The 45,330-nt window shown below is 34.7% G+C and carries 40 protein-coding genes, 3 pseudogenes and 1 riboswitch (1 of these 44 running past the window's edge); of the genes and pseudogenes, 35 read left to right on the top strand and 8 right to left on the bottom strand.

What is annotated here, in order from left to right:
• Positions 1 to 131: 131 nt before the first annotated feature.
• The 12 genes and pseudogenes from ACWNMZ_RS17690 to ACWNMZ_RS17635 form a co-directional block, all read left to right on the top strand.
• Positions 132 to 302 (top strand): annotated as a pseudogene (locus ACWNMZ_RS17690) (cell wall hydrolase); the annotation flags it as partial.
• A 208-nt stretch (positions 303 to 510) separates the two neighbouring features.
• The gene (locus ACWNMZ_RS17685; protein WP_235252415.1) at positions 511 to 912 is read left to right on the top strand and encodes a collagen-like protein; all 402 of its coding nucleotides are present in this window, start codon (positions 511 to 513) and stop codon (positions 910 to 912) included.
• Positions 913 to 1,148: 236 nt separating this feature from the next.
• The gene (locus ACWNMZ_RS17680; protein ID WP_035416681.1) at positions 1,149 to 2,003 is read left to right on the top strand and encodes a protein-glutamine gamma-glutamyltransferase; all 855 of its coding nucleotides are present in this window, start codon (positions 1,149 to 1,151) and stop codon (positions 2,001 to 2,003) included.
• Positions 2,004 to 2,134: 131 nt separating this feature from the next.
• On the top strand, positions 2,135 to 2,347 hold the full coding sequence (locus ACWNMZ_RS17675; RefSeq protein ID WP_031539391.1) for a YjcZ family sporulation protein: 213 nt from the start codon (positions 2,135 to 2,137) through the stop codon (positions 2,345 to 2,347).
• A 448-nt stretch (positions 2,348 to 2,795) separates the two neighbouring features.
• Complete coding sequence (locus tag ACWNMZ_RS17670) at positions 2,796 to 3,671, top strand: MerR family transcriptional regulator (RefSeq protein WP_251628281.1); 876 nt, start codon at positions 2,796 to 2,798, stop codon at positions 3,669 to 3,671.
• A 233-nt stretch (positions 3,672 to 3,904) separates the two neighbouring features.
• A complete protein-coding gene (locus tag ACWNMZ_RS17665) occupies positions 3,905 to 4,660 on the top strand; it encodes an exodeoxyribonuclease III (RefSeq protein ID WP_031539388.1) in 756 nt (251 codons plus the stop codon).
• A 180-nt stretch (positions 4,661 to 4,840) separates the two neighbouring features.
• Positions 4,841 to 5,814: pseudogene (locus ACWNMZ_RS17660) on the top strand (ring-cleaving dioxygenase).
• A gap of 73 nt (positions 5,815 to 5,887) precedes the next feature.
• Positions 5,888 to 6,688, top strand: a complete 801-nt coding sequence (locus ACWNMZ_RS17655) for a Cof-type HAD-IIB family hydrolase (protein ID WP_031539386.1) — start codon at positions 5,888 to 5,890, stop codon at positions 6,686 to 6,688.
• A gap of 98 nt (positions 6,689 to 6,786) precedes the next feature.
• Positions 6,787 to 7,845 (top strand): undecaprenyldiphospho-muramoylpentapeptide beta-N-acetylglucosaminyltransferase, encoded by a 1,059-nt coding sequence (locus ACWNMZ_RS17650; protein ID WP_251628280.1) that lies wholly within the window; start codon positions 6,787 to 6,789, stop codon positions 7,843 to 7,845.
• Between the two features lie 148 nt (positions 7,846 to 7,993).
• On the top strand, positions 7,994 to 9,328 hold the full coding sequence (locus tag ACWNMZ_RS17645) for a DEAD/DEAH box helicase (RefSeq protein ID WP_031539384.1): 1,335 nt from the start codon (positions 7,994 to 7,996) through the stop codon (positions 9,326 to 9,328).
• Positions 9,329 to 9,375: 47 nt separating this feature from the next.
• Positions 9,376 to 9,963, top strand: a complete 588-nt coding sequence (locus tag ACWNMZ_RS17640) for a branched-chain amino acid aminotransferase (protein ID WP_349205011.1) — start codon at positions 9,376 to 9,378, stop codon at positions 9,961 to 9,963.
• A 49-nt stretch (positions 9,964 to 10,012) separates the two neighbouring features.
• Positions 10,013 to 11,047, top strand: coding sequence for an STAS domain-containing protein (locus ACWNMZ_RS17635; protein WP_251628277.1), 1,035 nt, complete (start codon positions 10,013 to 10,015; stop codon positions 11,045 to 11,047).
• A 307-nt stretch (positions 11,048 to 11,354) separates the two neighbouring features.
• On the opposite strand, the gene ACWNMZ_RS17630 is transcribed toward ACWNMZ_RS17635, so the two are convergent.
• From ACWNMZ_RS17630 to ACWNMZ_RS17615, 4 genes and pseudogenes are all read right to left on the bottom strand, one after another.
• Positions 11,355 to 11,996 (bottom strand): ABC-2 transporter permease, encoded by a 642-nt coding sequence (locus ACWNMZ_RS17630; RefSeq protein WP_031539382.1) that lies wholly within the window; start codon positions 11,994 to 11,996, stop codon positions 11,355 to 11,357.
• The gene (locus ACWNMZ_RS17625) at positions 11,977 to 12,858 is read right to left on the bottom strand and encodes an ABC transporter ATP-binding protein (RefSeq protein WP_031539381.1); all 882 of its coding nucleotides are present in this window, start codon (positions 12,856 to 12,858) and stop codon (positions 11,977 to 11,979) included. Before ACWNMZ_RS17625 ends, ACWNMZ_RS17630 begins: the two co-directional genes overlap by 20 nt.
• A complete protein-coding gene (locus ACWNMZ_RS17620) occupies positions 12,855 to 13,211 on the bottom strand; it encodes a GntR family transcriptional regulator (RefSeq protein WP_031539380.1) in 357 nt (118 codons plus the stop codon). Before ACWNMZ_RS17620 ends, ACWNMZ_RS17625 begins: the two co-directional genes overlap by 4 nt.
• Positions 13,181 to 13,567 (bottom strand): annotated as a pseudogene (locus ACWNMZ_RS17615) (transposase); the annotation flags it as partial. The gene ACWNMZ_RS17620 and the pseudogene ACWNMZ_RS17615, both read right to left, overlap by 31 nt.
• A 724-nt stretch (positions 13,568 to 14,291) precedes the next feature.
• Here ACWNMZ_RS17615 and ACWNMZ_RS17610 point away from each other — a divergent pair.
• The 6 genes from ACWNMZ_RS17610 to ACWNMZ_RS17585 all read left to right on the top strand — a co-directional run bounded on the left by ACWNMZ_RS17610 (position 14,292) and on the right by ACWNMZ_RS17585 (position 18,624).
• The gene (locus ACWNMZ_RS17610) at positions 14,292 to 15,101 is read left to right on the top strand and encodes an Fpg/Nei family DNA glycosylase (protein WP_235252420.1); all 810 of its coding nucleotides are present in this window, start codon (positions 14,292 to 14,294) and stop codon (positions 15,099 to 15,101) included.
• A 117-nt stretch (positions 15,102 to 15,218) separates the two neighbouring features.
• Positions 15,219 to 16,709: a D-alanyl-D-alanine carboxypeptidase/D-alanyl-D-alanine endopeptidase gene (gene dacB / locus ACWNMZ_RS17605; protein WP_251628275.1), complete on the top strand. Its 1,491-nt coding sequence runs from the start codon at positions 15,219 to 15,221 to the stop codon at positions 16,707 to 16,709.
• Positions 16,710 to 17,036: 327 nt separating this feature from the next.
• Positions 17,037 to 17,222, top strand: coding sequence for a hypothetical protein (locus ACWNMZ_RS17600; RefSeq protein WP_031539376.1), 186 nt, complete (start codon positions 17,037 to 17,039; stop codon positions 17,220 to 17,222).
• Positions 17,223 to 17,244: 22 nt separating this feature from the next.
• The gene (locus ACWNMZ_RS17595) at positions 17,245 to 17,382 is read left to right on the top strand and encodes a TraX family protein (protein WP_311297637.1); all 138 of its coding nucleotides are present in this window, start codon (positions 17,245 to 17,247) and stop codon (positions 17,380 to 17,382) included.
• A gap of 152 nt (positions 17,383 to 17,534) precedes the next feature.
• Positions 17,535 to 18,005, top strand: a complete 471-nt coding sequence (locus ACWNMZ_RS17590) for a hypothetical protein (protein WP_109767230.1) — start codon at positions 17,535 to 17,537, stop codon at positions 18,003 to 18,005.
• 436 nt (positions 18,006 to 18,441) lie between these two features.
• Positions 18,442 to 18,624 (top strand): diguanylate cyclase domain-containing protein, encoded by a 183-nt coding sequence (locus ACWNMZ_RS17585; protein ID WP_396953879.1) that lies wholly within the window; start codon positions 18,442 to 18,444, stop codon positions 18,622 to 18,624.
• A gap of 55 nt (positions 18,625 to 18,679) precedes the next feature.
• On the opposite strand, the gene ACWNMZ_RS17580 is transcribed toward ACWNMZ_RS17585, so the two are convergent.
• Together ACWNMZ_RS17580 and ACWNMZ_RS17575 are read right to left on the bottom strand one after the other, a co-directional pair.
• Positions 18,680 to 19,624 carry a nucleoside hydrolase gene (locus tag ACWNMZ_RS17580; RefSeq protein ID WP_031539934.1) on the bottom strand — a complete coding sequence of 315 codons (945 nt, stop codon included), beginning with the start codon at positions 19,622 to 19,624 and terminating at the stop codon, positions 18,680 to 18,682.
• A gap of 283 nt (positions 19,625 to 19,907) precedes the next feature.
• Positions 19,908 to 20,534: a ribonuclease H1 domain-containing protein gene (locus ACWNMZ_RS17575; protein WP_031539932.1), complete on the bottom strand. Its 627-nt coding sequence runs from the start codon at positions 20,532 to 20,534 to the stop codon at positions 19,908 to 19,910.
• Between the two features lie 159 nt (positions 20,535 to 20,693).
• On the opposite strand from ACWNMZ_RS17575, the gene ACWNMZ_RS17570 reads away from it, so the two are divergent.
• The 9 genes from ACWNMZ_RS17570 (at position 20,694) to ACWNMZ_RS17530 (ending at position 34,831) form a co-directional block, all read left to right on the top strand.
• Positions 20,694 to 22,454 (top strand): sensor histidine kinase, encoded by a 1,761-nt coding sequence (locus ACWNMZ_RS17570; protein WP_031539931.1) that lies wholly within the window; start codon positions 20,694 to 20,696, stop codon positions 22,452 to 22,454.
• Complete coding sequence (locus ACWNMZ_RS17565) at positions 22,447 to 23,193, top strand: LytR/AlgR family response regulator transcription factor (RefSeq protein ID WP_031539929.1); 747 nt, start codon at positions 22,447 to 22,449, stop codon at positions 23,191 to 23,193. The genes ACWNMZ_RS17570 and ACWNMZ_RS17565 overlap by 8 nt, the downstream gene beginning before the upstream one ends.
• 157 nt (positions 23,194 to 23,350) lie before the next feature.
• On the top strand, positions 23,351 to 25,147 hold the full coding sequence (cstA, locus tag ACWNMZ_RS17560; RefSeq protein WP_031539928.1) for a carbon starvation protein CstA: 1,797 nt from the start codon (positions 23,351 to 23,353) through the stop codon (positions 25,145 to 25,147).
• A gap of 303 nt (positions 25,148 to 25,450) precedes the next feature.
• Positions 25,451 to 27,655 (top strand): sensor domain-containing protein, encoded by a 2,205-nt coding sequence (locus ACWNMZ_RS17555; protein WP_251628271.1) that lies wholly within the window; start codon positions 25,451 to 25,453, stop codon positions 27,653 to 27,655.
• A gap of 120 nt (positions 27,656 to 27,775) precedes the next feature.
• Positions 27,776 to 28,705 carry a glutaminase A gene (gene glsA / locus ACWNMZ_RS17550; RefSeq protein WP_031539925.1) on the top strand — a complete coding sequence of 310 codons (930 nt, stop codon included), beginning with the start codon at positions 27,776 to 27,778 and terminating at the stop codon, positions 28,703 to 28,705.
• 133 nt (positions 28,706 to 28,838) lie between these two features.
• Positions 28,839 to 29,657, top strand: coding sequence for an adenosylmethionine decarboxylase (gene speD, locus ACWNMZ_RS17545; protein ID WP_031539923.1), 819 nt, complete (start codon positions 28,839 to 28,841; stop codon positions 29,655 to 29,657).
• Positions 29,658 to 29,845: 188 nt separating this feature from the next.
• Entirely contained in the window at positions 29,846 to 31,015 is a 1,170-nt protein-coding gene (locus tag ACWNMZ_RS17540) for a M20 family metallopeptidase (protein ID WP_251628269.1), read from the top strand.
• 173 nt (positions 31,016 to 31,188) lie between these two features.
• Positions 31,189 to 33,162 carry a methyl-accepting chemotaxis protein gene (locus ACWNMZ_RS17535; protein WP_031537716.1) on the top strand — a complete coding sequence of 658 codons (1,974 nt, stop codon included), beginning with the start codon at positions 31,189 to 31,191 and terminating at the stop codon, positions 33,160 to 33,162.
• Positions 33,163 to 33,382: 220 nt separating this feature from the next.
• Positions 33,383 to 34,831 carry an alpha-amylase gene (locus ACWNMZ_RS17530; protein ID WP_251628265.1) on the top strand — a complete coding sequence of 483 codons (1,449 nt, stop codon included), beginning with the start codon at positions 33,383 to 33,385 and terminating at the stop codon, positions 34,829 to 34,831.
• A 107-nt stretch (positions 34,832 to 34,938) separates the two neighbouring features.
• On the opposite strand, the gene ACWNMZ_RS17525 is transcribed toward ACWNMZ_RS17530, so the two are convergent.
• Entirely contained in the window at positions 34,939 to 35,610 is a 672-nt protein-coding gene (locus ACWNMZ_RS17525; RefSeq protein ID WP_449598708.1) for a LysE family transporter, read from the bottom strand.
• 106 nt (positions 35,611 to 35,716) lie between these two features.
• Here ACWNMZ_RS17525 and ACWNMZ_RS17520 point away from each other — a divergent pair, with 106 nt between their 5' ends.
• From ACWNMZ_RS17520 to ACWNMZ_RS17510, 3 genes are all read left to right on the top strand, one after another.
• Entirely contained in the window at positions 35,717 to 36,151 is a 435-nt protein-coding gene (locus ACWNMZ_RS17520; RefSeq protein WP_251628263.1) for a DUF1801 domain-containing protein, read from the top strand.
• Positions 36,152 to 36,311: 160 nt separating this feature from the next.
• A complete protein-coding gene (gene map, locus ACWNMZ_RS17515) occupies positions 36,312 to 37,055 on the top strand; it encodes a type I methionyl aminopeptidase (protein WP_031537723.1) in 744 nt (247 codons plus the stop codon).
• Between the two features lie 274 nt (positions 37,056 to 37,329).
• A riboswitch (Lysine riboswitch) is annotated at positions 37,330 to 37,509 on the top strand.
• A 152-nt stretch (positions 37,510 to 37,661) separates the two neighbouring features.
• Entirely contained in the window at positions 37,662 to 39,071 is a 1,410-nt protein-coding gene (locus ACWNMZ_RS17510) for an amino acid permease (RefSeq protein ID WP_031537724.1), read from the top strand.
• 102 nt (positions 39,072 to 39,173) lie between these two features.
• Here the strand turns inward: ACWNMZ_RS17510 and ACWNMZ_RS17505 are convergent, their stop codons facing one another.
• Positions 39,174 to 39,677 carry a hypothetical protein gene (locus ACWNMZ_RS17505; RefSeq protein WP_251628261.1) on the bottom strand — a complete coding sequence of 168 codons (504 nt, stop codon included), beginning with the start codon at positions 39,675 to 39,677 and terminating at the stop codon, positions 39,174 to 39,176.
• Between the two features lie 102 nt (positions 39,678 to 39,779).
• Here ACWNMZ_RS17505 and ACWNMZ_RS17500 point away from each other — a divergent pair, with 102 nt between their 5' ends.
• From ACWNMZ_RS17500 to ACWNMZ_RS17480, 5 genes are all read left to right on the top strand, one after another.
• Positions 39,780 to 40,034 (top strand): hypothetical protein, encoded by a 255-nt coding sequence (locus tag ACWNMZ_RS17500; protein WP_251628259.1) that lies wholly within the window; start codon positions 39,780 to 39,782, stop codon positions 40,032 to 40,034.
• A gap of 121 nt (positions 40,035 to 40,155) precedes the next feature.
• Complete coding sequence (locus ACWNMZ_RS17495; protein ID WP_031537730.1) at positions 40,156 to 40,569, top strand: GNAT family N-acetyltransferase; 414 nt, start codon at positions 40,156 to 40,158, stop codon at positions 40,567 to 40,569.
• Positions 40,570 to 41,242: 673 nt separating this feature from the next.
• Positions 41,243 to 42,871 carry a catalase gene (locus ACWNMZ_RS17490; protein WP_231512557.1) on the top strand — a complete coding sequence of 543 codons (1,629 nt, stop codon included), beginning with the start codon at positions 41,243 to 41,245 and terminating at the stop codon, positions 42,869 to 42,871.
• Positions 42,872 to 43,191: 320 nt separating this feature from the next.
• Positions 43,192 to 45,069 carry a molecular chaperone HtpG gene (htpG, locus tag ACWNMZ_RS17485; RefSeq protein ID WP_251628286.1) on the top strand — a complete coding sequence of 626 codons (1,878 nt, stop codon included), beginning with the start codon at positions 43,192 to 43,194 and terminating at the stop codon, positions 45,067 to 45,069.
• 166 nt (positions 45,070 to 45,235) lie between these two features.
• On the top strand, positions 45,236 to 45,330 hold the 5' portion of the coding sequence (locus ACWNMZ_RS17480) for an MBL fold metallo-hydrolase (RefSeq protein ID WP_031537734.1). 631 nt of this gene lie beyond the right edge of the window; 95 of the gene's 726 nt are visible here — the first part of the coding sequence; it begins with the start codon at positions 45,236 to 45,238; the stop codon falls past the right edge of the window.

The raw sequence follows: 45,330 nt of genomic DNA, 5'->3' as shown, positions 1-45,330 counted from the left end.
TTTTTAATACTTAATTTTTTCCAGCTACCGCGCTTTCGCTTGGTGGCCTTTTTGTCTAGTTGGGGGACTCGTCCCCCAACTAGACAAAAAGGATATTTATTCTCCCACAAACATTTTACTCATACTCACTTCAAAATGTAAAATACTGGAGAGAACATCCGGCAAGATTTGCTTTATGGTACTTTAATCCTAGCGGAGCTTGTCCTCCAACATGGTATGACCAACCTTTTACCGGGCAATTTAAACAACACTGTTTTTATGAACCAAAGGCAGGAACATGTGAAAGTGTATATATAGGATGAGAACTTATGAATAAGCTAAAAACATGCATGGCTTAATTTTGCATCTTTTTAGCTTTTTTTATTGGAATATATGACTAAACACATATTGGTAGTTGCAAAAAATTTTCTGTAGATTGGGCGGTCCTTAATACAGCGAATAAGCTTCACAAAATACAGGAAAACATACAATACTTTAGAGATTTATTAAATATAAGGTGGTTATGTTTGAATGTCTAATCATGAAGTTTATCCTGCTATAAACGCTAATCAACAATTAGAGAGACAATTTCTGAATTTCCTTATTCCATCTCCTCCAGGACCTGGATTTGGAGGAGCTCCAGCTTTTCCTGGTATTCCAGGACCTGGATTTCAGCCTTCCCAAGCTCCAACGGCTCCTCCTCCACCATTTACTCCTCAACAAGCCGTTGCTTCACCGTTTGCTATTGATCCAGGTGCAATTAGCTTATGTATGTTTCGTAATACCTTTATTTGGCTAAGTAATGGTCAAGGATTTTGGGTTTATCCTATTATAATAGGTCCTAGATCTGTCGCTGGCTTCAGATGGAATGGAAGATTTTGGGTTATATTTGGTATTGACACAAGAAGAATTGTTTCGTTTACATGTTTCTAAATAACATTTTTTAGGTGATGCTTGAAAGAAGTATCACCTTATTTTTATTTAGGATTTATTTTTCATTAAATAAAATAGAATGAATATAGCAAAAATTAATGGAAGAATTTACTTCATTTAAATCTAAAACTGCAATTTGCCACTCAATATGCAATTACCATTACATTTTTAAGAGGTAAAGAGAATACCTTAGATTTATACCCACCAGAAGAAAAAAAGTGTGAATGGAGGAGCAAATGATACAAATAGCAGGAACAACCTTTCAACCTCAAGATAATTGGCCATTGGAGCACATGGAAAAAGCTATCTTGCAGTATATGCATGATGATCATAACATCTTTTCTTATCCTTCTTTAGAGGAGTTGCAGTTCGAAATTAGAATGCGCAAAAATATCATTAATGGAGCAAAAGAAATGAATGAAACTGAGGCTCAGTTTACAATTTTCGAGCAAGCACGGTGCAATCCTGCTTATTGGCAATTAACGATAGCTGGTGGGTTTTTGCTGAGATCAGATGTGCAACCATCTGATGCCATTATGGATATTTATAAGAACAGTTCGCTATATGCGTTTGAATGCGCAACTGCTTCTGTCATAGTTTATTACTATGCTACATTACAGACTATCGGTAAAAATTTATTCAATGCTTATTTTCAAAATCTTTATCTTTACAGTTGGCATGTGGATACTGACCTCGGTCTAGTTACGTTTCATTCAAGTAGTTTTTTACCTGGTGACATTGTTTACTTTGAAAATCCAGACTTTGATTTAACAACACCTTGGTTTAGAGGATTAAATGCTATTATGCTTGAAGATGGGAGATTTTTCGGGCATGGCTTTTCCATAAAGACGAATCAAGAAATCACTCAGGTACTTAATAAAAGGAGAATACCGGGAAGTAATCGTTCTGCTGTCCTGACAAGTTTGGTGACAAGACCATCATTTACCAAATTATCAAGATTAGCAAAAGGGCAAACGAGAAGTATTGCTTTCAAACCCCAACTACCCGTTGTGCATCATAATTACAGTTCCATATCCACTCAAAGATATCAGAAATATCTACTACATTTGGGATATCTGTTCAAAGGCTGATTCAGTTTTTCAATTCCGTAAATATCATGTTCATGAATGGGTACATACCCATTTTTTAATAGACGGGCTCCATTTTCATTTTTGAGAGTATCATATAGTGATAACCTAACTATAAGAAAGGATGAATGAAAATGTATGCTAACGTAAATGCATCTCCAACTCAAGGTGCGAATGTTCCACCTCAGCCTAACACGTCGCCTGCTTTTTTTATGAATGCTCCATCTTTCCCTACCTACACAGCACCTGCTTACAGTTATTGTGGGCCAACATATCAAAAGAATGACTTTGTTTTAGTTGTCGTGTTGTTTATTTTATTAATCATTGTGGGAGCTTGTATTTGTTAATAATGTCTCCGTGTTATATTCACAATTTAAGCAGTTTTATCCCTAATAAATTCACATAAAAAATATTAAATTTTTTTGAAACGAACTAGATAGACGATGCTAACAATCGCTAACATCGTCTTTATTTATGTAAATAAACAGGAAATTGACTATAAAAAAAGTTGACACTAAAGAATGAACAAATGTCATTTTAACGATTATACGTTTGGATATAAACGAGTATGCGCCTTCCTTAACAACGGAGGGCTTTTTTCTGTCTACAAGTAACTGCTTTTTAATGTCCTCCGAACATGGTATATTTAAGTCGTTATTGGAGTGTTCTTGTGAATGAATTACTACAAGGAACTTTGGGAAAATCTTTGAATAGTAGGGAAACAAGGATCATTTAAAAATATTTATTGACTATCCCCTTGGGTGTCAGATTAAGCTTATTTTGAGAGGTGATAGTATGTTAATTAATGAAGCAAGGAAATTATCAAATTTGACTAAAAAAGCTATTGAATATTATATAGAACAAAAATTGATATGTCCTAAAATATTGGATAATGGTTACCGTGATTTTAACGAAAATGATCTAATTTGTTTAAGGAAAATTTATGTTTTACGAAAACTGGGGCTTAGCACATTAGAAATTAAGTTAGTCCTTGCCGATAAAACAAATAACACATTACAAAAGATATCCGTACAGAAAGAATTAGCTATACAGAGGGATCAAGAGAAAAAATCTCTTCTGGACCAACTAAGCTTTGATAAAGATTATTCTGATATAAGCAAGGAACTAAGAACATTAGAACAGCATGCAACTGTAACAGAAAAGATATTGGAGGCATTTCCGGACTACTATGGTCGATTTATTTGCATGCATTTTGCACGTTTTTTGAACGAGCCTATCACAACTTCTGTGCAGCAGTCGGCGTATGAAGAAATAATATCGTTTTTAGATAATGTGCCTACATTACCATTAACAGAGGACTTAAAATTGTTCTTATTAGAAAGTACAAAAGATGTAAAAACAGATAATATTCATGAATTGTTGGAAAGAACAAAACAATCTATTGAAAATCCTACTATATTTTTAACAGAAAACAAGGAAGCAATTGAGCGATACTTGGAGTACAAAAAATCCGAGCAATACAAGAATTCTCCCATTTATAAAATTCATCATATATTTAAGGAGTTTAATAAAGCTAGTGGTTATTATGAAGTATTTATTCCCTCAATGAAAAAATTAAGTAATTCTTACGCAGCGTATTGTAAACAGATGGAATTAGCTAACGAAACATTATTGTTACACTATCCAGAATCCAATCAATTAAATAACTAGGCGCTAATCTCCCTTTATGGTTAGAAGTTTGAATTGTTATGAAGAAAATAGAGTAGTTCCACTATTAGGTATTGGGTAGGGAAAGATGCATAGGACATTCCTACTTATTTAAATTATTTAGAGATAAGCTCGTAAATTTAACAGCCTTTTCTTCCAAGATATAATCCTTTAACGAACACCCATTTCATGATACTCTTATTAATTAGAAGATTGATATAGTTAGGAGTATTTTTATGAAATTAGTAACTTGGAATGTTAATGGAATTAGAGCCTGTGTTAAAAAAGGCTTTTTGGATTTTTTTCAGCAAATAGATGCAGATATCTTTTGTCTTCAAGAAACAAAGCTGCAAGAAGGACAAATAAAATTAGAATTAGAAGGCTACCATCAATTTTGGAATTATGCTGAAAGAAAGGGCTATTCAGGAACAGCTGTTTTTACTAAAGAAAAGCCTCTTTCTGTCCAATATGGCATTGGAGAAGACTTTGAAGAATTAGAGGGGAGAGCTATTACTTTAGAGTTCGAAAACTTTTTCCTATTGAATGTATATACACCAAATTCAAAGCGAGATTTAAGCAGATTATCCTATCGAGTAGAATGGGAAAAACAACTAAAGCAATATATTACATCACTAGAAGCAATGAAGCCGGTGATTTATTGTGGCGATTTAAATGTAGCTCACCAAGAAATCGACTTAAAAAACCCGAAGCCTAATATTGGGAATTCCGGCTTTACAACAGAGGAAAGAGGGGAAATGACTAGCTTACTACAATTAGGTTTTGTAGATAGTTTTAGATATTTATACCCTGAACGAACAGATGTGTACACATGGTGGAGCTATATGGCAAAGGTAAGAGAAAAAAATATTGGGTGGAGAATTGACTATTTTATCGTCTCCAATCAATTAATAGACAATATCACTGATGTAAATATCCATTGTGATGTATTGGGAAGCGATCATTGTCCCGTGCAACTTGATATACAAATATAATATAATGAAAGGGCATCATTTTCGCTAACATTCTAAAGAAGAAAAAAATTGTTAGAATGAAAAGCAGATGCCTTTTTTCGCTTTGAGTAAATTTCCTATATCGAAAACTATTTCTTGGTTACAAATGCTTAAGTATTGGATTTATATATCATCTATACATATTTTGAAGGAGGGACTTCTATGAATTTAAAAGGAATTCATCATGTTTCTGCTATGACAGCGAAAGCGAAAGAAAATTATGCCTTTTACACAAAGGTACTAGGATTACGTTTAATAAAGAAAACAGTCAATCAAGATAATCCTTCTGTCTATCATCTATTTTATGGAGACGAACAAGGAAATCCTGGAACAGAGCTCACGTTTTTTGAAATTCCCCATATGGCTCCTAACAGAGAAGGGGTAAGCAGCATTTCAGCAACCTCTTTGCGAGTGCCAAGTGATAAAGCGTTAGATTACTGGGTAAAACGTCTGGATGATTTGGTGTCAACCATGGAGATATAACAGAAAGAGCTGGACGGCTGACATTGGAATTTAGAGACTTTGAGACACAACGATTTTTCCTTGTGTCAGATGAGCATGATCCCTTCGTTAAAGCAGGCAGTCCATGGGATAAAAGCTCAGTTCCAACTGAATTTGCAATCACAGGTCTTGGGCCAGTTCAATTAACGGTACGTCGTTCAGAGGCTACTGTTCGTGTATTAACCGATTTACTTGGCTTTCGCTTAAAAGATACCTATCCATCCACTTTCGAAAATCAGCCATCTATACAAGTATATGAGACAGGCGAGGGGGGGTCTGGCGCGGAAATCCATCTAGAGGAACGGACCGATTTAAAAGTACAGCGACTAGGAAGAGGGGGGGTACATCATGTAGCCTTTCGTGCTGATAATGAGGAAGAACTACACACTTGGATTGAAAAAATAAATGAATCACGGTTCCAAAATTCAGGCTTCGTTGATCGATACTATTTTAAATCCCTTTATTTTAGAGAACCGAACGGAATCTTATTTGAGATTGCTACAGATGGACCTGGATTCGCTACAGATGAAGCTCTAGAACATTTGGGAGAATCACTTGCACTCCCACCATTTTTAGAGACTAAACGTGCAGACATAGAAGCTATATTAGAACCTTTAGATACAAGCAGTAAATAATCACAAAGAAAGGGAAAATATATGCTAAAATAAAGAAAGTATCATTGTTGGAATTGCTAGGGGGAAAAGAAAAATGAAATGTGTATCCATTGATTTAGATGGTACTTTATTAGATGACCATCATCAAATTTCAGAAGCAAATCGAAATGTTATCCAAAAATTAAAGGAGCATCATATTGATGTGATTTTAAATACAGGACGCCAATACGCAGATGTTATTAAAGTAGATGGCGTTAAAGAATTAGAGCTTCCGATTTTTTGCCTAAATGGCAGTATGATGTATGATGAAACGGGAAACCTGCTTTATGAAACACAAATTTCGCTTGAGTTATATCAAACCTTGCTCAAAGCATTACAAAGCCTAGAGGTTGGGGTACTTGTCTATACGAATCAAGGTGGATTTCCAGGGACTTTGCCAATGCTTCGAGGGAAAGCTTGGGATGAGATTCAAGCACTTTTCGATCAACAAGATTATGAAGCGATTCTTCAATTAAAAGATGTTAAAATCTATAAATTAATCGCAGTTGTTGATGAAACACAATTGGATAAAATTGATAAAGTGAAAGAGGCTTTAAAAAAGCATGATACGATTTCTTTCTCATCTTCTTTTCCAAATAACTGTGAAATCACGTCAAGTGAAGCACAAAAGGGAAAAGCGATTAGACGATATGAAAACTTGCGAAATCTTTCCTTTGATGAAGTTTATTCCTTTGGGGATGGCGGTAATGACGTAACTCAATTTGAAGTATCTACAAGATCTTTTGCAATGGAAAATGCTCCAGAAGAGATTAAAAAAAGAGCAAGCGATATTACAAAGAGCAACAACGAGAGTGGCGTAGCATATGCAATTGAAGAGATTCTGAAATTAGTGTAATCGTCATATACTAGATTAATGAAAAGCCAGATTACTTATGGTAACATCTGGCTTTTTCGCTGCGAAAATGGATAAAAAGAATAGGAGTCTGATACATTTTGAAAAAAATTGTGTTTACTGGTGGGGGATCAGCTGGACATGTCACCCCTAATATTGCCATCATTAATGAGTTAAATAAACAAGATTGGGATATTTCCTATATCGGCAGCAAAGCAGGAATCGAAAAAGATTTAATTGAAAAGATTGATATTCTTTATCACTCGATTTCAAGTGGGAAGCTTCGAAGATATCTATCAAAAGAAAATGTCAAAGACATTTTTAAAGTATTAAAAGGCTGTTATGATGCAAGAAAAGTACTGAAAAAAATCAAACCAAATGTCTTATTTTCAAAGGGTGGATTTGTTTCCGTACCTGTTGTCATTGCAGCCCGTCAATTAAAGATACCTGTCATTCTTCATGAAAGTGATTTAACACCAGGATTAGCCAATAAATTATCTGTGCGATTTGCATCGAAAATCTTCACCTCTTTTGAAGAAACATTGCAATATCTTCCTACAGAAAAAAGTAAAGCGATAGGTTCTCCGATTCGAAAAGAGATACTCTCTGGTTCACAAGCGAAAGGAAAGCTATTTCTTGGCTTTACTAGTCAAAAACCGATTCTTACCGTTATGGGCGGGAGCCTCGGTGCAAAAAAAATAAATGAAGTCGTTCGTAATAATTTAGATACTCTATTGCAAACCTATCAAATCGTCCATCTATGTGGCAAAGGCAATCTTTCAGAAGAGCATGAAGGGATAAAAGGTTATAAGCAATTTGAGTATGTGTATGAGGAATTAGCTGATATCTTAGCAGCGACGGAGATAGTCATTACAAGAGGCGGATCGAATTCTATCTTTGAATTTCTAGCATTACGGATACCCATGGTCATTATTCCGTTAACGAAACAGCAAAGTAGAGGCGATCAAATATTAAATGGCAAAGTCTTTACGGAAAATGGTTACTCCTATATGATAGAAGAAGAGTCGTTAACGAAAGACCATTTCCTTCATACCCTTAAAGAAATTCAACGCAACAGGGCGTTAATGATTGAAAAAATGCAACAGAACAAAAGCAAAAATGCGTTAGAGGAAATTATAAAAGAATTAAATCGTTATTAATATAAGCATATGTCAGGCTACAAGTAGAGTTTGCATGTTCAAATCTACCTGTAGCCTTTATTTATGGTCGCTTGATAATTTCTTCAGAAAAAGCCAAAATATATAAATGGGAATCGCTATATTAGCGCAAGGAAAGTAGGTAGAAACAATGCAATCATTTACAGATCTCGGATTGTCTTCATCAACCATCGAAAAACTTAAAAAACAAGGAATAAAACAGCCAACCCCCATTCAAGCAAAGGTCATTCCACCACTCCTAAAAGGAGGAGATTTAATTGCCCAAGCACAAACGGGGACAGGCAAAACATTTGCTTTTGTATTGCCGATATTAGAAAAATTGGATACTGATGCAAAACACATTCAAACACTAATCTTAACACCCACAAGAGAGCTAGCCATTCAAATAACCGATGAAATCATGAAAATGAAACAAGAGGCAATAAAGGTGCTAGCTGTATACGGCGGGCAGGATGTGGACAAGCAATTGAAAGTCTTACAAAAAGATGTATCAATAGTAGTCGCTACACCAGGCAGATTAATTGATCATATCAAACGCGGTACGGTTGATTTAAGTAAAATCTCTTATTTTGTATTAGATGAAGCAGATCAAATGCTTCACATTGGATTTTTAGATGAGATTAGCTATATCATGAGACATATACCTAAGTCGAGACAAACGATGTTATTTTCTGCAACTATTTCAAAGGAAGTAGAAAAGCTTGCGAAAAAATATACGAAAAATGCCGAATATTTTACAGTAGAAGCAAAACAAGGGCCTGCAAAGACGGTTAAGCAAGTAAGCATACATACAACTGATCGTGCAAAACAAGGAACGTTAATGACCTTAGTTAAGGAAGCGAATCCCTATATGGCCGTAATTTTTTGCAGAACAAAGCGTCGTGTGACCAAATTATATGAAGTATTGCTCGCAAATAAATTTAGCTGTGGCCAATTACATGGAGATTTGTCGCAAACAAAAAGAGAGCAAGTAATGAAAGCTTTTCGAGATGGAAAATTCCAATTATTAATTGCTACAGATGTTGCGGCAAGAGGATTGGATATTGATGGTATTACACATGTTTATAATTATGATATTCCACAGGATGCGGAGAGCTATGTGCATCGAATCGGCAGAACGGGTAGAGCAGGAACAGAAGGGTATGCAGTTACCTTTTATTCCTCTGATGATAGAGACCTATTAGACACTATTGAGGAACAATTGGCTATTAAAATAGAAAAAATACAACAGCCTAAAAAGACAGACAAAAATAAAAAAGAGCTGGAAACGAAACCTCAAGTAAAAAAGGACAAAAAGCAAGGTTCTCCTAAAAATAATAGAGAGACATCTCGTCCATCTAGATCTGATAGACAAAGTAATGATAACAAACGAAAACGTTTTTCAGAGAGCAATAAGAACTCAAGTACATTCCAATCACCTGCTAAAAAACGGACAAAACCAAAGAAGCGAGCAGGAAAAAGATAAATTTGTTAGCCAAAATAGGAATATAACATCGAAAGGAGCTCATTCCATTGTTAAAAGCGGAAATGAAAAATCATCTAGAAAAAGCACAAAAAGAAGGAAAAGTTGTTCTTTTTGAAGAAGAATTGAATTATGTTAGAAAAGAAGAACTACTTACAGAGGACAATATAGTTGTAGGAACCACCGCAGAGCGTTTTTCAGATCTATATATGGAGCTTGCGAATAAAGAAACGGACGAAGTCGTACAAGAAAATATCGATGCCATTTTCTTAAAGGAAGAAGTTCAATACTTTGAAAAAAATATAGATGTATATCTCTATGTGGAAACAAAGGCATTCGAGGTTATTGGAGTTGATTCTCTGTCATTAGAAGTAGATTCCGTCTTTAGAACTTATGAAGTATTATGTGGGTTAAAAGCTCCAAAAAAGAAGGAAAAAGAAATCCGTTCATTTATGGAAGAGCATTTAAGCGGAGATGAGACTAATTACCAACTAATGTTTAATGGAAATGACGGCATATGGGATGTTAATTTCTCTTTAGAAAAAGTCAACAGTTTTCACAAAAACATGGAAATTGGCGAAGCATTAAAACTAGCATATGCATTTTTATTTGCATTACAAGGAAGTTTAACTGCTTAAGGTGTAGAAAAAATAGAAATATAATCGTTTTTATAAGTGAGGGAGAGAAATGTCAGAAGAAGCGAATCAAATAGTTCAGATTAATTCTAGTGAATTTTCATGGAATAAGAAGGATGGTGTTTTCCATTTTGATGGAGCGCCAGCACTCTTGTTTTGGGATAATGCATTTAAAATTTTTTTAAGTACGATTATGGAAATCTCCGGACCGGATGCTTCCAATGCTGTCTTTGAAACGACGGGATTCCGCATGGGTCTCCTAGTAAATGACTATTATCAAAATCGTTTTACAATCGAGGAAGTTATCAAGAAATACAGTGAAATTTATTCCAGTGCCGGCTGGGGAAATGTTACAATTACCTCCTTTAATAAAGAAGCGAAAACTGTTAAAGTGCAGTTGAAAAACACATGGGAACATCGGATATTTCAATCTCTGAATCCTAACCAATCTGCTGTTTTATTACCTAGTCATTGGGCAGGTGTTTTCAGTGGTCTATTTCAAGAGAATATGTGGTATGAGTTAACAAAAACACAATCAAGTGGAGCGGATTATGATGAAATGAATATATTCGTATCATCTAATACACCACACCATAATGTCCATGAAATAGCGAGAGGAAAAGAAGCAAATTACATAAATGAATTAGAAGAAATGGTAGAGAAGCGCACGAAAGAATTGTCTACTTTAATTAGACATCTTTCGACACCAGTAATGCCTGTTATGCAAGGAATAATAGCAATTCCCCTAATTGGTAAATTTAATGATGAGCGTTTTGAAGATTTACTGCAAAAAGGATTAAAAGAATTCTCCGAGCGCCGTGCAAGCTTCCTGTTGCTTGATTTAACTGGAATTAGTGAATTTGATTCCTTTATCATTTTTCGACTTCAGGGCTTAGTGAAAGCAATCGAATTAATCGGAGGAGAATGTGTTCTCGTTGGTATTAATCCTTCATTAAGCATGCAAATAATTAATTCTGGTGTGGATATAAAACATATTCAAACATTTGCGACATTGGAGCAAGGCATCCAATATGCGATAGAAGCACTTGGTTATCGAATTGAGAAACAAGTGATGCATAAAGAGTAATCTATGGGTACCTTCAGTTAAATACGGGTTTACAACGCTAAGCCTGTTTTTAACAACGTTAAGAATACTTTAGTGCTCTTAAAGAATCTAAGGATACTATTTTCTCCAAATTAAAGTGGTATCCACCTCGTAAATTAATATGTTCCCACCTAACGGTAACAATTTCTCAAGTTTACTATTTTCTATGATTTCTATAAAACTTATAACCAAAATATATAAAGGGAAATAATACAAGAAGTATTACTATTGGTGTTGGTAAAATGGGCATACTCTCTTTCCTCCTTTTTTGATAATATTTCTTTAACAGTTATAATAAATCTTTTTTTGAATAAATCTTTATGGATACAATCAAAGAGATACAAAGAATAGCAATAACAGCCACAATCAGTATCAAACATTTAGCTAACATAGACATTGCAGATAGTTCAATAAAATCGAGTCTGATATCTACGTTTGATAGTGCCGGCAAGATAAATGGTGTTGCTACAATAACAATTGAGAAGAAATACTTTGTTCTTTCATAACCTAATTTATACTGTATGGGTGTATATACGCCAAATAATATTGTCGAAATCAGCAGAGCAGTAAGTGTGCTTAACAGGGTAAGATATTCAACTTTAGGCACGAACAGTGCTAATACGGTATATGCTACATAGCAGTAGGTAAAAATCAAAAGAAGAAAAGCATATCTTGCCTTTATGAGCATGCTGCGAGAATATGGCGTACCACAAAGTAACGCGGTAGCTTTAGGGTATTTCATTTCTGCAATCGATACATACTGATAGAGCATAAATTCTGTAAAAATCACTGAAATTAGAAAGGTGTTAAAACCTAAAAATTCAGGATTGCGAGCCATAATAAATAGTGGGAAAGCAATTACTACAAGCAACATAAATAGTAAGTATTTCTTGACAAGGAGAATATCCTTTTTAACGAGATGTAATAACATTATTTTTTGTCTCCTTTTCTATGTATCCAAGCATAATATCTTCAATTGTAGCTCTTTCAATCAGAATGTCGTGCATGTTTGTTTGAACCTTCGACAATTGATTGGTGATACCCGAAAAACCAAATTCTGTTTCTTGAATATTCAAGAACAAGTTTCTGGTTTCATCAGTCAAATCCTTTATATCGCCTTTTACCAAACGGTGAGTGTCAATCAGAATATCCTTTTCTTCTTCAAATAAAATCCTACCATTGTTGATGAGAATTAACATATCTGCAACTTTATCTAAATCAGAAGTGATATGCGTCGAAAAGAAAACCCCTTTACCTCCTTGTTTCATATAATCTTTCAAGATTTCCATAAGCTGACTTCGGATTAAGGGGTCTAATCCACTTGTAGGTTCATCCATTATCAGTAAGTCCGCCTGATGGGAAAGTGCTAAAGTCAATGAATATTTCATACGCATCCCCTTTGATAAGGTGGCAATCTTTTGGCGTGGGTTTAAGGAAAAGCGTTCCATAAAGGTTTTGTAATCTTGTTCACTCCATCTTGAATATGCAGGGGATATAATGCTTGTCATTTCTGCCATTGACAATTCATCATAAAAGCCTCCATCATCCAAAACAATCCCAATACGATCCTTTAATTCCTGTTCATATTTGTTCATATCCTTTCCAAAGAATTTAATAGTACCTGATGCTCTTGTTACAAGTCCAAGTATTGTCCGTATTGTAGTTGTTTTCCCTGCTCCATTGATACCAATAAACCCTGTAATGCAATCCTCCTCTAAAGTAAAACTAACATCAGAAAGAGAAAAATCTCCATAAGATTTATTTAGCCCTGTTACTTCTAAAATGCTACTCACTGTCCATCCTCCTCATATAGAATATTCATCATTTCATTTAACTCTTCTTTAGTAATTCTCAATGTCTTTGCGGTTTGAATTAACTCAAGCATTACTTGCTCAACAAGATGACGTTTAGAGTCTCGAATCAGCTCAAGATTGCCGGTAGAGACAAAAGTACCAATTCCCACTTGACTTGTAATAAACCTTTCTTCTTCTAATTCATCGTAAACGCGACGAATAGTAAGAACACTTACCTTCAAGTCATGGGCAAAATTTCGAATAGATGGGAGAGGATCACCCTCACCAATCTCTCCTTTGAAAATAGCATCTTTTATTTGGTCTTTGATTTGCTGGTGAATAACGCTCTTAATTTTTTGTTTCTAGGGATAATTTCATCAGTTGTTTTCTGTTTACGACAATAACGAATACAGCCATATATAAGGAGGGCTGCAACCTACTTGATCCACGTTTTGTAATACGAACCATAGTAGATTAAAATTTACCGGATTCAAACACCTCAGGATCCACTCCAGCTAATGGGACAAATTTTTGATTGGTTAAACCAATCTATCTCTCCAATTTCTGAAATAATCGTTTCAGCGATTTTTCACCGATACCAGGGATAGATTAGATTGATAATCTTATATTCTTCAATACAAAGAGCAACTATCTCTGCCTCCAACTCTGATAGATGCTCTTTATATTATAGAAGCATATTAAAATAAAGGGTGAAGATGCTGATGGCAGCCAATCATTAAATGGACCTATTGAAAGTAGAGGAGAATGGGTAACGATTGAAGTTATGAAAGTGCGTCTTAATTCTTGTGGATCGAGTGGATTATGAAGTAGCCGATCAGGATTTAAGTTACAGTATGGTCAGCATGTCAAGTATTCCCCATTGTAAAGTAGTGATTAAAAATGTTAAGCGAAGGACATAATTTTATTTTTACTCCACCCAATTATAGTGATGATTTTAGGAAATTGAATAATTAAGACCAGGCTTTAACGAAGCAACGAAAAAAATCTGTAACCACCAAGTAGAAATGAACACTTTCTTACCAAAAATGCTGAATAAGACTGAACACTATTTTCCAGTAATGACGAGAACTTTATTTAGAGAGAAGAGCAGGAGAGCCTAATTTGGCTGAGCCAGATATCTTGGTGCATCCGGCTTCATGGCTCATCAACTTATCCGCAGAGGCTGTATGTAAAGTGACAATGTACACGTTCTAATTTCCAGCAAAGTGTTAACTTCAATGCAACAAAAAGTGTTCAAAGTTAACTGACGATTACAAAAGCCCAATTTCTCAAATATAAATGTTGAGAAATTGGGCTTTAATATGAGAATTCCCTTAACGTTGTAAATCTGCAATTCTTGACTATGGCTTTTTTTATAATATTTTCCATTCATCTGGAAAAAATAAGAAGGAAGCGATAAAGGAGAGGATACTATGCCTGAATTACCAGAAATGGAAAACTACAAAATCCTATTAAGTGAATTGATTGTCAACCGCCCGATTACTGCTATTGCCATAAATCGTGAAAAATCAATAAATATTCCGATTCCTGCCTTCTTAAATCAAATGCAAAATGCATCCATCATTCGAATCGAAAGACGTGCAAAACATTTACTTTTTCATTTATCCAATCAAAAAATCTTGTTGCTTCATTTAATGCTTGGTGGATGGATGTTTTACGGAAAAGAAGAAGAGAAGCCCAAACGAACGATTCAAATCCAATTTTCATTTGGAGAAAAACATCTATATTTTATCGGATTACGCTTAGGGTATCTTCATTTGCTTACCCTAGAAGAATGTAAAGAAAAACTGAAAGAGCTTGGACCTGAGCCATTTAATTCTACATTTACGGAGGAGCTCTTTATAAGAACTATAAACACGAAGAGAGGAAATTTAAAGCTTAAATTAGTTGATCAACATTTTATTGCTGGGATTGGCAATTGTTATTCAGATGAAATTTGTTATGAGGCACAGCTTTTGCCAACAAGAAAACTAGAAGACTTAAAGGAGCCTGAAATGAAAAATCTTTTTCGCTCCATAAAGAACACACTGACACTAGCAACCAATATAGGGGGATATATGGAACATCCACTCTATTTAGGTGATACTAAAACAGGGAGCTACAATGATATTTGCAAAGTATATGATAGAGAAGGAGAAGCATGTCCACGCTGCCAGAATAAAATAAAGAAAATTAAAATCTCTTCTAAAAAAAGTTTTTATTGTCCAGGATGTCAGTTTTAACTATTTTTCCGCATATATTAGGAGTAATTTTCAAAAAACTGGACAGACTATTCCTTTAGTCCACTTAACACCCAACTTATCCATGGTGGAAAGCATCATATAATAAGGAGTGAGAAAATGGCTTTTTTGAAAAAGGGAATATTACAAATTTTGATATTCTCCATTTTCCTATCTGGCAGCACACCAAATGCTTTTTCTCCAATGGCTTTAGCAGCAGAAACACATAAAAAAGCAACGATATCCACTGCACTTGAATCTCTCTTACAATCAGAACCTGATCTGAAAGGAAGTCTTGCAGGAATTAGCATACGCGATCAAGAATCTGGCAACATCCTTTATGAACATATGAGTGATTTACGATTAACACCAGCCTCCAATATGAAGTTATTGACATCCGCCGTTGCCTTAAAAGTATTGGGGGAGGACTATCAATTTATTACGGAAATCTATGGAGATGGTAGAGTGGTAAATGGGCATTTGAAAGGAAATTTGTACATAAAGGGGAATGGAGATACGAGTCTACTAGCAACTGATTTAGAAAAAATGGCAAAAGAACTGAAGCAAAAAGGAATCCGTTACATTGATGGTAACATCATTGGTGATGATTCTTGGTATGATGACACGCCATATTCCGTTGATTTAGCATGGAGTGATGAATCAACCTATTATGGAGCGCCGATTTCTGCTTTAACCTTATCACCAAATAAAGAATATGACGCTGGGACCGTATTACTGGAAATAAAGCCTGGAAAAAATATTGGCGAGCCTGTCGTAATCAACAGTATTCCTAGAACATCGGAAATAAAAATAAAAAATATGGTGAAAACAGGGGATAAAGAGTCTGAGACTAGCTTGAAAGTGGAGAGAAAACATAATAGTAAAGTGGTCACTGTTACTGGGAGACTACCTATTACTACTTCTCTAAAAAAAGAGTGGGTTTCAGTAGATAATCCTACGAAGTATACATTAGACGTATTCCAGCAAGCATTAAAGAAAGAAGGAATACAATGGAATGGGGCAGTCCAAAAAGGAAAAACTCCACAAATAGCCTCCCTTATTACCACGCATGCTTCGATTCCTCTCTCTGAATTACTCATTCCTTTTATGAAATTGAGTAATAATACGATTGCAGAAACATTAATCAAAGAAATGGGGGTTGTTAAGAAAGGAGAAGGAAATTTTGAAAAAGGATTAGCGGTTTTAAAAGAGGAATTAATTGCTTTTCAACTGGACCCAAACAAGATGCTTATTCGCGATGGATCTGGTATATCTCCTATAGACTATATTTCGGCTAATGATTTGAGTCTATTTTTATACGAAGTTCAAGCAGAACCTTGGTTTGCAACATTCAGTCAAGCATTACCTGTTTCAGGTATGGAGGAACGATTGGTAGGAGGTACGCTTAGAAATAGATTAAACGGAGAAAACACCAAAGGGAAGGTTATAGCAAAAACAGGAACACTCACCTCTGTCAGCACAATATCTGGATATATGGAAAGTACAAACGGAAAAAAATACATCTTTTCCATCTTACTAAATCATCTCGTGGATGAAGAAAAAGGAAAAGAAATAGAAGATCGTATTATTGAGACATTGGCAGAATATTGATTTGTCACTCTAGACGATATTTTTGATTCTTTTTGTAAAAAGGATTAGAAATATCGTCTTTTTCCTATTTGACTTTAAGAGGAAAGTCTATCTCTAAGTATTTCATTTCTCCCTTCCAATTATTTAGATAAGTGCCATATTTATACTATAGTTTGAAGAATATCACACAGGGATATGAGTATTAATTGACATTTTATTCAGAATATTAATAATGATAATTGACATATTTTACCTCATATTATACTCTATCTGTATATTATATTATTCATTCAAAATATAGGAATAACTATTAATCTTATAAAGCCTGATTAGGAATATAGAATTGAAGTGAAAAACCACCATAGTAGTACATTAAAGGTGCAATTAGTAAGGTACAACAAATGGGGCAATGTAAATTCTTGGACTGTGAAATCAGGTAATACATTAGTTGCTTTTTTATACCCTGCAGTAGCAAACGATAAATACTTTTTAGAATTTGACGCACCAAGTAGCTTTAGTGGATTTGTACAATAGCATTATAAAAGGATGTTTACGGATGTCTACGACTATATTGAAAATCATAGCCTTAATAGCTATGATAATAGATCATTATGGAGAATTTTTTCCGAACACTCCTGAATACTTAAGGTGGATAGGGAGAATATCTATACCAATATTTATTGTGTCTTTATAGGAATCCAGCACACCTCGAATATAAAGTTGTATTTCTTCCGTCTATATATGGCAGGAGTAATAATGGCTTGTATAAATTTAATGATAATTTTGAAATAGAATCGAAATGTTCTCTAGAGCATCTTTCATTTCTTATATTAATGAGGTGATTACGTGGACCATGTTGAGTACAAAGCATATTTGAAGCAGCAATATTCCCATGAGATTCGACCGTTACAATCAGTTAATGACGTTATCTCCGCATTTCAAAAAAAATTAGATATTGTCGAAACAGAATTATCAGAATCCGAAGCTATTTTCTTAAAAATGACAATGCTTAACTATATTAATGTACACAAAAACGACCCTATAAAATCTAACTTGGATAACTTAAATTTCATTTCGTATGAAGTAGTAAGAAATGAAAAAAGTGATCATTACTACAATCATATGGGGATTACATCTGATAATGAAAGAATACTTGTCATTATTGAATCCCAGTTAAATGCAATAACCTCCAATTGCGAAGAACTAAAAGTTGATATGATTATTGAACGTGGAATCGACACACCTCATGTTAATCAAGAAACATCTGAGTTTTTTGCATATCTAATGCTTTTTGATTCTCATAATGAGAATCATTGACTCCGACAGGAGACAAAAAGATAAGATTTTACAGAAAAGTGAAAGAGTTACAGGAAAATTAATTCTCGATTTTAAGAGTCTATTCTATGGACTCTTTTTTTGGGGGATCTCCAAGAGCAAAATTAAAAATGAAGAATTTTAGGTTATATAATTGTTCTAGAAAAGGGCGTGATTGTGGAGAAATACATAGAAAATGATCAAACTTTTTTATAAAACCGAAACTTAAATCTGTTGGATAAGAATCAATTTTGATCAATCTTTTTTCAAAATTGATTCTTTTATTTATCGTAAAACGCTGGCTTGGGAGGTATTTTTGATTAAACTTTATTTTAAAGCAACAACAAGGAGTTAAAGTACTCAACTAATTATAAATAAAGACTCTTCTCAAGCAGTCAAAGTAGCAAATGAATGAAAGAGCAAACTCGCTGCAAAGCAAATAGAGCATAACTTCTCGAAAGTTGGTCCATACCTTACTGCAAGTATTGGAATTGCAACAATCATTCCCAAAGAAGAACTTTCTCCTTCCTTATTAGTTTTAAAAGCGGATGAAGGACTATATGAATCAAAAGAAAAAGGAAGAAACACCTTTACAGCCATTGAGGTAGATATGGTTATATAGAAAAGACCAATTTCCCTCCTATTAACATAATGGAAGGGAAATTGGTCCTTTTTCATTAATCGTTTTTCGCAAGCTTTGCTAAACCTGTAATGTATTCGAAAAACGCATCCCGATTTGCATCATATACAACAGAAACAGGACGACCTTCTTCACTTAGTAAGGTTCTACCTTGGGAAGGAGCTTCTGTTAAAGCAATGGATTTCACTTCTTTCATTTTAACCAATTCTTTTTTTCCAATCGTTGCAGTGGTTAAAACATCCCATAAATAATAGGTAGAGTTTGTCTCCACATGCACAAGAGGGGGACAAGCAGCATAACATTGCCCAATGAAATCGACGCCTGAAAATCTTCTTAATGATGCCCAATTATTTCGTACGGAAAGAGTTAGTGGCACTTGATTTGTACTTTCTAATGCCACCATTTCAATCGTTAAATCGCTAGCCCATACTGTTGATACTGCCCACGGATCCCAGAAAGCATTCCATTCCGCAGTTCCATCATGCTCCGGCTCTTGCACATTGCCGACCTCTAAGAATGTTCCCCCCATCCAAACTAATTTTTCAATTTTTTCTTGAATATCTGGGGCAATTTCTAATGCTCTTGCCAAATCTGTTAACGGGCCAGTAAATAAAAGCGTCGTTTTATCCGGATTTTCTCTGACAGCTTTAATTAAATGTTCATGTGCAGGAAGAGCGCTTTCAGGTGCAGTTACTACGCCACTTTCATTTAAAATCGGCAGTGCATCTACATAAAAAGTATGCATTCTCCATTCTTTTGGAAAAGGATTCACTCCACGAGAATTGGATCTAGCAACTTCAATTGCTCCATTACCAAATCGATCAATAATCTTTCTACTTGCACTAATACCAGGCTCTAAATAGCCATCTGCCGGAATGACGGAGACACCAATTAATTCCACTTCATCCATTTGTAGTAGAAGGAAAAGGGAAACTAAATCATCAATTCCTGCATCATGGTTAAAATAAACTTTCTTTGACAAAGACATTCACTCCTATGTATTACAATCATTTATAAAGCTTATTCTATTATACTATCAGATTCATGCGAATAATTAGTAAAAAAATACTAAATATTTGTTTCTAGTCTCTTCTAAATTAACTTAGCTTAACTTATTTATATAGACAATTAAATTAATTGGAAAAATTTTACCCACAAAAAGAAAAAGAGCTTAGCATAATCTCCAAGTTCTTTTTCTTTATATACCTAGATGCGTATAGTTTCTATTATCGATTAATAGATTTGTTATTTACATAATCGTGAAGTTATTTTCGTCCAAAATCAGCCTTAATCTCTCCATATTTATTCGTATCCCATTTTAAAATCTTATTGGAATAGTTGTTTTCCTTCAACCACTTTTCTGCACGTTCGATTAATTGCCATAATTCTTCTGTTCGCTTGTCTCGCACTAAGGTAGTGTTTGCTTTTTTATTTCGAACCCAAGAAAGAGCGGTCATACTGTCGCTGTAGATGGTCGTATTTTTTTCTTGTTTTTGCAAAAGACTTAGCGCATGTACGATTCCTAAAAACTCACCAATATTATTTGTTCCAAATACTGGCCCATAGTGGAAGAGAACTTCTCCCGTTTTCGTATGGACTCCACGATATTCCATCAACCCAGGATTACCGCTACAAGCTGCATCTACAGATATGCTATTTTCATCAATTGCTTCTAAGGAAGTGTTAGCCTGTTTTTTAGAGGAAGAGCCTTTCGCCGCTTTTTGACCAAAACTCCCTCCTTGATTAAAGGCTTTTTCTGCTTCCTCAAGTGATTGGTAAGATTTAAAAGCTGCTCCTTTAAATCCTTTTGTCTGTTTTTCGCATTCAGCCCACGTACGATAAATCCCAGGTTTTCTTCCATTCCATACAACATAATATTTTTTCCCTGCCATTCATTATAACCAACCTTTCACGTCCTATTAAGTAATCATATCATATAATGAAATCGAAGCACAAAATAGGCATTTAGCCACAAACTTTTGAAAAGGCTTTCTATAATTCTTGTAATTTACTATAATGATGGGGAGTAAAATAGGAGGGTGGGGCATTCATTGTTACAGTTACTTCCACTAATGATTGAAAGAGTCGGTATTTTAGTTATCTTTGCCTTCTTATTATCAAGAATCAAGATTTTCCGTTCGATTATCCATAAGGAATCACAATGGCAGGATAAGCTCTATTTAATTCTTTTCTTTGGCTTGTTCGGGATTATTAGCAACTATACCGGGGTAGAAATTTTAAAAGGAAGCATAAGTACACATACATGGCAGCATGAACTAGATGTATCAAGCGCGATTGCAAATACGCGCATTATGGGTGTTGCGATTGGTGGCATGATTGGAGGTCCTTTAGTAGGTCTTGGAGTGGGATTAATAGCCGGTCTTCACCGCTTAACACTAGGCGGATTTACCGCGCTAGCCTGTGGATTATCAACGATCATGGCAGGGATAGTTACCGGTTTCCTCGGCAGGAAGTATTCTATCCAGCAAGACTCAGCCAGCAAGGCTGTTATTATCGGCATAGCGATGGAAATAATTCAAATGGCATTCATCCTTTTATTCGCATCACCATTAGCTCTTGCACTCGAACTAGTCAAAATCATTGCTTTTCCGATGATTGTCATCAATGGATTTGGGATGTTAATTTTCATTTATATCATACAAAATATTCTTTTAGAAGAGGAAAAAACGAAAGCAGCCCAAACCAATATCGCTTTAAATATTGCACAATCTACACTAGCGTACTTTAGGCAAGGCCTAAATCCTGAATCAAGTAAACAGGTTGCTAAAATTATGCTTAAAGCAACAAACGCAGATGCAGTATCCATTACAAATAGATCGATTGTATTAGCACATGAGGGTCTAGGAAGGGATCATCACATTCCCCTTGATAAAACCTCTACAAAACTTACAGAAAAAGTGTTAAGAGAAGGTAATATATTAGTAGCCAAAAATAAAGACGAAATTCAATGCAACAATCAAGATTGCCCTCTCTATGCTGCTATTTTATTACCCTTAAAAGCGAATAATAAAATAGTTGGTTCATTGAAGCTTTATTTTGCTAATCCCAAAAACATTCAATTAGTAGAATACACAATGGCGGAAGGCTTAAGTAAATTATTTTCTTTACAGCTGGAATTAGCAGAGGCAGAGCTTCAGCAAAGGCTACTAAAAGATGCGGAGATTAAAGCATTGCAATCACAGGTTCATCCCCATTTTCTTTTTAACAGCATGAATACTATATCAGCACTAATTCGCACAGATGGAGAGAAAGCTCGGGAAATGATTCGAAAATTGAGTATTTATTTTCGCAGTAATATACAAGGTTCCAAAAATATGTTAATTCCCTTAACACAGGAATTAGAACATGTGCATGCTTTTTTAGCATTAGAAGAAGCACGGTTTCCAGATAAGTTCATCTTGAAAGAGTCAGTTGATCCTGAATTAAAGAAGGTACTAATTCCCCCTTTTACCCTTCAGCCTTTAGTTGAAAATTCGATACGCCACGCTTTTTCAAAAGGAAATGTTGGAAATATTACGATATCTGCTCATAAAGAAAAGGATAGAATGGTGCTGATTGCAGAAGATGATGGTAAAGGGATGTGTGAGGATACGCTTTATATGATTGGGCAAAAAACAATAACATCTAGCACTGGCACAGGAACCGCGCTTTGGAATATACAAGAGAGAATGAAAAAAATTTATGGAGAAAAAGGGATGTTCAACATTGAAAGTGAGTGGAATAGAGGAACAAAGGTAATGATCAAAATACCATTTAACGAGCCAGCAATCTGGAGGGGAGCAGATGATTAAAGCATTAATTATAGAAGATGAACCATTGGCTAGAGATGAACTAAGCTATCTGTTAAAAAGAAGTAATAAGATGGAGATAGTAGGGGAATGCGATTGCCTTGAAACTGCCTTAGAGTATATTGACAATCTTGAAATCGATGTAATATTTTTAGATATTGAGCTTGGGGAAGAGAACGGGATGAACTTAGCCGAACGTTTAAACCTTAAGGAAAATGGAAATGCCCCTGAAATTGTTTTTGCTACCGCTTATGACGAATATGCTTTGCAGGCGTTTAATGTCAATGCACTTGATTATCTTCTAAAACCATTTGAAGAAGAGCGAATTAATCAAACGATTATAAAACTAGTAAATAAAAGAGAAAGAAAGAGGAATGAAGGGCAAGGAAATAAACTTACTAACTCTCCGATACATAAAAATAAGCTCGCGATTTCAACAAACGAAAAAATTAAAATCATCGATGTAGATTGTATTGTTTATATTAGTGCACAAAATGGAAAAACATTACTTGTTACCGATGAAGAGGAAATGATCGTTACATTTACCTTAAGTCAATTAGAACAAAAGCTAATAAACAGTCCAATTATGAGAGTCCATCGGTCTTATTTAATAAATAAAGAACGAATTTGTGAAATAGAACCATGGTTTAACTCTACTTATTTATTATGTATGAATAATGGGGAAAAGGTGCCATTGAGTAGAAATTATACGAAAGAGATTAAGCAGTTATTCGGTTTTTAACAAAGATGATTTTTTAGTCGAACCTAACAGATAAAATCATTGTATTTTATCTGTTATTTTTTGCATCTCATATATAAATCCCCGCATTCTGTCATGAAAATGACTTATCTTCCTTTTTCATTTTTTATAATAATAGCATTAAAGGAGGTAGATAAATATGAATGCGGTTACAATTGTAATAGCATCTGCGTGTATCTTGATGATTGCTTATCGTTTATATGGTACCTTTATGACTGTAAAGGTATTAAAGCTAAACGATAAAGAAAAAACTCCCGCTCATGAATTAAATGATGGAAAAGACTACGTACCTACAAATAAGTGGGTCACATTTGGTCATCATTTCGCAGCTATTGCTGCAGCAGGACCGCTCGTAGGACCTATTCTTGCTGCACAATTCGGCTATTTACCTGGGCTAATATGGTTATTGATAGGCGCTGTAATCGGTGGTGCTGTCCATGATGCAGTTGTGCTATTTGCTAGTATGAGAAAAAAAGGAAAATCTTTATCCGAGGTAGCAAAGGAAGAACTCGGACCTGTTGCTGGTTTTTGCACAGGGCTTGCTATGCTGTTTATTATTACCATCACTATGGCTGGTCTATCCATGGTAGTATTACACGCTCTGGAAAGAAATCCATGGGGCACATTCTCTGTGGGGATTACTATTCCTATTGCAATGGGCGTAGGAATATTTTATAAAAAGACAGGAAATCTGAAATTATGTACAACAATTGGATTTATTCTATTAATGATTGGTGTGTTTGTTGGCCCAATGATTCAAGAAACAGTAGTTGGAGATTGGCTAACCCTTGATACAAAAACACTTGCGATCATTCTTCCAATCTATGCATTTTTTGCAGCGGCACTTCCTGTGTGGCTACTCTTGGCACCTAGAGACTATTTAAGTAGCTTTATGAAAATAGGTGTGTTTATTGCCCTTATCATTGGTGTTTTTATTATTAATCCCGCCATTGAATTTCCAGCGTTTACGGAATTCGTACACGGAGGGGGACCAGTAATTGCAGGACCAGTATGGCCGTTTATTTCGATTACCATTGCCTGTGGCGCTATTTCTGGCTTCCATGCATTTGTCGGATCTGGAACTACCCCAAAAATGCTCGATAAATGGAGCGATATTAAAGTCGTAGGTTTTGGAGCCATGCTTGTTGAGTGTTTAGTTGGAATTATGGCACTGATTGCTGCAACCGCTTTACATCCTGGAGATTACTTCGCGATAAATTCAACTCCAGAGGTATTTCAGACACTAGGAATGAGTGTATCAAATTTACCAGAGTTAAGTCGTGAAATCGGGATTGATTTAGAAGGCCGAACTGGTGGAGCTGTTACATTGGCTGTTGGAATGTCCTATATATTCACGGAAATCTCTTGGTTTTCTCATCTTGCTTCTTATTTCTTTCAGTTTGTAATCATGTTTGAAGCAGTATTTATTTTGACTGCAATCGACGCTGGTACAAGAACGGCACGTTATTTGATTCAAGACTTTTTAGGCGAGTTTTACAAACCACTAAAGAGGGTCGATTGGTTGCCTGGCTCCATTTTTGCCAGTGCGCTAGCATGTGTGATGTGGGGATATCTATTATTCTCAGGTGATATCAGCTCTGTCTGGGCACTATTTGGGGTATCCAATCAGCTAATGGCAACAATCGGACTTATTATTGGCGCAACCGTGATTTTAAAAATGGCTGATAAAAGAAGATATATGCTCACTTGCCTTATCCCGATGGCTTATTTATTTGTAACAGTAAATTACGCAGGATATTGGATGGTGAAAAATGTTTATTTAAACCCAGAGGCAGTTGGCTATAATGTGTTAAATGCAGTGCTTTCCATTATTATGCTAATCTTAGGCATTATTATCATTATAACAGCAACAAAGAAATGGTTTGACACTTGGAATACTCCGCGTGTACAAGTAGAAACTCCGAACCTTCATTAAATTTCATTATGCAATGGGTTATAAAGTAGGATGTATGTATATGTTCTTACTTTATAACCTTTCTTCGTTATTATTACAATTAAATTCCACATTCACTACCATCAAAAAAAAATCCTTCGGAAAAGAATTTTTCAACTTATAAACAAATTATAATAAGTGTATTCTAATTGTACATGCAAGGACAAAGGTATTAATGAGGTTTTAATCACTGAATATCGGGTATCAATATAATGTTTTGCCAAAATACTTATTTCGGTACATATCACATGATTAGCATCTATGACAAGAGTAAGGAGTTCTTATATGGATTATAAACACAGTGAATTAAAATGGATTATCGCAATTGGCGTTTTTGTTTTATTCTCTGTGATACTTAATGTCTTTGTTACAAGTATCAATAGAGTCATTTTTATTCTGTTACAACTTATCATTACTGCTGGGTTACTTTATGTTTTTTATCAATTAATAAAAAAAATCACCTATGTTCTAGGAGAATATGCACAAACCAATAAAAAATTGCAATCGATTTTCGAAACATTAGATATTGCCATTTGGTTTCATGATTTAAAAACCAATACATTAATGATTACTGCTGGAATTGAAACCATTTACGGATATTCCGTTGAGGATTTTTACAAAAACCATAATCTATGGAAAGAAGTCATTCATCCCGATGATAAAAAAGTTTTAGAGGAGCGAGCAGAGCTTCTTACGAAACAGGATGTCGTTGTTAGCAATTACCGGATCATTAAACCAAATGGAAAAATTCGTTGGATTAAAGATAGAGGGATTGCCGTTTTTGAAAAAGCTACTGGAGAAATGAAGGAATTTACTAGTGTATTGATAGATATAACCGATAATAAAGAAAATGAAGATAAATTTACGAAGCTAGTCGATATGTCTCCAGATATCATCGCGGTAGTTATGGACTATAAATTACATTATATAAATAAAGCCGGTATAAAAATATTTGAAAGTGACCACAGCCCATTAGTCGGTCTTTCTGTTAATGATCTTTTTCCAGAAGAGACTTTTCACTATATCGTTCAAGAATTTAATAAAGGAATAGAACAAAAGAGACAAGTGATCGAAATGGAAATTGATTTCATGAAAGGAAATGGGGAAAAGCTATTACTAGAAATCCATTGTATGCGCATCCTGTTCGGAGGACAGGATGCTGTATTAATACTAGGAAGAGATATTACGTCACGAAAGCAAACAGAATTAAAAATAAAACAATTGGCATTCACCGATGTATTAACAGAATTACCAAATCGAAATAGTTGTATAAGCTTTTTAAACGACCGCTTATTAAACTGTGATGAAGTTCAAACAATGTCTGTATTATTTCTAGATTTGGATCAATTTAAACGGATTAATGACACAAAAGGGCATGGTACTGGTGATATTATATTAAAAAAAGTAGCCCATAGGTTAAAATCTGCTATAAAAGAGAATGATTTTGTAGCACGTTTAGGTGGAGATGAATTTTTAATCTTATTAGAGAATAAAACAAAATGGGAGACATCGGAAGTAGCAAAAAAAATCATTAGTCAATTTTCTGTTCCATTTATTGTGAAGCAAGATGAATTCTTCGTAACACCTAGCATTGGCATCAGCATGTTTCCTGAGGATGGCAAAGAACAAGAATCATTAATAAAAAATGCGGATGCAGCTATGTATGTTGCCAAAGATTATGGAAAAAACAATTATCAATTTTACTCTTCCTCTAATGCAGAAAAAGGGGCAAGAAAAATGGAATTGGAGATGGCTCTTCAAAAGGCAATTGCTAATAATGAATTAGAACTATATTATCAGCCACAAATAAATAATACTACAGGAAACATATATGGAGTGGAAGCACTTTTACGCTGGAAACACCCTGCATATGGCTATTTATCTCCCGATGAATTTATTCCCATTGCAGAAGAAACGAATTTAATGCTATCTATAGGGGAATGGGTATTGACACATGCATTTATGCAAAAGAAAAAATGGGATCTAGCGGGCAAAAAAGATATAAAGCTCGCAATCAATATTTCTGCACGCCAATTTCAATACAGCGACTTCTTTCCTTTTCTTCAAAAAGAGGTGAAAAGACTTCAAATAAACACAGCGAAAATAGAGTTAGAAATAACAGAAAGTATCATGCAGAATATAGAAAAAGCAACAATTGAACTAAATAGTATAAAACGACTTGGCTTTCAAATATCCATTGATGATTTTGGAAAAGGCTATTCGTCATTAAGTTATTTGAGATCACTACCGATTGATACAATTAAAATCGATAAAAGCTTTATCGATGATATCAGTCATCCAAAGCATAAGGGATCGTTAGCAAAAGTAATTATTGATATGGGGCATAATATGAATTTTATCGTCATCGCAGAGGGTGTTGAAACAAAAGAACAAGTGGACTTTCTTCAGAAGCATGAATGCGAAATTGTCCAAGGTTATTACTATAGTAAACCATTGACTTCAGATGAACTGGAGAAATTATATCTTTAGTAGTTATGAAATAAGCACTATTTTTCTTCTTGCGCTTCTAACGTTATACTTAAATTAAGATAAACTTATTTAAGTTGATCAAAGAAGCTTAAAAAATCTTTTGCAAAGTTGGTGATCAAATTGCCTTGTCAATCAAATGAAGAATTAGAAAGCATTCTTTTGGAAGCAAAGCAGTATACAAGAGAAGGGAAAGTAGCCGATTATATCCCCGCTCTAAGTAAAGCAAATCCAGATGATTTATCTGTGGCAATCTATCATCCTGATGGTACTTGTTATTCTGCTGGATGTATTCAAGAAAAAATCACGTTACAAAGTATCTCTAAAGTAATTACATTAGCTCTAGCTTTAATGGAATCAGGGGAAGAATACGTTTTTAGCAAAGTAGGATATGAGCCTACGGGTGATCCGTTTAATTCCATCGTTAAACTAGAAATGAGCAATCCATCTAAACCATTAAACCCAATGATAAATGCTGGTGCACTGGCAGTTACTCATATGATTAAGGGGAATTCGGTTGAAGAGCGGTTTCGAAAAATAATTGATTTTGTAAAAAGGCTATCTGGAAATGAGGAAATTAGCTATTCAGCTGAGGTTGCAAAATCAGAATTTGAAACATCTCATTTAAATAGAGCACTATGTTTTTTTATGAAACAACATGGCATTATTAATGAAGATGTAGAAGAATTATTGGACTTATATACAAAACAATGCTCTATAGAAGTGAATTGCTTAGATTTAGCAAGAATTGGGATTGTCTTTGCTTTAAATGGCAAGGAACCAATTACAAATAAGCAATTAATGCCTGCACATGTTGCACGCATTTGCAAAACTTTCATGGTAACATGCGGAATGTATAATGCTTCTGGAGAATTTGCCGTACGGGTTGGAATTCCTGCAAAAAGTGGGGTAGCCGGCGGGATATTAGGTGCGGTACCAAATCGCTTTGGAATTGGCATTTCCGGACCTGCCCTCGATGACAAAGGAAATAGTGTTGCCGGATTAAAACTATTAGAAATACTTGCAAGCAAATATGAATTAAGTATGTTTTAAAGGAAAATTAAATCGCTAATCTTTTGTTATTTCCGATAGAAAGGAATACAAGAGATTAGCGATTTTTTGGTTAATCTACCATCTGTTCGGGTAACATAACTATTACTTACATGTTAGAAAAAGGGGGATAAACATGAGTTTAACACCTCAGCAGCGCATAGAGCTACATGGATTTAATAATTTAACAAAGTCTTTAAGCTTTAATATGTATGATATATGCTATACACGGACTAGGAGTGAACGTGAAGCCTATTTACAATATATTGACGAACAATATAATGCAGATCGTTTAACGAAGATATTAAAAAATGTTTCAGATATCATTGGAGCCCATGTGTTGAATGTAGCCAAGCAAGATTATGAACCACAAGGGGCAAGCGTTACATTACTCGTCTCAGAAGGACCAGTATCTGAAGCACCAAAGGAAGTATTTGAAGAATCGCCAGGACCACTACCAGGAGGATTTCCAGGCTCTGTTGTGATGCATCTCGACAAAAGTCATATTACGGTTCATACATATCCTGAATATCATCCAGATGAAGGAATCAGTACCTTTCGCGCCGATATCGATGTCTCTACTTGTGGAGAAATCTCTCCCTTAAAGGCATTAAATTATTTAATCTACTCTTTCGATACAGATATTATGATTATGGATTACCGTGTTAGAGGGTTTACCCGCGATATTCATGGCCATAAATTATTTATCGACCATGACATAAATTCCATCCAAAACTATATACCTGATGATGTTAAAGCACAATTTGATATGATTGATGTCAATATATATCAAGAGAATATCTTTCATACAAAATGTAAGCTAAAACAATTTGATTTAAATAATTATTTATTTGGCTATAAAGAAGAGGAACTTAAACTAGAAGATCGCATTTTTATTACAGAAAAGCTAACGCAAGAAATGAATGAAATATTTTATGGGAAAAATATTAAGTGAATGTAGACTGGCTAAAACTCTTTAATCAAGAGATTAGCCAGTTTTTTTATCGTCATTAGCGGCGAAAAAAAAACTCTATTTTTATGCATAAATATACTCTGATTATTATTTTTACGCATTTTTTACTAGCTTTTTTATAGAAAATTGGTAAACTAGTAATGTATAAAAGAGAGAAAGGTGCGAAAATAATGAAACAAATCATCATAGATGCAATGAACGAAAATGAAGCTAAATTTAAAGATATAAGTATATATATCGGCGACAATCCTGAACTAGGACATGAAGAATTTAAAGCTTGCAAAATATTGACAGATACATTAAAAGAGCATGACTTCCATGTCGAAATTGGGATATGCGATTTACCTACTGCATTTAAAGCCACATACGATAGCGGAAAAGAAGGACCCACTATCGGTTATATGGCAGAATACGACGCATTGCCAGAATTAGGTCACGCTTGTGGACATAATTTAATAGCTGTAATGGGGATTGCAGCAGGAATTGGTCTTAGTAAGGTTTTAGAAGAAACAGGGGGAAAGGTTATTGTTTATGGTACACCTGCTGAAGAAACAAAAGGCGGAAAAGTGACTATGGCTGAAGCCGGTATTTTTGAAGAATTGGATGTAGCTATGATGGTTCATCCTTTAGATAACTATATGAAGAGTGGCGACTCGCTTGCAATGGATGCCATTCAATTTGAGTTCTTTGGAAAATCTGCCCACGCTGCTGCAAGTCCGCATCTAGGAATTAATGCACTAGATGCAGTATTACATACTTTTAATAGTATTAATGCATTAAGACAGCACATAAAACCAGATGCACGAATTCACGGTGTAATCACAGAGGGTGGAAAAGCTGCAAATATCGTCCCTGATTATGCAGTGGCTCAATTCTATGTAAGAGCAGGAAAAAGAGAAGATGTAAATATATTAGTTGAAAAAGTGAAAAAATGCGCTGAAGGAGCAGCACTCCAAACAGGTGCTACCGTGAAATCTAGCTTTTATGAATTTTCCTATGATGACATGATTACAAATAAAACGTTATCTGATGTCTTTACTAAGCAACTAGTTTCTTTAGGAGTAGAAGAAATTGAAATTCACGAACAAAGAGATGGTTCTGGATCGCTAGATATGGGAAATGTAAGCCAAGTAGTACCAGCCATTCACCCGTATGTGAAAATTTGTAACGAATCCTATGCATGTCATACACATGAGTTTAGAGAAGCAGCTATGTCGGAGCAAGGAAGAGATGCAATGTTATTAGGTGCAAAATCGATGGCACTAACTGGTTTAGAAATCTTAACGAATAAAGAGTTATTAGCAGCAATCAAAAAAGAGTTTGCTAAAAATAAACAATAAGGAAGAAGAAACTCCCCTTATCTTTTTACATCACTATCTGTAGAAAATAAGGGTTTTTTTTTGTTCAATTAAGGCGTAATTATGACAATTTTACCTCTTTTGCAATAGACTGAAGTGTTTCATTTATAATGAATAAGTCCTATATTTATTCATAAAGGGGTTATAAAAAGAATATGAAAAAAATATTACAGAACAGCATGACAGTTAAAAAGAGATTATACGCAAGCTTTTTCATTTTATTAATTATTCCTACCATTTTTATTGGTGTATTCTCTTATGTCAATTCTAAGAAACAATTAGAACAAGAAATGATGGCCAATGCGTACCAACAGATTCAGCAGCTAAACGGAAATATTACAACCGAATTATCAACTAAAATTGAGCAAGTAAACAAGCTTCGAAAGGAATGGGGGGAACCAAATAAGTCTGTATCAGATGATGTTGTTATCAATATGCTAGAAAAATACTACTATTTCTATGATGATATTGACAGTATATTTTTTGCTACGAAACAAGGACAATATATACAGCAGCCAGCAGACAAGGTAACAGAAAATTATGATCCAACTGCAAGTGAATGGTTTATTGCAGCAGAGGAGAATCCAGATGATATATATATATCAGATCCCTATATATCTGCTAGTACCAACGAAATGGTCGTTACGATTGCTGGCATAACCGAAGATCGAAAGAAGGTTATCGGTTTGAAGATTAAGCTGAGTGCCATACAAATTTTTGTGAATAATATCACAATAGGAAAGGAAGGTTATGCTTTTCTATTGGATGATAAATTTGCTTACATGGCTCATCCAACAGAAAAAATTGGCGAAGTTGGGACAGAAAACTATATTGAAAGGATGAAATTAGAAAAAACAGGTGCTTTTTCCTACAGCCTTGATAATAAAGAGAAAAAGCTAACCTATCTCACCAATAATCTAACTGGTTGGAAGATTGCTGGATCTATGTATGTAGAAGAAGTTTCGGATGCTTCCTTTCCAATACTAAGAGCATCATTCTTTGCAATTATTGGTTTTATTATTATAGGTTCTATTCTTATTTATAGAAATATACAGTCCATTATTAAGCCTTTAAATCAAATAAAAGAAAAAGCAGCTCTTGTTGGAAAAGGAGATTTAACACAGGAATTAGTAGTGAAAAGGAGAGATGAAATTGGGCATTTGACAATATCCTTCCAGAAAATGCAAGAAAACTTAAAACGATTAATCAAACATTTAGAAAAAAGCATTACACAGGTTGCTGCATCTAGTGATAACCTTACCGCGAGCTCCTCTTCTTCGACAAAGATAGTAGAAGATTTAGTATCTGTCATACAAGAAATAGCTTCAGGTGCCGAGCATCAAAAGCAAGAAGTCGAAACAAGCACTAAAAAAATAAAAAATATTACAGAGAAAACAGGATTAATACGCGAGAATTCTCTCTATATGTCCAAATTGGGCAATAGCACTTTAGAGAAAGCAAAAGAAGGGGAAGTTGCTATTAATCAGGCAGAATCTCAAATGCAATTAATTGTTGATTCTGTAATAAAATCAGATAAACAAATAGAAACATTACATAAACGTTCCAAGGAAGTCGAATCTATTATTCAATTAATAAGTACTATTGCCAACCAAACGAATCTTTTAGCATTAAATGCCGCGATTGAAGCAGCTAGAGCAGGAGAAAATGGCAAAGGTTTTTCTGTAGTGGCAGAAGAAATTAGAAAATTGGCAGAGACAACCCAAAAATCAGCGGGGGAAATCGAATATTTAGTGAAAGAAATACAGACAGATACCCATTCAACCGTAGATATGATGACACTTGTCCACAAGCAAGTTGATGGTGGTCTTTCTGTCATCTCTTCAGTTAAAAAGAAATTTCATGCTATCTCTTCTAGTATGAATGAAACTGCACCGATTATTGATGAAGTAACACTTTCTTCTGAAGAAGTATATAAGCATATTAAAACGCTTGTCGAAACATTTGAATCCTTATATGAATTTAGTAAACAAAACGCAGCATTATCCGAAGAACTATCTGCATCCACAGAAGAGCAACTAGCATCATTTGAAGAAGTCCATGCTACTGCTAAGACTCTCGCAAAGACTGCTGATCATTTAAAATCGTTCATTGGTCAATTCCATTATTAATACTCTTTTGGTTTATAGGTTTTTACTAAAAATGATGAAAATGAATACGGAAAGCCATCATACAATAAGTAACAGTGTTGTTTAGATATCCCCCAATAACCTACTTATTTATAAATAGGCTTGAAAATCCATCATTCTGGGTAGAATTACTTCATAAGAAAGCTTAACTAATTATTCTAAAAAAGATAAGCTATATTTTATGGAGTAGGAGAATAGATAAATGGAAAATAAAACAATGATGCAGTTTTTTGAATGGCATTTAGTTGCTGATGGACAACATTGGAATCGTTTGAAAGAGCAAGCAGGAAAATTAAAAGAAGTAGGTATTGACTCTATCTGGATTCCCCCAGTTACAAAAGCGGCTTCCAAAGATGACAATGGATATGGCGTTTATGATGTCTATGATTTAGGAGAATTTGATCAAAAGGGTACCATCCGGACCAAATATGGCACAAAACAGGAATTACATGATGCAATAGAAGCGTGTCATAATGTTGGCATACAAGTTTATGTCGATGTTGTCATGAATCATAAGGCAGCAGCAGATGAAAAAGAAACGATTAAGGCTATTGAAGTGAATCCTGAAAATAGAGAAGAAGAAATATCTGAACCACATGAAATAGAAGCATGGACGAAATTTACCTTTCCAGGAAGAGGGGATACTTACTCCCCTTTCAAGTGGAACTTTCAGCATTTTAATGGAACAGATTATGATAACAAAGCTAAAAAAGCTGGAGTCTTTAGGATTATCGGCGAAAATAAAATGTGGAATACAAATGTTGATGATGAATTCGGGAATTATGACTATCTAATGTTCGCCAATATCGATTATAATAATGAACTCGTCCAAAATGAAATGATTTCATGGGGAAAATGGCTTTACAAGACACTTAATTGTGATGGCTACCGATTAGATGCAATCAAACATATTAATCATTCCTTTATTAAAAAATTTGCCCATTCCATATTAGAAGAAAAAGAAGATTTCTATTTCGTAGGAGAATTTTGGAAAGCAGATATTAACGAATGTCAGGAATTTTTGCAGCAAACAGACTATACAATCGATTTATTTGATGTTCCTCTTCACTATAAATTGCATACTGCTTCTATGGAGGGCAGTAATTTTGATCTTTCTACAATCTTTGAAGGAACGTTAGTGGAAGATAATCCGCTTAATTGCGTTACCTTTGTCGATAACCATGATACCCAACCAGGTGAATCGCTTGAATCTTGGGTAGAGGATTGGTTTAAGCAGATAGCATATAGCCTAATATTGCTTCGAAAAGATGGCTATCCAACGATTTTCTATGGCGATTACTTTGGAATTGGCGGAGAACTTCCAATGGAAGGAAAAAAGGCTGCAATTGATCCATTACTGTATGTACGAAAGAAAAAAGCATATGGTAATCAAGATGATTATTTTGATGATCCCAATGTAATTGGCTGGGTACGCCATGGTGAGACGGAAATAGAAAGATCCGGATGTGCTGTCGTCATTTCTAATAAAGAAGAAGGCAGCAAAAAAATGTTTGTTAGCGAAACACGAAGTGGGGAAGAGTGGATAGATTTTACGAATACAAGAAAAGATCGAGTGAAAATAGGGAAAGATGGTTTTGGTAATTTCCCTGTAAATGCCCAAAGTGTTTCTGTTTGGGGATTAGCTGATTAAACAAAATCAAACAAATGTCAAAAAAGACGCTGTAACACAAAGCGTCTTTTTTGCATAAAATTAATCAATAAAAAATCGCTCTAAATAAAATGGTTACTAGATTGTTTCTAGGAAGAAAAGAATAATTTTACAATCCCTTGATAACCAAAATATGCGCCAAATAAAACTAAAGATAGTCCAGAAATAACGGAAATTCCTCTTAATGTTCCAAGTGTAAGAAACCGCCTAAAGCCATTTGTTAAGGCTGCAACAATTATATCCCATATTGTAAGACCTAGAAAAATCATACTACTATAAACCAACAAGGAACTAGTCCCATTTTCTTGGGCGGTTTTAGCTAAAACAGATCCATATATTCCTAACCAAAAGAGAATAGATAAAGGACTAGTAATAGACATAATAAATCCTGTTAGAAAACATTTAAACAGGGAATCTTTGCCCCTAAGGGAATCAAGCTTGAGATTCTGAGCTCCAATAATGCTTTCAAACCCTGTATAAATTAATACAAATCCGCCAAAAAGCCAAAGGAATATTTGCACGATGGCTATCTCAAGAAAATGAACCATTCCGATATATACCATTATCATAAAAATACCATCGGCAAGCATGGAACCAAACCCTACAATCCAGGCATGCCAAAAACCATTTTTTATTCCTTTATCAATTCTCGCAGAATTTACTGGTCCAATTGGTGCAGCTAATGTAAAGCCTAACAAGATATAGCTTAGTAAAATGGTTACACTGAACATCCGAGTCTCTACACATCCTTTCTTGTACATGCTATGAAGACTAGTAAGAGGATATGTGAATTTATTTAAAAAGATAAAAAACTAATCATTCAAATTTTGAAACTAGCTTTATAATAGAAAGAATAGGAGACTTTTCATGTATAAATTAAAAACAAAGGAAACAGATCAAGATGTTGTTGAATATATAGAATCATCCTTAACAAGTAATACAAAAAAAGAGGATGCCTATAAACTAATCGACATTTTTTCTGATATTACTGGATTACCACCGAAAATGTGGGGGACGAGTATTATTGGTTTTGGTACGTATCACTACAAGTATGCAACAGGTCATGAGGGAGATGCACCTATCGTTGGCTTCGCTCCTAAAAAAGCAAGAATCAGCCTCTATTTAACGACAGAGGAAGAAACAAGAGCCTTTTATTTAGAGCGAATCGGCAAACACAAGGCTGGAGTTGGCTGTGTATATATTAATAAGCTTGCTGATATTAACGAGGAGACCCTAAAGGAATTTATCGAAAAATCGGTCGAAATAATTCGTGAAAAACATTCTATACTCAAGGAGAAATAAACAAAGAATGAGAGCAGAAATTTAGGAATTTAAGAATGGGATTTCAAATAATTAGTAACTTCTAATAGGTAAATTCCTTTTACTTACTGCCAATATTAGCATATAATAATAGACGCGAAAAGGATTCGAGAACTGATATAGATGAACAAGGAGAATTAAAATGATTGTAAAGAATGAACAAGACATTAATGGTCTGAAAGAAATTGGTAAAATTGTAAGTATCATCAGAGAGGAATTAATAAAAATAACAGTGCCAGGAGTGACAACAAAAGAACTAGATGATTTAGCAGGTAAGCTGTTTGCTGAACATGGTGCAGTTTCAGCCCCTCAAGATATGTACGATTTTCCAGGATATACTTGTATTTCTGTGAATGATGAAGTGGCACATGGCATTCCCGGAGATCGAGTAATTCAAGAAGGAGATTTAGTTAATATCGATGTATCTGCAAGTAAAAATGGTTACTTTGCTGATACAGGTAAATCATTCGTTGTCGGGAATGGCGATCCTAAACTAATCAAACTTTGTGAAGTGGCACAAGAAGCATTTGAAGAAGGACTTAAATGCTTTAAGCCTGGAGCAAAGAAGAATCGTATCGGAAAATTTGTTTACAACACAGCAAAAAAGCACGGATTTACGGTAATTAAAAATTTAACAGGTCATGGGATAGGAACTTCCCTGCACGAAAAACCAGATCATATCCTTAATTATTTCGACTCATGGGATACGGACCTGCTTCGAGATGGAATGGTTATCGCATTTGAACCATTTATATCTACTGGTTCAGAAGAAGTTTATGAAAAAAATGATGGCTGGACATTCTCTACTAAAGAAAAAAGCTTTGTTGCACAATACGAGCATACAGTTATTATAACAAAAGAGAAACCGATTATTACAACCTTATAAGCTTTTACAACCAAGCTCTGTTCATTCAACAGAGCTTGGTTTCTATTTCATCTCATTATTTTCATGCAATCCTTAACTCCTTCTTTACATATCCTCTCCTGTGTTAAACGTAATTTTTGGTAATATACCTTCAAAGAATTACAACCTAATAAGCATTTACGATAATTGCGAATTTACCGATAGTTCCCTCTATTTGTTTTTCCATTGACATCAATAAATATATCGAATAACCTAGTACATATCTTTTTTATATTTAAAAATCCTTATCAGCTCAAGATGAGGTAGAGGTTGCGATTTTTATTAGTAAAAAGAGGAAGAGCAAAGAGAGCTCATTGATTGCTTTTGAAAGGAAAAGTCGCCGAAGCACTATTATTCTCTAATAATAGTAGCTGGGACTGCATACGAATAGGTGCAGGACTGTCATAGGATCTTACTATGGTGAACTATCTTTATATCTGAAGGTTTTTCTACCTTCACACCATTTAGAGGTGTGTTTTTTTATGCCTTGGAAATAATAAAAATACATTTTGTTGTATAAGAATTTAAGGTGTTAAAGTAAATCTCCTATGTCATACGTTTAGCAAATACTTCTTAAAGGAGAAAAACATGAATTCAAAAGGAACATTAGGATTAGGGATATTAATATCCTTAGTTGTAGGTAATATGGTAGGATCAGGAATTTTTATGCTTCCTCGATCATTATCGGAAGTAGCAAGCCCTGCTGGGGTTATCTTAGCTTGGCTATTAACAGGATTCGGAGTGCTGGTAACTGCCTTAGTGTTTGGGAATTTAGCCATTCGTAAGCCTAATTTAACGGGCGGTCCACAAATTTATGCGAAAGAATTATTTAAACCAGATTCAAAAAAATCTACTCTTTCTGGCTTTATGTCTACATGGGGGTATTGGATAGGTAATCTAACTGGAAATGTTGCCATTATCACTACTTTTGCTGGTTATTTATCAACGTTTTTCCCGATTTTAACAAGTCAAGCCGTTTTATTGAATATAGGTTCTTTTACTCTTTATGTAGGAAATACGTTTACATTCGTTGTCTGTACAATTTTATTATGGGGAACACATTACATTATTTTAAACGGATTGGAAAACGCAGGTAAATTAAATGTTATTGCAACAGCTTCAAAGGTTATTGGTTTTATGCTATTTATCATCATCGCGTTATTTGCATTTGAATCAAGCAATATCCTACCCTTTGCAGAACCAAAAATAAATGAAGTAGGTAAGTCAGTTGGATTGTTTGGACAAATCAATAGTGCTGCAATGACAACATTATGGGCATTTATCGGTGTAGAATCAGCAGTTGTTTTTGCTTCTAGAGCAAAGAGGCAATCCGATGTAAAAAAAGCAACCATCTTTGGTCTATTAATTGCTTTAGCTATCTATATTGGAATCAGCACCCTTGTAATGGGCATTCTTACACAGGATCAATTGGTCGCTTCACAAAAGCCTTTAATTGATGCAATAGAAGCTGTTCTTGGTCCCATCGCAGGAAAAGTGCTCGCAGGTATAGGGTTAATTAGTTTGTTCGGATCAACAATTGGTTGGATTATGTTAAGTGCAGAAGTGCCTTATGCAGCTGCTAAACAAGGAATTTTCATTCCAGCTTTCTTAAAAGAAAATAATAAGAGTATTCCAACATTTTCCTTAATCGTAACAAATATCTTAGGGCAATTATTCATTTTCTCGACTGTGTCAAAAAGCATATCACAAGCATTTGATTTTATTATTTATATTGCAACACTAAGCTATCTGGTTCCTTATTTAATTTCAACCATCTTCCAATTGAAATTAGTTATAACTGGTGAAACATATAATTCACTGAAGGAAAGAAGATGGGATTTTGTTATTGGATTCCTTGCGACAATCTACTCCGTTTGGGTAATTATCGCAGGAACTGCAGATATTAAAACATTTAGTTTCGGTGTTTTATTACTATTAAGCGGAATTCTTTTCTATAATCAACTAAATAAAAAAGAAACAAAGAAGAAATCTGTCTAATATTTCAATAAGTTCTATTTAAGAATGGGATATAAGTATTCCACCTAGTAATAAAAACGAACAGTTATACAAATTTCGTATAATTGTTCGTTTTTTGTTTTTCTAAATAGATTCACTTACAGTGCTGTCATCCCACTCTACTTCATGCTCCTTTGAAAGCTTATCTAATTCAGTCATATATTGACGTATAAGTGTGCGAGCTTCCTCCAGCATGGCATTCGCTTCTTCAACAAGCCTAATATCTTGCGTTTCTAACGCTGTAAGTATTTTTACAAACGCATTAAACTGAATATCAGCGCCCTTTATATATATTTCATGTATTTCTCTTACCTCGTCTGTTTCCACCTTTACCCTATTTAATTCTTTAATAAATTCATTATAATTGGGAATCACTGTTGTTTGGATTGTATCATACATTGTCCAATCATCCGTATAATTGAGTCCAGACACAGAATCATACGCAGCCACGGCCTTAGCCTCTAATTCAAAGGCTGTTATCATATCTTCATTTACATATTGAAGCAAATCCTCTTTAACTGGATCAGTAGAGCAAGCTGTAATCAGAATTAAAAAGGGAATTAAGATAATTTTAATAACTTTTTTCACTCCTTCACCTCCTTCTCCTTACTGTATGAAGGAGTGGAAGTCCACTATGAAAAGAAAATCGAAAAGGGAAGAGCCTAAAATTACAATTGGGGACCGGTTTATATGATTGATACATTATTTAAGCAAATTCTTTTCTTACTCATACCATTTGCTTATTTAAGCTGGTTTGCATGGTGGAGTAAATCATGGATTGTTTTTCTTCCTATATTAGTAAACCTTCCCTCTGTCATTACTGAACAATTTCCTTTGACAGAGGAATGGAAGGCAATTATTTCATCTATTTTCCTATTTATCATGATGTTAGCTTTTTTAATTTGGCAAATCTGGTTATTGAAAAGAGAAAATAAGCCAACCTAATGGCAGTTAAAGCATATCCGAAAAAAAGATATGCTTTTTTAAAAAAAACAATTGAATATTAATTCATATTATTGTATAAATATTATTATGAAGATACGGATATTAAAGGGGAAAAAAAAGCATGGATTATTTTATTACGGAAGAGCTGCCACCATTTTCACAGTTTGCCTTATTACATGAGGACAGTGGCTTATTAAAAAGTAAAAAAGGAAACTATACAAGAGAACAATTATATGAAGCAGCTAAAAATAGCTGGTACTCCATTTCCATCTACCACAATCAAAAACTTATTGCTTTCGGTCGTATGATTTCAGATGGAGTTTACCAATCATTAATCTGTGATGTCATGGTTCATCCTGAAGAACAGGGAAAAGGACTAGGAAAGCAAATCATTGAAAAGCTCGTCTATAAATGTCAGCAATCAGGTATTCAATCGATTCAATTATTCTCAGCGAAAGGGAAGCATCCCTTTTATAAAAAATTAGGGTTTGTAGAAAGAGAACAAGACGCTCCTGGCATGTCTCTCCTCTTTTAGAGGTTGGGACAAATCTAAATAACTAATCTTTAAAAACGAACAATCTCTAATTTAGCTCTTAAATAAAGCTACTTTTTCATATTAGTTATTTATGGTTTTAAATATATTCAAGTGTAAAAACTAAGTCGTTCCATTGCGCTACAGACGGTCGATGCGCCGGGGAGGAAGCTGAGCCTCCTCGGCACGCGCCTGCGGGGTCTCAGCCTTTCCTCTATTTCCCGCAGGAGTCGACCGTCCTCCGCTCCATTTCACTTCATTTTTAAACCTTTTTCTAAAATACAAATACGAACGATGATGTAAACCAACCGCATAATTGTTCGTGTTTACTGTTAGCTGAAATGTTTATGTCCCAGCCTCTTTGTATTTTCCTATGCATAACCATCCTTTATCTGGTAACACTACTTACGTACATAAATGGGTTAAAGAAGAAAGGAAAGGGGTATTAGTAAAAATCCCTTAATACATTTATTTGTGTACATAAATGATTATTAATTCTTTTAGGCGTTAATTTCGGGACTTTTTAATGCCTCTCTTGTTTGTACATTAACTTTCCATCTATCCATCTAATATGTACATCCTTTCGTTTACTTATAAAGAATTAATTAACATTTATTGGATACAATTAATAAGGACTAATGACTAGGAGGTAATTTTTTTGAGTGATAACAAAGAAATGGAGAAGAAAAACGGACAAGATCAGGAACGAGAAACGTTGACGACACGTCAAGGTCATCCAGTATTAGATAATCAAAATATCCGTACTATTGGTGATCGCGGACCAGCTACACTCGAGAATTACCACTTTATTGAGAAAATCTCCCATTTTGATCGTGAAGAGGTACCAGAGCGTGTGGTACATGCACGTGGGTCTGGAGCTTTTGGTTATTTTGAAACTTACGGAAAAGTTGGAAATGAGCCAGTAGAAAAGTATACTCGCGCAAAAGTATTTTCAGGCGCAGGGAAGAAAACACCATTAATGGTTCGCTTCTCTACAGTTGCAGGAGCTAAAGATTCACCTGAAACAGCACGCGATCCTCGTGGCTTTGCAGTAAAAATGTATACAGAAGATGGAAACTGGGACCTTGTTGGGAACAACCTTAAAATATTCTTTATTCGTGATGCTATGAAGTTCCCTGATATGATTCATGCATTCAAAGCAGATCCGGCTTCAAACGTTCCAAACCCACAGCGAATGTTTGATTTTGTTTCCCGTACGCCTGAGGCTACACATATGATAACCTTCCTATTCTCTCCTTGGGGAATTCCTGCTACATATCGTCACATGCAAGGATCTGGTGTAAACACTTATAAATGGGTTAATGAACAGGGTGAGGCAGTTTTAGTGAAATATCATTGGGAACCAAAACAAGGTATCCGAAATTTAACACAAGAAGAGGCCGAATCCATTCAAGCTAAGAACGTAGGTCATGCAACACAAGATTTATATGAATCAATTGAGCGCGGTGATTACCCAGAATGGGAGCTTTATGTGCAAATCATGGAGGATGATTATCATCCAGAACTCGACTTTGATCCTCTCGATGACACAAAGCTTTGGCCAGAGGATAAATTCCCATGGTTGCCAGTTGGTCGTATGGTCCTCGATCGTAATCCAGTCGATTTCCATGCTGAAATTGAGCAAGCTGCTTTTGGAACTGGAGTACTTGTAGATGGAATGGATTTTTCTGATGATAAAATGTTACAAGGGCGTACTTTCTCTTACTCTGATACACAACGCTATCGTGTTGGCGCAAATTATTTAAAAGTACCAGTAAATGCACCAAAAGCACCTGTCCGTACGAATCAACATCGTGGGCAAATGGATGTACGTGACCCGAAAGAGTCTGGTGAAAATCCACATATTAACTATGAGCCATCCATGCTCGGAGGTTTTAAAGAAGCAGGTAAAGAAAACCGTGTTCCTCATCAGCCAAAGTATAATGCAGCGGCAATGAGTGCTCCAATAGACAGACCTAATAACTATGGACAAGCCGGACACACATACAGAAGTTTTGAAGATTGGGAACGCGATGAATTAATAAAAAATCTATCTGAAGCACTGGCAATCTGCGATAAAAAAATTCAAGATGCGATGATTGAACACTTTACACAAGCAGATGAAGATTATGGTAATCGCGTGAAGGCAGGCATCGAATCAAAAATGAAAGAAATGAAAGAAATGGCTAAGGAAAATGTACCTGGACGTGAAGCAGGTATATCAAAATATGGTGAAGGTACAATAGATGCAAATCAAGCTACCAAAGATGCAGTAAAGAAAAGCCATGAGGCAGATCCTTATTAATGGAAATACGCGTAAGAAGAGATAAAAGAAGGAAGAGATTTCGCAATTAATATCAGGCTAATTTGTGACACATTTCGCATAAGATTTGTGTCCTTTTTTGATGTCTTAACAAAAAGTTAGAGCTAGTAACAAACCAATGGTTTCTACCATTACAGATATTAATGTAATCAAAAATTTAATGCTTAGCCTTCTTTTTCTCTAAACATCCTAATAATTGACATACCTTATGAAATATGATATTAAATTAATAGATTAGCACTCACGAACTTTAAGTGCTAATATTATTACATAAGAATGAAGAGAAAGGGTGTATAAAAATGATCGAAACAAAGGAATTTAAAGCAGAATCGAAACGATTATTAGAAATGATGATTAACTCCATCTATTCACAAAGGGAAGTATTCTTACGTGAGTTAATCTCAAATGCTAGTGATGCAATTGATAAAATCTACTATAAAGCTTTAACAGATGATACCATTAATTTTGAAAAAGATAATTATTTTATTAAAATAACAGCAGATAAAGAAAAACGGACATTAACTATTTCCGATACTGGAATTGGGATGACAAAGGAAGAGCTGGAATCGAATTTAGGTACAATCGCCAAAAGCGGCTCCCTTGCTTTCAAAAAGGAAAACGATTCGAAAGATGGCCATGACATAATTGGGCAGTTTGGGGTTGGATTCTATGCTGCATTCATGGTAGCAGATGAGGTAACAGTAATTACTAAATCATTAAATAGTGATACTGCATATAAATGGATTTCAAAAGGTGCAGATGGTTATACCATTGAAGAAACAGAGAAATCGGCAATCGGTACAGATATTATCCTGACAATTAAGGAAAATACCGAAGAAGATCAATACGATGAATATTTAGAAGAATATCGCTTAAAATCGATTATTAAAAAGTACTCAGACTTTATCCGTTATCCAATTAAAATGGAAGTGACTTCAAGTAAATTAAAAGAAGGCACAGAAAACGAATACGAGGAAGTTAGGGAAGAGCAAATTCTAAATAGCATGGTTCCTATTTGGAGAAAGAATAAAAATGAATTAACAGATGAAGATTATCAAAATTTCTATGAAGAAAAACGCTATGGCTATGACAAACCGTTAAAGCATATTCATGTTAGCGTAGATGGTGCAATTCGTTATAACGCGATCCTTTATATTCCAGAAAAAACTCCTTTTGATTATTATTCTAAAGAATATGAAAAAGGTTTGGAGCTTTATTCAAATGGCGTTTTAATTATGGAGAAATGCGGGGACTTACTGCCCGATTACTTTAGCTTTGTAAAAGGTATGGTCGATTCAGAAGATTTATCTCTTAATATTTCAAGAGAAATGCTGCAGCATGATCGCCAATTGAAGCGTATTGAAAAGAATTTAACAAAGAAAATTAAAAGTCAGCTTCTAAGCCTACTAAAAGATGAAAGAGAAAAATATGAATCTTTCTATGAATCATTTGGTAGACAAATAAAATTTGGTGTCTACAATGATTTCGGAATGAATAAAGAAATGCTACAAGATCTTCTACTTTTCTATTCTTCAAAAGAGAAAAAATTAGTATCATTAGATGAATATGTAGAAAGAATGCCAGAAGATCAAAAATTTATATATTATGCATCTGGAGATTCTATTGAACGTATTGATAAGCTTCCACAAACGGAATTAGTTAGCGATAAAGGATATGAAATTCTGTATTTAACAGATGATATTGATGAATTCGCCATTAAAATGATTGCTAATTATAAAGAAAAAGAATTCAAATCAGTATCTAGCGGTGATTTAGGTCTTAACCAGGAAGAAGAAAAAGAAGAAAAAGAAGCAACAGAGGAAAATAAAGCATTGTTTGATTATATGAAGGATATTCTTTCCGATAAAGTGAAAGGCGTAAAAGTATCAACTCGTTTAAAATCACATCCTGTTTGCTTAACTGCCGAAGGAGAAGTCTCCATTGAGATGGAAAAAGTCCTAAGTATGATGCCAGATAATCAAAATATCAAAGCAGATAAAGTTTTAGAAATTAACAAGAACCATGAAATTTTCCAAGCGTTAAGAGAGGCTTTTGAGAATGATAAAGATAAAGTGGCCCTTTATACAAACCTTCTTTATAACCAAGCATTACTAATTGAAGGTTTATCCATTGAGGATCCAGTAGAGTTCACAAACAATATTTGTAAACTAATGAAATAGACAACGAAAACCGCATTTTCAATTGGAAAGTGCGGTTTTTCTTCTTTATATCCTTCCCAATTTTTCCATTTATAAAAAACATCTTCTTCCTGTTAAATTATGTTTTACTATTTAAAACGAAACCGCTATACTTATAAAAAAACAATCAGAGATGGGGAACAATTATATGGCAGAATTAAAAGGAATAGAGATATTGACGATTGAAAAAAATTCCTTTGTCATGCACCCAACCCTAATATGGGATGAAAAACAAACATTATT

It is taken from the genome of Niallia sp. Marseille-Q9988, from assembly GCF_976954375.1.
This window is presented reverse-complemented; position numbering and strand designations above follow the sequence as displayed.

What these genes read in the sequence shown, in the direction of transcription:
- map (WP_031537723.1), top strand. Translation starts at nt 36,312, where the DNA reads ATGATTGTAAAGAATGAACAAGACATTAATGGTCTGAAAGAAATTGGT.
- ACWNMZ_RS17540 (WP_251628269.1), top strand. Translation starts at nt 29,846, where the DNA reads ATGAAACAAATCATCATAGATGCAATGAACGAAAATGAAGCTAAATTT.
- ACWNMZ_RS17645 (WP_031539384.1), top strand. Translation starts at nt 7,994, where the DNA reads ATGCAATCATTTACAGATCTCGGATTGTCTTCATCAACCATCGAAAAA.
- ACWNMZ_RS17510 (WP_031537724.1), top strand. Translation starts at nt 37,662, where the DNA reads ATGAATTCAAAAGGAACATTAGGATTAGGGATATTAATATCCTTAGTT.
- cstA (WP_031539928.1), top strand. Translation starts at nt 23,351, where the DNA reads ATGAATGCGGTTACAATTGTAATAGCATCTGCGTGTATCTTGATGATT.
- ACWNMZ_RS17490 (WP_231512557.1), top strand. Translation starts at nt 41,243, where the DNA reads ATGGAGAAGAAAAACGGACAAGATCAGGAACGAGAAACGTTGACGACA.
- ACWNMZ_RS17665 (WP_031539388.1), top strand. Translation starts at nt 3,905, where the DNA reads ATGAAATTAGTAACTTGGAATGTTAATGGAATTAGAGCCTGTGTTAAA.
- speD (WP_031539923.1), top strand. Translation starts at nt 28,839, where the DNA reads ATGAGTTTAACACCTCAGCAGCGCATAGAGCTACATGGATTTAATAAT.
- ACWNMZ_RS17670 (WP_251628281.1), top strand. Translation starts at nt 2,796, where the DNA reads ATGTTAATTAATGAAGCAAGGAAATTATCAAATTTGACTAAAAAAGCT.
- ACWNMZ_RS17610 (WP_235252420.1), top strand. Translation starts at nt 14,292, where the DNA reads ATGCCTGAATTACCAGAAATGGAAAACTACAAAATCCTATTAAGTGAA.
- ACWNMZ_RS17675 (WP_031539391.1), top strand. Translation starts at nt 2,135, where the DNA reads ATGTATGCTAACGTAAATGCATCTCCAACTCAAGGTGCGAATGTTCCA.
- ACWNMZ_RS17680 (WP_035416681.1), top strand. Translation starts at nt 1,149, where the DNA reads ATGATACAAATAGCAGGAACAACCTTTCAACCTCAAGATAATTGGCCA.
- ACWNMZ_RS17655 (WP_031539386.1), top strand. Translation starts at nt 5,888, where the DNA reads ATGAAATGTGTATCCATTGATTTAGATGGTACTTTATTAGATGACCAT.
- ACWNMZ_RS17575 (WP_031539932.1), bottom strand. Translation starts at nt 20,534, where the DNA reads ATGGCAGGGAAAAAATATTATGTTGTATGGAATGGAAGAAAACCTGGG.
- dacB (WP_251628275.1), top strand. Translation starts at nt 15,219, where the DNA reads ATGGCTTTTTTGAAAAAGGGAATATTACAAATTTTGATATTCTCCATT.
- ACWNMZ_RS17520 (WP_251628263.1), top strand. Translation starts at nt 35,717, where the DNA reads ATGTATAAATTAAAAACAAAGGAAACAGATCAAGATGTTGTTGAATAT.
- ACWNMZ_RS17530 (WP_251628265.1), top strand. Translation starts at nt 33,383, where the DNA reads ATGGAAAATAAAACAATGATGCAGTTTTTTGAATGGCATTTAGTTGCT.
- ACWNMZ_RS17635 (WP_251628277.1), top strand. Translation starts at nt 10,013, where the DNA reads ATGTCAGAAGAAGCGAATCAAATAGTTCAGATTAATTCTAGTGAATTT.
- ACWNMZ_RS17500 (WP_251628259.1), top strand. Translation starts at nt 39,780, where the DNA reads ATGATTGATACATTATTTAAGCAAATTCTTTTCTTACTCATACCATTT.
- ACWNMZ_RS17565 (WP_031539929.1), top strand. Translation starts at nt 22,447, where the DNA reads ATGATTAAAGCATTAATTATAGAAGATGAACCATTGGCTAGAGATGAA.
- ACWNMZ_RS17595 (WP_311297637.1), top strand. Translation starts at nt 17,245, where the DNA reads ATGTCTACGACTATATTGAAAATCATAGCCTTAATAGCTATGATAATA.
- ACWNMZ_RS17525 (WP_449598708.1), bottom strand. Translation starts at nt 35,610, where the DNA reads ATGTACAAGAAAGGATGTGTAGAGACTCGGATGTTCAGTGTAACCATT.
- ACWNMZ_RS17535 (WP_031537716.1), top strand. Translation starts at nt 31,189, where the DNA reads ATGAAAAAAATATTACAGAACAGCATGACAGTTAAAAAGAGATTATAC.
- ACWNMZ_RS17495 (WP_031537730.1), top strand. Translation starts at nt 40,156, where the DNA reads ATGGATTATTTTATTACGGAAGAGCTGCCACCATTTTCACAGTTTGCC.
- ACWNMZ_RS17630 (WP_031539382.1), bottom strand. Translation starts at nt 11,996, where the DNA reads ATGTTATTACATCTCGTTAAAAAGGATATTCTCCTTGTCAAGAAATAC.
- ACWNMZ_RS17555 (WP_251628271.1), top strand. Translation starts at nt 25,451, where the DNA reads ATGGATTATAAACACAGTGAATTAAAATGGATTATCGCAATTGGCGTT.
- ACWNMZ_RS17685 (WP_235252415.1), top strand. Translation starts at nt 511, where the DNA reads ATGTCTAATCATGAAGTTTATCCTGCTATAAACGCTAATCAACAATTA.